At 45.9% G+C, this 57,671-nt stretch carries 53 protein-coding genes and 1 riboswitch (2 of these 54 only partly in view); of the genes, 9 read left to right on the top strand and 44 right to left on the bottom strand.

Annotation, left to right across the window (positions count from 1 at the left end; genetic code table 11):
• The 7 genes from ABH897_RS08415 to ABH897_RS08385 form a co-directional block, all read right to left on the bottom strand.
• Nucleotides 1–1,239, bottom strand: partial view of a beta-glucoside-specific PTS transporter subunit IIABC gene (locus ABH897_RS08415; protein WP_404519350.1) — the 5' portion only. 678 nt of this gene lie to the left of the window's left edge; the window shows 1,239 of its 1,917 coding nt (coding positions 1–1,239); its start codon is at nt 1,237–1,239; its stop codon lies beyond the left edge, outside the window.
• Nucleotides 1,240–1,448: 209 nt separating this feature from the next.
• Entirely contained in the window at nt 1,449–2,300 is an 852-nt protein-coding gene (licT, locus tag ABH897_RS08410) for a BglG family transcription antiterminator LicT (RefSeq protein WP_404519349.1), read from the bottom strand.
• Between the two features lie 186 nt (nt 2,301–2,486).
• Nucleotides 2,487–3,941, bottom strand: a complete 1,455-nt coding sequence (locus ABH897_RS08405; RefSeq protein WP_404591610.1) for a glycoside hydrolase family 1 protein — start codon at nt 3,939–3,941, stop codon at nt 2,487–2,489.
• A gap of 96 nt (nt 3,942–4,037) precedes the next feature.
• Nucleotides 4,038–5,402 (bottom strand): PTS transporter subunit EIIC, encoded by a 1,365-nt coding sequence (locus tag ABH897_RS08400; protein WP_404591608.1) that lies wholly within the window; start codon nt 5,400–5,402, stop codon nt 4,038–4,040.
• A 13-nt stretch (nt 5,403–5,415) separates the two neighbouring features.
• A complete protein-coding gene (locus tag ABH897_RS08395) occupies nt 5,416–6,264 on the bottom strand; it encodes an MBL fold metallo-hydrolase (RefSeq protein WP_404519346.1) in 849 nt (282 codons plus the stop codon).
• A gap of 104 nt (nt 6,265–6,368) precedes the next feature.
• Complete coding sequence (locus ABH897_RS08390) at nt 6,369–8,258, bottom strand: BglG family transcription antiterminator (RefSeq protein ID WP_404519345.1); 1,890 nt, start codon at nt 8,256–8,258, stop codon at nt 6,369–6,371.
• An 879-nt stretch (nt 8,259–9,137) separates the two neighbouring features.
• Nucleotides 9,138–9,788, bottom strand: a complete 651-nt coding sequence (locus ABH897_RS08385) for a YbhB/YbcL family Raf kinase inhibitor-like protein (protein ID WP_404519344.1) — start codon at nt 9,786–9,788, stop codon at nt 9,138–9,140.
• A gap of 430 nt (nt 9,789–10,218) precedes the next feature.
• Here ABH897_RS08385 and ABH897_RS08380 point away from each other — a divergent pair, with 430 nt between their 5' ends.
• A complete protein-coding gene (locus tag ABH897_RS08380; RefSeq protein WP_404519343.1) occupies nt 10,219–11,031 on the top strand; it encodes a PaaX family transcriptional regulator in 813 nt (270 codons plus the stop codon).
• A 556-nt stretch (nt 11,032–11,587) separates the two neighbouring features.
• Here ABH897_RS08380 and ABH897_RS08375 read toward each other — a convergent pair.
• From ABH897_RS08375 to ABH897_RS08335, 9 genes are all read right to left on the bottom strand, one after another.
• On the bottom strand, nt 11,588–12,616 hold the full coding sequence (locus tag ABH897_RS08375) for an LLM class flavin-dependent oxidoreductase (protein ID WP_404519342.1): 1,029 nt from the start codon (nt 12,614–12,616) through the stop codon (nt 11,588–11,590).
• 63 nt (nt 12,617–12,679) lie between these two features.
• On the bottom strand, nt 12,680–13,096 hold the full coding sequence (locus tag ABH897_RS08370; protein WP_404519341.1) for a MarR family winged helix-turn-helix transcriptional regulator: 417 nt from the start codon (nt 13,094–13,096) through the stop codon (nt 12,680–12,682).
• 560 nt (nt 13,097–13,656) lie between these two features.
• Nucleotides 13,657–14,076 carry an ester cyclase gene (locus tag ABH897_RS08365; RefSeq protein WP_404519340.1) on the bottom strand — a complete coding sequence of 140 codons (420 nt, stop codon included), beginning with the start codon at nt 14,074–14,076 and terminating at the stop codon, nt 13,657–13,659.
• A 31-nt stretch (nt 14,077–14,107) separates the two neighbouring features.
• On the bottom strand, nt 14,108–14,944 hold the full coding sequence (locus tag ABH897_RS08360; protein ID WP_404591606.1) for an SPL family radical SAM protein: 837 nt from the start codon (nt 14,942–14,944) through the stop codon (nt 14,108–14,110).
• Between the two features lie 126 nt (nt 14,945–15,070).
• Entirely contained in the window at nt 15,071–16,036 is a 966-nt protein-coding gene (locus ABH897_RS08355) for a zinc-binding alcohol dehydrogenase family protein (protein ID WP_404591605.1), read from the bottom strand.
• A 44-nt stretch (nt 16,037–16,080) separates the two neighbouring features.
• Complete coding sequence (locus ABH897_RS08350; protein WP_404519336.1) at nt 16,081–16,689, bottom strand: ABC transporter permease; 609 nt, start codon at nt 16,687–16,689, stop codon at nt 16,081–16,083.
• A complete protein-coding gene (locus ABH897_RS08345) occupies nt 16,686–17,456 on the bottom strand; it encodes an ABC transporter ATP-binding protein (protein WP_404519335.1) in 771 nt (256 codons plus the stop codon). The genes ABH897_RS08350 and ABH897_RS08345 overlap by 4 nt, the downstream gene beginning before the upstream one ends.
• A gap of 19 nt (nt 17,457–17,475) precedes the next feature.
• Nucleotides 17,476–18,387, bottom strand: a complete 912-nt coding sequence (locus tag ABH897_RS08340) for a glycine betaine ABC transporter substrate-binding protein (RefSeq protein WP_404519334.1) — start codon at nt 18,385–18,387, stop codon at nt 17,476–17,478.
• 9 nt (nt 18,388–18,396) lie between these two features.
• Nucleotides 18,397–18,987: an ABC transporter permease gene (locus ABH897_RS08335; RefSeq protein ID WP_404529624.1), complete on the bottom strand. Its 591-nt coding sequence runs from the start codon at nt 18,985–18,987 to the stop codon at nt 18,397–18,399.
• Nucleotides 18,988–19,235: 248 nt separating this feature from the next.
• On the opposite strand from ABH897_RS08335, the gene ABH897_RS08330 reads away from it, so the two are divergent.
• Complete coding sequence (locus ABH897_RS08330; RefSeq protein WP_404519332.1) at nt 19,236–19,580, top strand: winged helix-turn-helix transcriptional regulator; 345 nt, start codon at nt 19,236–19,238, stop codon at nt 19,578–19,580.
• A gap of 250 nt (nt 19,581–19,830) precedes the next feature.
• Here the strand turns inward: ABH897_RS08330 and ABH897_RS08325 are convergent, their stop codons facing one another.
• Nucleotides 19,831–21,498: a glycerol-3-phosphate dehydrogenase/oxidase gene (locus ABH897_RS08325; RefSeq protein ID WP_404591603.1), complete on the bottom strand. Its 1,668-nt coding sequence runs from the start codon at nt 21,496–21,498 to the stop codon at nt 19,831–19,833.
• Nucleotides 21,499–21,813: 315 nt separating this feature from the next.
• Complete coding sequence (locus tag ABH897_RS08320) at nt 21,814–22,650, bottom strand: helix-turn-helix transcriptional regulator (RefSeq protein WP_404519331.1); 837 nt, start codon at nt 22,648–22,650, stop codon at nt 21,814–21,816.
• 212 nt (nt 22,651–22,862) lie between these two features.
• On the opposite strand from ABH897_RS08320, the gene ABH897_RS08315 reads away from it, so the two are divergent.
• Nucleotides 22,863–23,609: an SDR family oxidoreductase gene (locus tag ABH897_RS08315; RefSeq protein WP_404519330.1), complete on the top strand. Its 747-nt coding sequence runs from the start codon at nt 22,863–22,865 to the stop codon at nt 23,607–23,609.
• 307 nt (nt 23,610–23,916) lie between these two features.
• On the opposite strand, the gene ABH897_RS08310 is transcribed toward ABH897_RS08315, so the two are convergent.
• Complete coding sequence (locus ABH897_RS08310) at nt 23,917–24,474, bottom strand: glycerol-3-phosphate responsive antiterminator (protein ID WP_283653728.1); 558 nt, start codon at nt 24,472–24,474, stop codon at nt 23,917–23,919.
• Nucleotides 24,475–24,677: 203 nt separating this feature from the next.
• Nucleotides 24,678–25,631: an alpha/beta hydrolase gene (locus ABH897_RS08305; protein ID WP_283653729.1), complete on the bottom strand. Its 954-nt coding sequence runs from the start codon at nt 25,629–25,631 to the stop codon at nt 24,678–24,680.
• 260 nt (nt 25,632–25,891) lie between these two features.
• Between ABH897_RS08305 and ABH897_RS08300 the strand changes: the two genes are divergently transcribed.
• Nucleotides 25,892–26,527 carry an NAD(P)-dependent oxidoreductase gene (locus ABH897_RS08300; RefSeq protein ID WP_283653730.1) on the top strand — a complete coding sequence of 212 codons (636 nt, stop codon included), beginning with the start codon at nt 25,892–25,894 and terminating at the stop codon, nt 26,525–26,527.
• A gap of 144 nt (nt 26,528–26,671) precedes the next feature.
• Here the strand turns inward: ABH897_RS08300 and ABH897_RS08295 are convergent, their stop codons facing one another.
• From ABH897_RS08295 to kduI, 8 genes are all read right to left on the bottom strand, one after another.
• A complete protein-coding gene (locus ABH897_RS08295) occupies nt 26,672–27,841 on the bottom strand; it encodes a cation:proton antiporter (RefSeq protein WP_283653731.1) in 1,170 nt (389 codons plus the stop codon).
• A 273-nt stretch (nt 27,842–28,114) separates the two neighbouring features.
• Nucleotides 28,115–28,708: a GNAT family N-acetyltransferase gene (locus ABH897_RS08290; protein ID WP_404519327.1), complete on the bottom strand. Its 594-nt coding sequence runs from the start codon at nt 28,706–28,708 to the stop codon at nt 28,115–28,117.
• A 43-nt stretch (nt 28,709–28,751) separates the two neighbouring features.
• Entirely contained in the window at nt 28,752–30,116 is a 1,365-nt protein-coding gene (locus ABH897_RS08285) for an MFS transporter (RefSeq protein WP_283657434.1), read from the bottom strand.
• Nucleotides 30,117–30,209: 93 nt separating this feature from the next.
• Entirely contained in the window at nt 30,210–31,361 is a 1,152-nt protein-coding gene (locus tag ABH897_RS08280) for a winged helix-turn-helix domain-containing protein (protein WP_283653734.1), read from the bottom strand.
• Nucleotides 31,342–32,580, bottom strand: coding sequence for a CynX/NimT family MFS transporter (locus ABH897_RS08275; protein WP_283653735.1), 1,239 nt, complete (start codon nt 32,578–32,580; stop codon nt 31,342–31,344). The genes ABH897_RS08280 and ABH897_RS08275 overlap by 20 nt, the downstream gene beginning before the upstream one ends.
• Before the next feature lie 253 nt (nt 32,581–32,833).
• Nucleotides 32,834–33,610 carry a 2-dehydro-3-deoxy-D-gluconate 5-dehydrogenase KduD gene (gene kduD / locus ABH897_RS08270; protein WP_283653736.1) on the bottom strand — a complete coding sequence of 259 codons (777 nt, stop codon included), beginning with the start codon at nt 33,608–33,610 and terminating at the stop codon, nt 32,834–32,836.
• A gap of 50 nt (nt 33,611–33,660) precedes the next feature.
• A complete protein-coding gene (locus ABH897_RS08265) occupies nt 33,661–34,305 on the bottom strand; it encodes a bifunctional 2-keto-4-hydroxyglutarate aldolase/2-keto-3-deoxy-6-phosphogluconate aldolase (RefSeq protein WP_283653737.1) in 645 nt (214 codons plus the stop codon).
• A gap of 77 nt (nt 34,306–34,382) precedes the next feature.
• Nucleotides 34,383–35,213 (bottom strand): 5-dehydro-4-deoxy-D-glucuronate isomerase, encoded by an 831-nt coding sequence (kduI, locus tag ABH897_RS08260; protein WP_283653738.1) that lies wholly within the window; start codon nt 35,211–35,213, stop codon nt 34,383–34,385.
• 340 nt (nt 35,214–35,553) lie between these two features.
• On the opposite strand from kduI, the gene ABH897_RS08255 reads away from it, so the two are divergent.
• Nucleotides 35,554–36,510, top strand: a complete 957-nt coding sequence (locus ABH897_RS08255; protein ID WP_283653739.1) for a sugar kinase — start codon at nt 35,554–35,556, stop codon at nt 36,508–36,510.
• 188 nt (nt 36,511–36,698) lie between these two features.
• Here the strand turns inward: ABH897_RS08255 and ABH897_RS08250 are convergent, their stop codons facing one another.
• From ABH897_RS08250 to ABH897_RS08240, 3 genes are all read right to left on the bottom strand, one after another.
• Nucleotides 36,699–37,712, bottom strand: a complete 1,014-nt coding sequence (locus tag ABH897_RS08250; RefSeq protein WP_283653740.1) for a LacI family DNA-binding transcriptional regulator — start codon at nt 37,710–37,712, stop codon at nt 36,699–36,701.
• 120 nt (nt 37,713–37,832) lie between these two features.
• Nucleotides 37,833–38,027, bottom strand: coding sequence for a hypothetical protein (locus tag ABH897_RS08245; protein WP_404519318.1), 195 nt, complete (start codon nt 38,025–38,027; stop codon nt 37,833–37,835).
• Nucleotides 38,028–38,140: 113 nt separating this feature from the next.
• Complete coding sequence (locus ABH897_RS08240; protein WP_404591601.1) at nt 38,141–39,550, bottom strand: MATE family efflux transporter; 1,410 nt, start codon at nt 39,548–39,550, stop codon at nt 38,141–38,143.
• A 303-nt stretch (nt 39,551–39,853) separates the two neighbouring features.
• Here ABH897_RS08240 and ABH897_RS08235 point away from each other — a divergent pair, with 303 nt between their 5' ends.
• The 3 genes from ABH897_RS08235 (at nt 39,854) to ABH897_RS08225 (ending at nt 43,392) form a co-directional block, all read left to right on the top strand.
• The gene (locus ABH897_RS08235; protein WP_283653742.1) at nt 39,854–40,861 is read left to right on the top strand and encodes an acrylyl-CoA reductase family protein; all 1,008 of its coding nucleotides are present in this window, start codon (nt 39,854–39,856) and stop codon (nt 40,859–40,861) included.
• Nucleotides 40,862–41,177: 316 nt separating this feature from the next.
• Entirely contained in the window at nt 41,178–41,738 is a 561-nt protein-coding gene (locus tag ABH897_RS08230) for an RNA polymerase sigma factor (RefSeq protein WP_404591599.1), read from the top strand.
• Nucleotides 41,698–43,392 (top strand): DUF4179 domain-containing protein, encoded by a 1,695-nt coding sequence (locus ABH897_RS08225; protein ID WP_404591596.1) that lies wholly within the window; start codon nt 41,698–41,700, stop codon nt 43,390–43,392. Before ABH897_RS08230 ends, ABH897_RS08225 begins: the two co-directional genes overlap by 41 nt.
• A 108-nt stretch (nt 43,393–43,500) precedes the next feature.
• Here ABH897_RS08225 and ABH897_RS08220 read toward each other — a convergent pair whose 3' ends face one another.
• The 3 genes from ABH897_RS08220 to ABH897_RS08210 are packed head-to-tail and all read right to left on the bottom strand — an operon-like array spanning nt 43,501 to nt 46,440.
• Nucleotides 43,501–44,325, bottom strand: a complete 825-nt coding sequence (locus tag ABH897_RS08220) for a carbohydrate ABC transporter permease (RefSeq protein WP_283653745.1) — start codon at nt 44,323–44,325, stop codon at nt 43,501–43,503.
• Complete coding sequence (locus ABH897_RS08215; protein WP_404580962.1) at nt 44,325–45,191, bottom strand: carbohydrate ABC transporter permease; 867 nt, start codon at nt 45,189–45,191, stop codon at nt 44,325–44,327. Before ABH897_RS08215 ends, ABH897_RS08220 begins: the two co-directional genes overlap by 1 nt.
• Nucleotides 45,192–45,207: 16 nt before the next feature.
• Nucleotides 45,208–46,440 (bottom strand): ABC transporter substrate-binding protein, encoded by a 1,233-nt coding sequence (locus ABH897_RS08210; RefSeq protein ID WP_283653747.1) that lies wholly within the window; start codon nt 46,438–46,440, stop codon nt 45,208–45,210.
• A gap of 166 nt (nt 46,441–46,606) precedes the next feature.
• Here ABH897_RS08210 and ABH897_RS08205 point away from each other — a divergent pair, with 166 nt between their 5' ends.
• Nucleotides 46,607–47,611 carry a cellulase family glycosylhydrolase gene (locus tag ABH897_RS08205; protein ID WP_404591594.1) on the top strand — a complete coding sequence of 335 codons (1,005 nt, stop codon included), beginning with the start codon at nt 46,607–46,609 and terminating at the stop codon, nt 47,609–47,611.
• A gap of 94 nt (nt 47,612–47,705) precedes the next feature.
• Here the strand turns inward: ABH897_RS08205 and ABH897_RS08200 are convergent, their stop codons facing one another.
• The 10 genes from ABH897_RS08200 to ABH897_RS08155 all read right to left on the bottom strand — a co-directional run.
• Nucleotides 47,706–48,506, bottom strand: coding sequence for an ABC transporter permease (locus ABH897_RS08200; RefSeq protein WP_283653749.1), 801 nt, complete (start codon nt 48,504–48,506; stop codon nt 47,706–47,708).
• Nucleotides 48,503–49,231 (bottom strand): ABC transporter ATP-binding protein, encoded by a 729-nt coding sequence (locus ABH897_RS08195; protein ID WP_404591592.1) that lies wholly within the window; start codon nt 49,229–49,231, stop codon nt 48,503–48,505. Before ABH897_RS08195 ends, ABH897_RS08200 begins: the two co-directional genes overlap by 4 nt.
• 262 nt (nt 49,232–49,493) lie before the next feature.
• On the bottom strand, nt 49,494–51,596 hold the full coding sequence (gene abc-f, locus ABH897_RS08190) for a ribosomal protection-like ABC-F family protein (protein WP_404591590.1): 2,103 nt from the start codon (nt 51,594–51,596) through the stop codon (nt 49,494–49,496).
• A 106-nt stretch (nt 51,597–51,702) separates the two neighbouring features.
• Nucleotides 51,703–51,846: a hypothetical protein gene (locus ABH897_RS08185; RefSeq protein ID WP_170970742.1), complete on the bottom strand. Its 144-nt coding sequence runs from the start codon at nt 51,844–51,846 to the stop codon at nt 51,703–51,705.
• A gap of 80 nt (nt 51,847–51,926) precedes the next feature.
• On the bottom strand, nt 51,927–53,111 hold the full coding sequence (locus ABH897_RS08180; protein WP_283653752.1) for an MFS transporter: 1,185 nt from the start codon (nt 53,109–53,111) through the stop codon (nt 51,927–51,929).
• Nucleotides 53,112–53,179: 68 nt separating this feature from the next.
• Nucleotides 53,180–53,279, bottom strand: a riboswitch (purine riboswitch).
• 56 nt (nt 53,280–53,335) lie between these two features.
• Entirely contained in the window at nt 53,336–54,295 is a 960-nt protein-coding gene (locus ABH897_RS08175) for an acetylxylan esterase (protein ID WP_404591588.1), read from the bottom strand.
• A 12-nt stretch (nt 54,296–54,307) separates the two neighbouring features.
• Complete coding sequence (locus ABH897_RS08170) at nt 54,308–55,357, bottom strand: glycoside hydrolase family 130 protein (protein WP_404591586.1); 1,050 nt, start codon at nt 55,355–55,357, stop codon at nt 54,308–54,310.
• Between the two features lie 59 nt (nt 55,358–55,416).
• Entirely contained in the window at nt 55,417–56,250 is an 834-nt protein-coding gene (locus ABH897_RS08165) for a carbohydrate ABC transporter permease (RefSeq protein WP_404591584.1), read from the bottom strand.
• A 2-nt stretch (nt 56,251–56,252) separates the two neighbouring features.
• Nucleotides 56,253–57,137 carry a carbohydrate ABC transporter permease gene (locus ABH897_RS08160; protein ID WP_404591582.1) on the bottom strand — a complete coding sequence of 295 codons (885 nt, stop codon included), beginning with the start codon at nt 57,135–57,137 and terminating at the stop codon, nt 56,253–56,255.
• 67 nt (nt 57,138–57,204) lie between these two features.
• On the bottom strand, nt 57,205–57,671 hold the 3' portion of the coding sequence (locus ABH897_RS08155) for an ABC transporter substrate-binding protein (RefSeq protein WP_404591580.1). Its footprint extends 856 nt past the window's final position; 467 of the gene's 1,323 nt are visible here — the last part of the coding sequence; its start codon lies beyond the right edge, outside the window; its stop codon occupies nt 57,205–57,207.

Below are 57,671 nucleotides of genomic sequence, written 5' to 3'. Positions count from 1 at the left end.
AAACCCGTAGGACTTAACATGGAAAATGGTAAGAAAAGCCCCACCTACGCCGGAACCAACTAATGCAGCAATAAAGGGTTTTTTCAGCTTCAGGTTAACCCCATACATGGCTGGCTCCGTAATCCCCAGCAATGCAGAGAATGAAGTGGATGCCGCAATGGCTTTAAAAGATTTGTTTTTTGTTTTCAGGAATACAGCGAATGCCGCGGCCATCTGACCCATATTGGTTACAAAGAAAATTGGAATCAGATAGTCATAACCAAGTGTAGCCAGGTTCGAAATAGCGATTGGCATTAAGCCATAATGCATCCCCACCATGACAAGCAAAGGACGGGTTCCGCCTAACAACATCCCTGCCAGAAAGCCCACATGCTCAAACAACCAGTTCACACCGTTTGCCAGACTAACTCCCAGATAGGAACCCATAGGCCCGATTGCGATCAGTTCAATCGGGATCATAATAAGCAACGCTAAGGTTGGAGTAAAAATTGATTTAACAACAGTGGGCATAAACCGGTCAATCAGGCGATATACATATGACAAAATCCAGACAGATAAAATGATCGGAATAACAGTTGAACTGTAATTCACCAATCCAACAGGTAAGCCAACAAAGGATATAGGCTCAACCTCGTTCCCCGCTGCTATGGATTTGGCTGCGTCCATAATGGTGGGATACATAAGACCGCCTGCAAGTGCCAGCGCCATAAACTCACTTGTTTTGAATTTGCGTGCGGCTGACACAGCCAAGAAGAACGGAAGGAAATAAAATACACAGTCGGCGATTAGGGCCAGGATACGTATGGAACCGCTAGCAGGATCTGCCCATTTTAAAGTTGTAATCAAGCCCAGTAACCCTTTCAGTATCCCGGCTCCTGCAATAGCAGGAATCACCGGAGTGAAAATACCGGCAATAGTCTCCATCAGACGGCTTGCTATATTTTGTTTCTTTTTATTTCCACTTGGTTCTTTCGAACCAGAATTATCGGTGGAAAATTCATCAAGTTTAATCAGTTCGTTATATACTTTAGCTACATTATTTCCAATCACCACTTGAAACTGTCCAGCTTGTTTCTGGACTGTAATAACTCCATCCAGTTTTTCAATTTTCTCTTGATCAGCCTGGTTGTCATCTTTCAGATTAAAACGAAGACGAGTATAACAATGCACCACATTGTCAACGTTTTTAGCACCGCCAACAAGTTCCAGAATCTTGGAAGCCAGTTGTTCATTCTTCATGTAAATCCCCCCTGCACTTAGGTTAAAATGTTCTATGTCATATCCTGCTGGAGATCGCCCGTCAGCTGTCCGTACGCATCCCCCTAAAAGGATTAGTAATAAAAAAAGACCTAGATGACCCTTACTCATGCGGGGCATTTTGCCACAGCAGCACGTAAGAAGTCATTTAGGTCATGCCTGATCGAATCAGTAACAATCCTAACTTCAAGTTATTTTTCTTCGGATACAAACCGAGAGGTTAGACGATGAATGTGAACGGTTAAATAAAGTAGTTCGTCCAAGGTACAATTCCAACCATAGCTAGTATCCAAATATTGTTTGATTTTTAACGAGCATTTGTAAGCCCTGGGGTACTTCTCTTTAACTATATCATGCAAGAATACATCCTCTGAGATAATGACCTCACCTTTGCTCTGCCTTTGAATGAAATAGCGCAGATGAGTGACAAATCGGGTGAAACTTAACGAGGTATCATCTAATTCCACCTGATAATGATACTTCACAATATCAAGTACTTTGCTAATAATTCCCGCCAATTCCATCCCCTCGTGCTCAGTTTCACCGTCAAGTTGACCATTAACAAAATGAAGAGCAAGAAATGCTGCCTCACCTTCAGGAAGCTCGACCCCGACACGTTGCTGCACTAAGTCTAATGCTTTCTGAGCAGCAGCAAATTCCAAGGGATATACTTGCTTGATCTCCCACTGAAGAGGGTTTTTTATTCCTATACCCTCTCGTGCCCTTTTCAAGGCAAAACTGAGGTGATCAGATAAAGCAATAAGAGTACTCTCATTTAATGCCCTTTTCAGCTTAGGCTGCACAAAGTTGATCATCTCATCAGCCAAAGCAATGTCATCTGAAGGTATTTCACTAAAGAGAGATATAAGCTTGTCTGTATTCTCAGGAATTTCCAGAACAAAAGTTTTTTCAACAAGTTTATCGTCAATCATATCCCCGGGATACTTCTGAAACCCTATCGCTTTTCCCATGACAATCATCTCTTTATGGTTTTGATTTTCAACCAAAGCGACATTGTTATTAAATACCTTCTTGATGCGCATGGAGACTCCTCTTTCTAAAGAAGTTGACGAAAAAAAGACCTAATCCCCCATTTGAAAAATACAAAACTAATCAAAGGGGGATTTAGGTCACGCCTGATCGAATCAGTAACAATCCTTTATCCTATAACGAAAGATAACATAATAAATAAAGCGTTGTCAATGTCAATTTTATGCCAAGAGAAATCGTTATAATTCTTGGCTATTGGTTTCTATCACATTTTTATACCAATAAAAAGAATCTTTTTTATATCTTTTCATGGTTCCATTCCCATAATCATCCTGGTCTACATAGATGAATCCGTATCGCTTTGTCATTTCAGATGTCCCGGAACTGATCATATCAATGGGTCCCCACATTGTATACCCAATGACCTCGACCCCATCCTCCACCGACAGTTTCATCTGTTCAATATGTTTACGTAAAAATTCAATGCGATATGGATCATGAACCGTGCCATCCTCATTCAGATGATCCATAAAGCCGGAGCTGTTCTCCAGAATAAAAATAGGAAGTTTATATCGGTCGTAGACCAAATTTAATGTATAACGTAAGCCAACCGGATCAATTTGCCATCCCCATTCATTTGAATCCAAGTATGGATTTGTATACACACTGTGAACATTTCCCGAAGTTAATTCAAGCTGGTTGGGATCACTGCTTGAGATCATTGAATTATAATAAGACATTCCCACAAAATCAGCGGTGTTGTCCTTTATAATATCCAGGTCGCCATCCTCCATCATTAATCGAATATTTTGTTGACTAAAATAAGTTTTGGAGTAATACGGATATTCCCCTTTGTTCAGTATGTCTAAAAAGAACAAGTTCTTCATTTGATTATCTTTTTGCATTTGGAGAGCGTCCTCCGGTTTACACGTATAGGGATATGCTGTGAAATACGCAACCATACTGCCAATCCTGTTCTCAGGATCAATTTCATGTGCTAACCCAGTGACCTTTGCAGCAGCGACAAACTGGTGATGAAGTCCCTGTAACAGCATTTCTTCATAATTTTCCTGACCTTCATTCAAGATCCCCAGCGTTTTGGCACCGGCTTTTACGCTCATATTAATTTCATTAAATGTAACCCAACATTTCACTTTACCTTTATACCGATTAAAAAGAACATTACAGTATTTCACATATAAATCAACCAGCTTTCGGTTGTACCACCCCCCAAATTTCTCAATTAATACAATAGGCATATCAAAGTGTGAAATAGTAATTAAAGGCTCCATGTTGTATTTTAAGCATTCCTGGATCACGTTATCATAAAATTGCAATGCTTTTTCATTAGGGATCGCATCATCCCCATTCGGGAACACTCTTGCCCATGAAATTGAGTACCTGAATACTTTGAAACCCATTTCGGCAAATAAAGCTATGTCCTCTTTGTAAGTTCTATAAAAATTTATCCCTCTTCGTTTAGGGTAATTTACGGTATCCGGATCGGCTATAGCCTTTCGGATCATATCCATGGTAACCTGCGTTTGTATCGTAAGTTTACGATCATTTTTGGGGTTGAACTGCATAACCTCCGGAATGGTTAACGTTTTTCCATCCTCATTATAAGCACCTTCTGCCTGACATGCGGATAAAGCTCCGCCCCACAAAAAATCCTTTGGGAAACCATTATTCATCTTATTTCACCATTTCCTTGATTTGATTATTGAACGCATTGAACTGTTCTATCTCAATAATATGACTTTGTCAGCGATTGTTGGCAGATACTCAGATTATTTCTCATCAGGATATCCTAATATGAAAGAGGTTACAAAACTCACCACAAAAGCAACCCCAATACCAACTAAATAGTACACAAATGTATCTCCGAAAAAGACAGGCAGACCACCCAACGGATTAAGCCCGAAACCAGTATTCTTAACTTGAAAAAGCCCCATAACAAAGCCACCCGCAGCTCCTCCAATTAGGACAGATGCAATTGTTTTCTTGAACTTAATAACAATACTGTAGAGTCCGGGCTCCATAATACCGATTAAGCCACTAATGGTGGAGGATAAAGCCACTGCTTTGGTGGATTTTCTTTTTACTTTGAAATATACTCCAAAAACCGCACCTGCTACCGCTGTATTTCCGGCCGCACATAGAGCCAAGATCACATCAAACCCGTTTGTAGAAAGGTTTTGAAGCATGATAGGAAGCAGCCCATAGTGCATTCCTGTCAACACAAGCAATGGGTACACCGCGCCCAAAATTGCCCCTGCAATAAATGTGAACTTACTATATAAAAAGCTGAAGCCCATAGAAAGGATGTTCCCTCCCCAAATGCCAAGAGGACCAATAACGATCAAAATTACGGGAACGATAATGATCAGTGTTAACAAAGGAGTAAGAATAATATCCAAAGTTTTGGGCACCCACGATTTAATAAATTTTTCGATGTAAGACATCAGCCATACTCCAATCAAGGTCGGCAGCACAGTGGAGGCATAACTCATCAGAGTAAATGGAATTCCCATAAAATCCAAGTTCACTTTGCCCTGGGCCACCATCCCTCCAAAGGTTGGATGAAGCAAGATCGCAGCTAATGTCGCTGCAATCATAGGATTACACCGAAACTTTGTCGCAGCACTATACGCCAAAAGAATTGGCAAAAAGCTAAAGGCTGCATCAGATATTACATTCAGGATAATATACGTATTGTTTTGAACAGAAATCCATCCGAAAGCCAGCAATAATGCCAGCAAGCCCTTTAACATTCCAGATGCCGCAATTGCGGGAATAATCGGTACAAATATACCCGACAGAGTGTCAAAAAAGCGGTCCAGCACCTTTTTATTCGTTTTCTCTTCCGTAGCTACCGATTCCGCTTCCTCAATCTTGCCATTTGGATCTGTCAACAAACGAATCTCGTTGTACACATTTTCAACCTGGTTGCCAATAATCACCTGAAATTGACCCCCATTATCAACCACACCCAGAACTCCGGTAGTGTTTTCCAAAACACTCTTGTTCTTATTAGCAATTGAAGTGTCTTTGAGAACAAAACGTAGCCTTGTCATGCAATGGGTTAACGATTGAATATTTTCCTGTCCACCCACTGATACAATTACTTTTTGTGCCAATTCTTTTTTATCCATTTCGATTCTCCTCTCAGCATTTCTTGTCTGCCATGAACTCCATTAGTCTTTCCTGTGAATAGATAATTAAGGTGTTCTTGTAATGGTGCTGATACCCCTTTCCTGCAAATGACTCAAAATAAGGATCATCCTTACTGTTTTCCTTCATATCATTTAGTGAGTCCAGAAGATGGTCAATAACCGAATTGTCAATGGGGAAAGGCCCGTGTGCTGGAAAAATATTCTCAATCTCATTTATTCTTGCTTTCAACTTGAGATAGGAATCCACTGCCATACTGAATGGTGCTTGTTCATCCGATGGGAGGAAATACCATATATTGTGACGAGTCACCATATCTCCGCTGAACAGATCTTTATTATCTGAATCCAGAAGTGCGATACAGCCATAAGAATGCCCAGGGAGATGAATGATTTCAAGGACTTTGTCTCCAAGGTCAAATGTGTCCCCTTCTTTGACAAACTTATAGTTTGTATGTTTTACAGTTGTTTTCAAATAAGCATTCTGATCGATATGGCCCATTAATTCAGGCATTTTTTTAAATCTATAATCCAAAGCCATCTGCTTCATGTCGGGATTATCATTCCGAAACAGCTTTCCCAAATCCAGTTCGTGAATATAAACTTCATTGAACCAGCAGTTACCTAATGCGTGATCCGGATCCCCATGACTGTTGACCACAATCAGAGGCAAATTCGTTATTGATTCGATGATCCCCTTTATATTCTCGTAGCCGTAAGCGGTATCAAATAAAAGCGCTTTCTCATTTCCGACCAGCAAATAACAACTTGTGGAATCTGCTTCCCTTATGCAGTAATTTCCGTTTCCGAGTTCGTAAACCTTATTGACAGCTGTACTATTCATGCTCTACCTCCATCCGTTAATTATGTCTATAAGATAATGAAGAAGCAGAAAAAAAACCATTCAGTTTTTTCGTGTGTAAACTCCAAAAAAACTGAACAGTCCTATTAGTTCATCATATCCTTAAAATCTGTGTAATTTCTAACCTTCCCGATTAGACTGCTTTGAGCAGGATCTGTTAAAAAACGAATATAATTATAAAATGGATAAGCAATGAGATAATCATCGAAATGAAACAGTGAAATAATAATTGTATTAACTGTCCTGGACTTATAGTGTATGCTCTTGGACAGTTTTCCTATATAAATTGCAGATGTCCCTTTCCGATTCGTCATCAGAGATAAATAAGCTACTTTGGAATCGTTGGGAATTAGATGATGTTTAACAAGCGTATCAGAATCAAACCTCTCTCCAATCCCTGATTTTTTCAAAATATAATCAATGCAACTAACCAAATCCTTATACCTGTCCGGAATAGAAATGAATCGATTTTCTCCAATTGCATTTTTTTCGACTCGCCTCAATTCCTTTTTTTTATATTGTTCCAAATAATTATTTATAAGCGTGGACAACAGATTTTTTTCTGTATCTCCAAATAAGGATTGAATAAAAATGACGCTTTGAGGTAAATCAATACTGATATTTTCCGTGGTTAAAACAACATCTATGTCTTCAAGAAATTTTTCTTTGTCTTCTTCAAATACATACCTCGGAATCGTTTTTATGATATGAACATCTTTTCCCATCATGCGATAAATTTCAGAAATGATCCAGTTTACCAATGCTGTATGTTCATCGGAAATGAACAATAACTTCAAGGTCAGTTTTTTCGTTTCAATGTAATTGCCTAAAAACAAAGTTATATATGCCAATTCTGCATCGGAATAGTTAAAATTTAATTCTTTCAACTGTTCTCGACAATAGGCCACAATACTGGCAGTCATCGGGAACAAGCGGTTGATTTGACGCTTAAAGAAATTAGCGTAATCATGGGCATTTTTTACTCTTTGATTTAGCTGATTAATGTAAAATGTAAAATTTTTCTCAAAAATGTCATAGTCCTTCAACTCGATTTGAAGTTCTTTGACGATATAAGTTAAGGTTGAAACGACTTTTATATCCTCTGGACTCCGTTTATCATCAATATTAAGATGATTTTGCTCTAATATGATATTCTGCATATAAACGAGATCCGGAGTCATAAAGCGTATTCCGGTTTCCTCTAACCCTGCTTCAATTTTTTTCATCATTGGAAGTATGGGTGAACGTAATGCAAATTGATCCAGTTGAAACCCCAGCTCGTTCCGAATATTACAGATTAAAAAACTTGCACAAACCAAACCGAATGCCTTCCCGGAAATAATATGTTGATTTTCCACCAAAATTTTTCTTAGTACTTGATTTATATTGAAATATTTCTGCTGTATTTTCAATTCCGACTTTGGAAATGAGTACTTTATAGAGGATTCCAGGTTTAATCCTTGAACGATCAGCTTAGATAACATGTACCGGAAGTCATCTTCTCTGCCTTTAAGTTTCAACCCTTTTTGATTGGAAACAATAAACGTTATTCCAGACATTCTATCCATAATTTTTTTCACTTCAGTGATATCCAGGTTAATCGTTGACTTGGATACATACAATCTTTCAGATAGCGCTTCCATACTTATATAATCCGATTCAAAGGCCAGAATACCTATGATGGTGTTGATTCTGTTCCAGACAGTGTGGTTTTCAATATTATTTTTATCAACAAGTATTAAGTTTGTTAGTAATTTCAGAATCTTTTCCTTTTTGTCAGTCTCTATAAAACAATACCCTCCTTTAGAAATTAACACTTGAACGTCACTAGCATGGAGAATACTGTCTATGTTCTCTAACTCAACCCTTATCGTTTGAACAGAAACATTAAAAATCTCAGCTAATATTTCAAGTTTTATCGGGATTTCATGATAAAGAATATAGGATAACATTATATTCTGGCGTTTACTGAACATCGATATCCTCTTCTTTCCACGTTTTTATTTACGTTAACGATTTAATTGTACTGTAAATTATAAACGATAACTCATATTGCTTGATCAGGCTATTTCAATAAGCAGTGAACATCAATATGCTACCCTCTGGATTTGGTCCAACGTCGTTTACATGCCCTGTAGTGTCAGCAGCGAGCGCAGGATAACTGGATAACACGACTTCATATCCAAGATTATGTTCACCCAATCGAATCCATTTTATTTTTTTTAGGACAGATTATAACATGAAGCGCGACACCCACTGGAAATAAATAAAAAATAGCCCATGGCCAGATTCATGTAGAATGAAGTTACCACACCACCTTCTACAAAGGAAAATCCACCATGAGCTACACTCATCTTTAGCATAATCGAACACAGCAAGCTAGAAATCCTGCATGGACAGAACTGGAGTGCCCGAGCCATTGCACGATGACTGGGGAGACATCACTCGAGTGTGAACCGGGGGCTTCGCAGGAATTGCCGTGAAGAGGGGGTATGAAGCAGCGACTTCCCATCAAGCTTGGTCCCCCTCTTTTGCTTACAATTTCGTTCTCTCCAGAAAGAAATGAACGACTCTCGGGGTAATTTCTGCTTCTTGAGCTGCAATTAGATAATCATCAAATCGGAAATAGTACCATGTTCTTATCCTTTATGGAAAAGGAACCAAGTTCTTGTCCCAAGCCTAGAACGAGAACTTGATTCTTTAAAACAAAAAAAGCCGTCATGTAGACGACTTCTAATGCGACTAAGTTCTTGTCCTCCGATACCTCTTAAGCTATTAACTCTATTTTTCTTTTAATAGAAGGTTTTAATCCTTCTAATTTGAACTATCGTTTCCCGTTAGCTTGACGTCGTGTTTTATTCTACTTCCGCTGTCACCTGTAAAACCGCTCTACCAAGCGTATGTTTCAGCATGTTAAACCCTAAAAATGTTGGTGTTGAATTAGGATCAATGCCAATATTCTCTACATCAAGAGCATGAACGACAAAATAATACCGATGAGGCCCGTCTCCTTTTGGAGGTGCAGCGCCGATAAATCGTTTGACTGAGGCATCATTAGGTAATTGTATTGCACCGGTTGGAATACCATTACCTTTTTCATCACCCGCTCCGGTGGGTAATTCAGTCACTTCTTTCGGAATATTCATAACAGCCCAATGCCAAAAACCCGCTCCTGTTGGGGCATCTGGATCGTAAACTGTCACTGCATAGCTTTTTGTTCCCTCTGGTGCACCTGACCATTTTAATTCAGGGGATATATCTTTTCCACCCTTCACACCAAAGAGTCCTGAAAATTGCTCAGTAGATAAAGGTTTGCCCTCTGAAATATCATTACTTGTCACCTGGAATTCTGCCACTTCTGGTAATCTTGCAAACGGATTATTAAGTTCTGTTTTTAAAGCACTACCCTCTGATTGGGATTGAGTAGTAACCGAATATTCTGATCCACCTTCACCACACGCTGTTAACAATACCATACAACATATCATAACCATTAATGATTTCATCTTAAAACTCCTTTATTTTTACAATTGATTAATATTTGAATTCATTTCATAATACCCTCAGTAGCTTTAATCAAGAGTACATATAGATCAAAATGGTTTAGTTTGTCTATATGTAGTATACATTTCGTTGGCTTAATCATTTATGAAATTGACTTATTTATAATTATGTTCTCATAACCACATTATCACTTTGCAATATATATTGCTTGGGTGCTATGATCATATGACTGAGCGTTTCAGACCATAATTCCCGAATACTGTCCTCCGCCGAGGATAGATGACTGACTTTTAGTACGAAACAAAATTAGTATACATGTTGGTTTCCTCACATTTCATAACAACTATTTATACGATCGTATGATTTAATGTTATATAATTGCGTTAGTATTGTCAATCTATAATTATGTCTTATTTGGGGAGGGCGGTATTTTTGTTATCGTTGGAAAAACAAATGTTGTTCTTGATTTCAGCGACAGAGGCTATCGACGTCAAACAACTTGTCGAAATTTATCAAGCACGAGGCGTAGCCAATCAAGTAGTTCGAAACGCACTTACACGTTTAAAAAGGGACGGTTATGTCATTTCGCCAGAACGCTCGAAATACGCTATTACAGCTTATGGACTCGGCTTTATAACGGCGATTAACAAAAAATCGCTTTTATTTGATAAGAATTGGGATGGAGAATGGCTAACGATCATGTTTGAAGTTCCTGAGACAGAACGCAAGAATCGGGATTCTTTTCGGAATGGGCTGCTGCAGCTTGGGTTTGCTGCATTATACAAAAGCGTTTACATCAACCCATGGAACTACACTAAAGAAGTGCTCAGTTTAGCTGAACAGTACAACATGACTGATTTTTTCACTATAATTAGAGGGAAATTCGTTTATCCTGAGCCGACTGAAATTGAAGTCAAACGATTATGGCCACTAAATGAACTGAACGAGGTCTACAAAGCTAAAGTCAATTGGTTTCGTTTGGAATTTATCCCAGCAACTACTCCACTCCTACAAGCTACGGACGATGATTTGAGTCTGTTTGTTCGCTTCCTAGAACTAGGGGAGATGTTGGCAGATCTGAGCTTGCAAGATCCCATTCTCCCGAAAGTATTGCTGAATGAAAATTGGCTTGGCAGATCGTACTACTATGAAATGCAACAATACTTGAAGCAGATTGCAAACGCTATTCAGCCAAGCTCACATTATCATATATTCGTTGACTGTTTTCTTAAAGGAAATTACTGAAATGAATGTTCACAACCATTTCTTACAGATTGATCATTTTTTGTTTCGGATCGATGATGCTGATGGCGGGGTCTAAACATGCCGGCATGTGGGCTTAATCCCGAGTGCCAAAATGTTTACTTTTTATACCATAAAGAGCGCAACGGTAAACTGAATCCAGTAATACTCTAGTTTATAAATCGTCAACTTCGGTGGTACTTTCCACATTCTGTTACATACCCTCCTCCCTAAAACCAAATTAGTTATTCATCAAACCGAAAATGGTCCGTATTATTGTCCTTAACTTGTGACAATAACATGGTACTTTAAATCAAAAAAAGACGCCATTTAGACGACTTTCTAAGCGATTATGTTCTTGTCCTCCGACATATATGTATCCTTAAAGGACAAGAACTTGAGTTGAAGGATTCCAGAAAAAACTGAGCGACCGTTCCTGGTAGAATACCAAGCAAAGGTCGCTACATTAGGTGTTTTTTTGGTGTTTACTTGACAGGATTATGACCAATTTGGCGACTTCATGAATACACGTTTTAGTCTAAACATCCAACAAGATTCATTACTGAAGAAATTCATTAGCCAGTAATTGATAGGCTTTGTGACTTGCATTTTTATCAGTGTAGTAATCTAATATCATAATCTCATCTAACATTGCTTGTTCAGCTAGATTTTTCAATTTATCCTTTACCTTGTTTATTCCGCCAATAACAAAACGATTCTTATTTTGTTCTCTTGCCGACTCCTCGGCCGGCGAATAAACATGATTGTTTGCCTCTTCTAATGTCGGGAATGGCGAAATCAAACCAACTGTGTGGAGCTTTGCCCAAAATAACTCTAACGGGCCTGCCAAATATTGTGCCTCTTCATCCGTTTCAGCCGTAATCACAATAGTGGCCATCATACTTTTGGGTTCAGACGAGAATATGGATGGCTTAAAGTTTTCTTTATAAGCACGCAGTATGGGTACAGCAAGATGCGGCGCTAAATACGAAGCGAATACAAATCCAAGGCCTTTTTCTATAGCAAATTGAACACCTCCGTTGCTTGAGCCTAACATGAAGATTTCTGGAATGTTACTTTCACCGGGGAACGGTTTAATCCGACTAAATGGATGGTCTGAAGGAAAATCCTTCGAGAAGAAAGCTAGTGTTTCATTTAATTGTTCCGGAAAATCATACGAGTTCATAGCTTCTCGGGAACGTCTCAAGGCCAACGCAGTCAAACCGTCTGTTCCTGGCGCTCTGCCAATTCCGAGATCAATTCTTTTGGGATACATTGCCTCTAAGGTTAAGAAATTTTCTACAACCTTTAGCGGACTATGATTAGGCAGCATAATCCCACCGGCACCTACACGAATTTTTTTTGTATGCGCTCCTGCATAAGCAATCATTATTTCCGGAGATGTACTTACCTGATTTTCAGCATTATGATGTTCTGCAAACCAATAACGGGTATACCCTAATTGATCAGCTAGTTGTACACGGTCCAATGATTCCTTTAGTGTCTCAGCAGCAGACTTTCCATTCATAATCGTAGCAATATCCAAAATAGATAATTTCATTTTAACTAGTGGATGAGTTAAAGTCATGTTCAAACCTCTTTTCATTATTATTTAGCCTACCAAATATTATTCCAAAAAAAATTAGAGAAATTACAAAAGATTATCCTCCATTTGCTTCATAAGTCTTCTTAGTAAGAGTCGCTCCTCAGGTATAATGTTTTGCAGCAATTTTTCTTGTTGGCTCGTCCAAATTTTTTTGACGGGCTCTTCTAATTGGGACCCTTTGGCCGTTAGATAAACTCTGCTTATCCTTGCATCTTTGGAGTCACGTTGACGATATACAAAACCATTTTTTTCAAGTGTTTTCAACATGTTTGTGACAGTTGACGGTTCACAATTTAAACTTTCGCAAAGCTGTAACTGTGTTATGCCGTCGCTTTTCCATAGAAGGCACAACAAGTTATCTTGCCCTACATGCAAATTGATTTCACGTAACATATTCGCATAGTCTCTTCGCGTTTGAGCAGCTATTTTATCTAGAAGTTGTCGAATTTCGTCATCGATCATAACGTCACGCCTTTTCAAAAATATTATTTAGCCCACTAATAATATCATATATAAATTTAATAAACAACTGACAACCTGAGTCAATGGAATATTGTTCAATAGTTATACAAGTAGACAGAACAAAAAAGACACTTTCATGCAGCAACCGTTTCCTGGTATCCCATCGGGGAGCGGCTTATCTGGCTGCTTTGTCCGTCACTCCTTGTGCTAGCAAGCTTCGTTTTAGGTCGTCCACGTCTTGATATGGTGGGTTCCAGAATCACCGTAGTTTTAATATTTCGTCACCCAACTTTGTACTAGCGATTTATTTCGAATATCCAATCGTTTCGCCACTTCACGATTGCTCATATGTTCTTCTATTTACCAACCGAACTGCCTCCATTGTTAACTCCAAGGAGTACTGCCGAAAGGTCTACCCCTTTTTAGCCATGAAAAATCCCCTCCGCTCAACAAGATTAAGTCCATCTTACCAGATGTCTTTTTTCTCTTGTCTACTAAAAGGGGATAATACCAATATGACGACTTCTTAAGTGTGTATGCTCTTGTCCACCGACATACTATTAAGCTGTCGGCACAGCTCCGATCTGTTGAAGCAACCCAAGCATATCGGGTTGGCCATATTCTTCGACGATTTGCCCACCGGAAAATCGGTAGAAATTCATTACCTGCACTTGGATGGTCTTTGTTGTCGGTGGGAAACCGAAGAAAGTGCCTAGGTGTGTGCCTCGCATGATGAAGCGTACAGCCACCTTATCCCCTTCGGCAACCATCTCCTCCAGCGTCCATTGGATATCAGGGAAGCCACCTCGCATCATTCCGATGATTGCGAGATAGCCAGTTGACCCCCGTATAGGCTCAGCCTGTCCGGGGACATAGAAGATCGCATCCAGTGCGATGAGTTCTTCAGCAAGCTTCTCGCTAGCGGTATTAATGAAATCCGTAAAGCGACGCATCTGGTTTTTGTTAGTTTCTAATGACATAGTGAAACTCCTTTCTAAACTCCTATTGTTTTTAGTTATTTGGGAAAGCTCCATTCTTCGAAACATGGATCATCTCATAAGGGAAACTTTTCTTAAAGTACTTTTCAACTCTGACATGAATATCTCTTCGGTACCATTCCGATAGCCCATGTGCTTCAAACAATGATGGCATTCCCAGCCACTCTGAACGTTTGCCCATCGAACCATCCCCGATAGTTAGCGTATCGATCCAAATACGATCCACGATTCCTTCCAACAATTTAGGGAAATCGGGGGTAAAAGGCAATACAGGAGAAATCGAAGCCTGGGTAGATACTCCAGTATCATGTAATTTTTTCAAGGCTTTTATTCTCAATTTGATCGCAGGTGCATATGGAGAGAAAATCCGTTTGATATCCTCTCGATCTGTTTCAATCGTCATGGAGACAAGAACTGTGCACTTTTCTTTCAATTTTACTAACAAATCTATATCCCTTGTAATGAGTGGGCTTCGTGTCTGGATTTGAAGAAAATCAGGTGGATACTTAATCATTTCTTCTAGTATTCCTCGAGTAATGGTTGCCTTTCGTTCTATCGGTTGGTAAGGATCCGTTGCCGAAGACATAAAAATCTTCAACGGTTTGTTTTTTTTACGAAGTTTAATCACTTCATCCCGGTAATTTTCAGCCTCGTTTGTTTTGATGTCCACCCATTCTCCCCAAGGAACCTCTTTAAACTTTTGAATCGGCATTTCTCTTACGTAACAGTACCTGCAAGAAAAGGCGCAGCCGCTATACGGATTCAATGAATGGGTATATCCTATATCTAAATAACCCTTGGTTTCGCTTAGAATTTTCCTGGAGAGAGTTTCTTTGATTTCAATTGCCATTTATATCAACATCCCGCCTCTCTTTATCAGGATTGAAAGACATTGAGGTATTCCTTGTAATCCTCATCGCTGAAGACATTAAAAATCCCCTTTAGATCTTCTATTGATAGGGATTACACTCTATAATTACGGATTAACGACAACAATCTTTCCGTTCGCACTATTACTCTCCATCAGAAGGTGAGCCTCATGGATCTGATCCAGCGTAAAAACTTTGGCAATCGGTGGTTTAATCTTATTCTTCTTGATGTAGTTAAACAGATCTATAAGCAGGTTTTCCTTGACAAATTCACTTGTAAAAGCAGTAAAATAAACACCTGTCGGAATATCTACCAATGGTTCAAAGTTATTGATTTGCCATTGACTGCCTAAAATCCCCGACATGCATAAGATGCCGTACTCAGAAACAAGTGATAGCGATTGCTTCAGCGTAACAGTTCCTACTAACTCTAAAACTTTATTTACGCCTTTTGGCGCGATAGCCAATAATTGTTCGGTTAAACGTTCATCATCAAGTAACACATAGTCCGCACCAGCCTGCTTAACATCATCCAATTTGTTCCTATCTCTGGTTGTCGATATAACAGTCGCACCGGCACTCTTCGCAAGCTGCAACGCAGCAAGCCCTACAGAGCTGGTTCCTCCACGGATCAGCAGCGTTTCTCCTTCGATCAGCCTGAGACAATCAAATAACGAGGCATATGCCGTATAAAACATTTCCGGGATCGCCGCAAATTCTGCCCAGTCCATCTCATGATGAATTGGGTATACTTGGGTCCAGGGGATAAGCGCATATTCTGCATAACTGCCATCAAATTCACGTCCCAGCCCTCCCATCAACGACACCACACGCTGCCCTTTCTTAAAAGTACTATCGGATGGGTCTTCAATTTCACCCACACATTCAATGCCAATAATTCGTGGGAGCTTAACGGATGGAGAATGACCTTGTCTTGTAAACATTTCTGATCGGTTAATGCCAAACGCTTTGATTTTGACGCGTACCCAGCCTGGCTTCACATCGGGAATTGGTACTTCACGCACAACCAAATCCTGAGGTCCACACGGTTTATCAAGAATAACTGCTCTCATTGATGAAGCTCTCCTCTCAGTAGTCGGTCGGATAACCTGAACCTCTATATCTTCTTCTGAATTTGAATCAATAACGCATTGGCTGCGATTGCCAATCCGGCTGACAACAAGCTTCCCCACAATATTTTGTAAACATTCATCGTACGAAGTCCATCGTACAAAAGACTGCCTAATCCGCCTGCATTAATGAATGCTGCGATCGTGGCCATCCCGATCGTAGATACAACTGCAAGCCGTATTCCGGTAAAGAGTGCTTTTATAGATAACGGCAACCTGATCTGAAACAATACCTGCATATGGCTCATTCCAATCCCGGTTGCTGCTTCAAGAATAGAGGGATCAATATCATTTAGTCCTGCGATAAAGTTACGCAGCAATACATATTGGTTATATACAATCAAAACTGAGATGGCTGTCACTTTTCCTAATCCCATAACTGGAATCAAAATAGCGAAGATCGCCAGGCTCGGAATCGAATAGACCAGTGAGAACAAATAAATCAATATTTGGGAAACGATTTTCGAAGACATGGCTGCGATCGTTAAGATTGCTGCCAGTAAGATCGAAATGATCATAACAACCACTAACATCTCCAAATGCTCCAGCAATGGCTTCCATAATTTATCCGGGTGATTGATGGCATACTCGATCAATCTAATCCCTCCCAGAAACGCTCTTGCTCTCTTGAGGAATGGATAAGTGACGCAACAAATTCATCTGCAGGGTTTTTCACAATATTTCGCGGCGTATCGAACTGACAAACTCTGCCCTTGTTCATAATGATGACTCTGGTTCCGAGTTTAAATGCTTCGTTGATATCATGGGTGACGAAAAGAAATGTTTTCTTTAACCCGCCATGAATACGTAAAAGCTCATCCTGTAAATACAATCGGTTGATGGCATCAATGGCTCCGAAGGGCTCATCAAGCAGCATGATTTTGGGATCTGTTGCCAAGGCACGAGCCAACCCGATTCGTTGTTGTTGCCCACCCGATAATTGTGAAGGATAACGATTTTTAAATTCCTGAGGCTCTAACCCAACAAGAAGTAACAACTCGTCAACCCTCGCATTGATTTTAGGCTGGGGCCATTTTAAAAGCTTAGGTACAGTTGCAATATTCTGAGCGATTGTCATGTGTGGAAACAACCCAACCTGTTGAATGACATAACCCATTCGTCTTCTAACCTTCACAGGGTCAACCGTTGCAACGTCTTCTCCAAACAGTTTTATCGTCCCTTCATTGGGTTCATTTAGACGATTGATCATTTTGAGCAATGTGGTTTTTCCCGAACCGGAAGAACCCAAAATCGTGATGAACTCCCCTTCTCGAATGGACAAATTCACATGATCGACAACATAATCCCCAGATTGCGAGTATCTTTTACATACATTGTTGAACTCGATCGCTGTAAGAGACATGTTCCCCTCCAAGTAGCCATTATTTAATAGTTTCATAAAACTCTTTTGCGACGTCTTCATACTCCTCTTTGTCTACGTCAACTTTAGCATTCAATGCAGTAACGGTTGCTGTATCTAGTGTAGCACTTACCTTATTGAGAACCTCTGCAATCTTAGGATTAGCATTTAATACATTGTCACGAATGACGGGGGCCAAATTGTAAGGCGGCCACACATGCTTATCATCTTTTAACAAAGTGAACTCATTCGTATTAACTAATTGGCCTTCCGTTGTATAGGCTGGTGCAACATCCGCTTCATTATTTTTAAGCACCTCATACTTCAAGCTGTTGTCGTACACCTTCGATGATTTCCATTTTAATTCTCCATACACTTTCTCTAATGCAGGAATACCGTCTTCGCGTTGATCGACTTCACCTTGGGATGCAAATCGAATTTCTGTTGCATGTTTCTGCAAATCCGAAATTGTCTTAATACCAAGCTTTTGGGAAACCTCAGTCCGGATGACAAGGCCCGCGCCATCGTTGGCTTGGGAGTAATCAAGCCAGGTAACTTGAAATTGTTTTTCATATTCTTCCTTCACGGTCTTATAAACTTTTTCAGGATCGGTGATGAGATCCATTTTTAAGACGGAAAGCAAGCCTGTCCCCGTGTATTCAGGATACAAATCAATTTCGTCGTTCACGAGTGATGTATGGATGACCGAACCTGCTATGTTAGGAACTCGTTCCACTTCGTATCCCGCATCTTCCAAAGCCAAAGCATACAATTCGCCAACGATAAGATTCTCTGTGAAATCTTTAGCCCCGACACGAATCGTTGTCCCACTGCCTGTATTGGAACTCTTCCCTCCACACGCTGCCAACGTTAGCGCCAATACCAGCGTGGTTACGGCTACAGCAAATAGCTTCCTTTTTATTCTCATCTTCATGATTTCATCCTACTTTCTTACGAGTTTATACTTGAACATAAAGCGATCAGCCACATCAATCGAAAGTACAGCCGAAATCGAAAGAACTGCAACCGATATACCGCCAACTAGAAGCAAGTCTACCCGTTTAAGACCTAAGCCTGTGAAAATAATACCTCCAAGTCCTCCTGCGCCGATTTTGGCAGCCAAGGTCGCGCTCGCAATGATTTCAATCGTTGCAGTCTTGATGCCGGTCAGAATCAGCGGGGCAGCTAAAGGAAACTTAACTTTCCACAACACTTGCCGATCCGACATGCCAACTCCATAAGCTGCCTCCAGCATAAAAGAAGGAACTTCTTCTAGTCCTGCTACCGTGTTCATCAGAATCGGCGGAATCGCTAGTAAAACAAGTGCGATTAATGCCGGTTTAACTCCAGTTCCCATAATGGGGATCAATAACAGAAGGACAGCCAGACTAGGAACAACACGTAGGATCTGAAAAAAAGATACGATCCATTTTTCGTATTGCTTATGTTTTACACAAAGGTATCCGCAAGTAATTCCAATAAATGCAGAGAACAGTAACGCAACAAAGCTAATGACGATATGTTCTTTCGCCAAAGTCAAATAGTCATATAGACTGTTTGAAAAGTATTCTGAAATCTGTAACCAAACATCGCTACTTGCCAAATGAACCCCCCACTTTTGTCACGCATAACGATCATTAGGTCAATAATCGAGCTTTGCTTGCTTTCCATATACATTTGTAATTGATTGCGTTACATTATAATAAAAGCAATAGAGTGTTTTTGAAAGTAGGCACCTTTTTATTGTATAGGAACCTTTTAGTAACTAATGGAGGGATATGAATGAAAGAAGTACCGCTATGCCCAGTTGCAACCACCGTCGGTTTAATCGGAAACAAATGGAAATTACTTATTTTACAGATACTACTTACAGGTGCCAAGCGCTTTGGAGAGCTTCGTAAAGGAATACCTGATATTAGTCAAAAAGTATTAACGCAAAACCTGCGTGCTATGGAGGAAGATGGTATTATTACTCGCGAGGTTTTCGCTGAGGTTCCACCCAGAGTAGAATATCAGCTAAGTGAATTAGGTAATTCGTTACGCCCCATTATCAGTGTCATGGAAGTATGGGGGGTAAATTATCAAAAAAATGCAAAGCACACTGCAGATGCAGAAAGTGGTTCTTAGTATTGACAGTTCATTTATGTTCTTATCCGCTGTCAAGTTTCTATGAATCATAATTTGGCAGCTCCATTAGCTCTAATGCGTATTTTCCATCACAATTGAATTGTAGCAAAAAACGCAAAAGTTCGAACTCTATACCTCAACAAAAAGGAGATGAATTGCGGAGAAGTTTGTTTCATATCCCGACCAAAATTCAGGTTGGATGGTCGGGCTATGCTTTAGGTTATGCCATTTTTGCACTGATATGCTGACGTCAAAAAGGCGTCACGGCTTCATGCAAATAAATATCCATCTCTTCCTTATATTGGTGCTCTTGCGTGGCGCTCCAGCCTGCCTGCTCAGACATCAGCGCAATGACAGGCTGCTTCCAGCGCTTCACCCCGTCAATCTGAAAGAACAACGCCCCGGTGCGGCGTATGAAAAAATCAGACGGTGTCACCGTCATTTCCTGCTCCATGGCATACAGGAGCGGGACACGTACTTCCACGGGCAGCGCAGCTTCCGTCTCGCTGGCCTCCTTCATGCTGCGTGCCGCTATGGCAAACAGTCGCTCCGCATTGGAGCCGTAGCGGGTGGCCCATGCTCTGGCGGTTTCTGGCGGCAATCCGAGCGTAGCTCCCGCTATCGCTTGCCTGCTCACGAAGGCGTCCCAGCCGGCGGAGCCGCCTACGCTGCCACCCGAGATCGGGATGTGTCTGGTGCGGCATGCCCGGAAGGTCTGCCCATGCAAACGCCCCAGCTCCCGTACCGCGCGGTCTACAACCAGTTCGGACATTTTCCGGTAGCCTGTCAGCTTGCCGCCCGCAATCGTGACCAGGCCCGAACGGGATTCCCAAATTTCATCCTTACGCGAAATTTCCGAAGGGCTTTTGCCATCCTCATAAATGAGTGGCCGCACACCTGCCCAGCTCGATTCTACATCCTTGACGGTCAGCTTCACATCAGGGAACATGCCGTTAATCGCTTGAAGCACATATGTCCGATCTTCAGCGGTCATTCGGGGATGGGCTGTATCCCCTGTATATACCGTGTCGGTTGTACCCGCGTACGTTTTCCCGTCACGGGGAATGGCAAACACCATCCGTCCATCCGGTGTATCAAAATAAACGGCCTGTCTGAGCGGAAATCGCTTGGCATCGAACACCAAATGGACTCCTTTAGTCAGACGAAGCACCTTGCCTTCTTTGGACCGATCCATCTCCCGCAGCGTATCCACCCACGGTCCGGCGGCGTTAACAACCAGCGAAGCCCGGATTTCATGAGACTGCCCCGTTACCCGATCCGTTACGCTCGCGCCGCTGATTCGTCCGCTATCATACAGCAGCTTGTCGGCCTTGGCGTAGTTTACAGCCAAAGCTCCTCGTGCCACAGCCTCCTTCATGACCTCAATCGTCAGGCGAGCATCGTCCGTACGGTACTCCACATAGCTGCCGCTTCCCTTCAGTCCTTCCCGCTTCAACAAAGGCTCCCGCTCCAGTGTAGCCCGAATATCCAGCATTCGACGGCGTTCACTATGCTTAACCCCGGCGAGAAAATCATATACCAGCAATCCGACAGAAGTGGTAAATGCGTTAAACGTGCCTCCCTTATGAAACGGAAGCAGCATACGCTCCGGCGTGGTCACATGCGGGCCATTTTCAAATACAATTGCTCGCTCCTTCCCGACCTCGGCTACCATTTTAACCTCAAACTGCTTCAAATATCGAAGGCCGCCATGCACCAGCTTCGTGGATCGGCTGGATGTGCCTGCTGCAAAATCCTGCATCTCGACCAGAGCTGTCTTCAAGCCGCGGTCAGCGGCGTCCAGCGCAATCCCTGCCCCTGTAATGCCGCCGCCAATAATTAAAATATCAAAATGCTCACGCCCCATATGCTCCAAAACAGCCGTTCTCTTCTGCGCAGCAAATCCCTGTTCTCCCATCATCTATCCCTCCAGCTTTATAATCATCCACCGACCCTATCATCAAAAATACAAAAAAAGACCACGAACATCGCTACGGCACATGCCGAGCGGTTCATGGTCTCTCCAAGTCTCCTGACGGGTATTAACTTAACTATATCCTAGCACACACCGTACTCCGTGAAAAGGGAAATCTGCCTGCTTGTATTTTATTAGCGCACGTCACTGTCCAAATATGGACCATTTATTCTAGAGTAAAATCCTGCAAATTCATGAGTCTGCGTGAGGAAACTGAATCGTTTCGAGGGGGCGAAATGATCTGACTTTCTATCGTCCTCAGAGAGATCCCTGCAATAAATCTTCTAACAGCTCATTAGTTCCTGTGTTTTCGACTGGCGTATATATCCCCATCACGAACTCACCGCTTTCAGAGACTGTAAAAGTATTGTAACGAAATGTCAATAGTCCTGCTTGAGGATGATGTATCACTTTTTCCCCTTCCGAGTTTCTGGAAACATCATGTCGTCCCCACCACTCTCTAAACTCCTCGCTCCTGTCACTTAACATGTTAACTAAATCCTGATACCACGAATCATTCATGTGCAAGGCGTATCGGCTTCTGAAATGGGCCAACAGCATGGTGGCGACGTTTTCCCAATTAACTATGCGAGCTTTGTTATCCTTCATCATAAAGATGCGCCAAAGAATATTTCTTTCAATTTCTGCTATTTGGTTAAAGTCTCCACACAATATACTTGTCATTTTGTTCCAAGCAAAAAGGTTCCATCGCCTGTCTAAGACATAGGCAGGGTATGTTCCCAGCTTGTCGAGAACCTGTTGAAGGGCTGGAGAAATGGATTCATCTTCTGTTACGTTTGGAAGTACAGAATGGTTAGCCAATACGAATAGATGGTTGCGTTCGTCGTTACTGAGTCGAAGTGTTCGCACCAAACTCTCCAGTACTTGTTCCGACACTTGAATATCCCGCCCCTGCTCCAGTGCGGTGTACCATGGTAAGGAAATGCCTGATAGACTTGCCACTTCTTCTCGCCTCAGACCAGGCGTACGACGACGTGAGGTCTCAACCCGAAATCCCACATCATGCGGGGATAGACGTGTGCGGCGGGTCCGAAGAAAATCAGCTAGTTCTCTTCGTCTTCTTTCAGAATTCATAACAATGATACACCTCTATATCCTGATAGAATTTATAACAGTATCCGTACGATTAGCATTCAGAACAGTACTACAAATACAGACCTATTTGGGCATTTACAAAACTGATTATAATCGATTTGTCGCCTACAGTGTAGGAGGAATCGGCAGTCAAGGCTGAATAGGTTGTACTTCCGTTCCATAACAAATAATCGAAGAAGAGGGGATTTATAGTGAAACCACAACAGAACGATCGTAGCAGTACTTTGAGAGGCCAACGCATTATTCTCTTCGGAGGAACTTCTGGAGTTGGATTTGCGACAGCAGAAGCCGCTGCACGGGAGGGAGCGTCCGTAGTCGTAGTATCCAGTCGAAAAGAGAAGGTTCACAATGCGATCTTGCGCCTCCCCCAAGGTTCGGAAGGACATGTGGTTGATCTATCTAGCGAGGAGCAGGTTCGAACATTTTTTAGCCAAATTGGTGAATTAGACCACTTGGTTTTCTCGGCAGGCGATTCATTACTAATCAAAAATCTCAGCTCAATTGATGTGGAGACTGCACGGCGATCCTTTAACCTGCGGTACTGGGGAGCGTTTATGGCCGCAAAATACGGAAGTGACAACATCAGACAGAACGGTTCCATCATTTTAACTTCTGGCATTGCCGGAGTCCGACCTCAGAAGAGTTTGACGGTCGCAGCCAGCGTATGTAGTGCTGTTGAATCTCTAGCCAGGGCGCTGGCTGTCGAACTCAGTCCGCTTCGTGTCAACACCGTTAGTTTAGGGCTAATACGTACTGAGATGTGGGACAGTATTCCTGAGGAAGACCTAAACGCGATGTATGAAACTGCCGGAAAAGACCTCCCGGCTGGCCGAGCGGGAGAACCCGAAGACGTGGCTGAGGCTTATCTTTATTTAATGCGTGGAAAATATTCCACCGGACAGACCATTGTCGTGGATGGCGGTTCTACACTGGTGTGATTTAATTGTACAAGAAGCGTAATATGCCTTTACTTTACGCTCCAATGAATTTCACATCGAGTCACTACAGACTCAATCATGGAGTTGCCTCCAACAACAAGGGTACTCTTAATGTCAGCATGCTTTAACCCATTACCATTCAGCAATGAAAAGACTGTACGAGGTCACCAGAGCATGATCATGTTCCTAGGTGGCCTCCCACCAAATAGCTTCTTTATATAGGGAACTGCTTAAGTCCTTGATCTAAATCCTGAAGAGTCAGAGTTCTGCTGATTGAATTCTCGTGATAGGACTACAAATTTCTATTCTATTGCCTATAATGCTCAAAAAGCTGTTTATTGGATGTTGTAACTGCTGTAGCTCCAGCAGCGAGCGCTGCTTCCACATCCTCAGGGGTACGAATCAGTCCTCCTGCCAAGATGGGAATACCCGTGCGTTCACTGACCTCTGTAATCATGGGCGGAACAACGCCGGGCAGTACCTCGATGTAATCGGGTCGCGTTTTTTCCACCAGTGCGTAGCTTTTTTCCAGCGCAATCGTATCTAGCATGAATACCCGTTGTACAGCGAGAATACCTTTCTTTTTGGCGGTCGCAATCACACCGGATCGGGTCGAAATAATACCGAACGGCTTAATCTCCTGACACAAATATTCAGTGGCATATTCATCATTCTTTAGGCCCTGCACCAGATCGGCATGAAGAAGCATCCGCTTGTTGTGGCTCCGCGCCAACTGGTACAGGCTGCGTAGCTGTGCTACGTGCGTATCCAGAAAAACCGCATACTCATAGGAGCTGTCCAAAATATCCTCCAGCTGTTTAATATGCTTAGCCGCAGGCAAAATGCGTTGTCCCTGAAATGGCATGGATATCCTCCTTATGCTGATTGTCGGTCAACTCTTTCAAATTTTATATTATCACTCTGTTCAACGAACGTGAAGCGGTTTCAGCTTAGGTATGTATAAAGGCTGCCCTCCCGGCCATAATTACCTCCCCGGGAAGACAGCCCTCATTCTTGGCAAGCTGATAACACAACAGCCTGTTGGATTCTTGTATATTGCGCTAAACTTTAACCCTCAAAGCCTTGGCGCAGCCACGAGGTAGCCAGAGCAATCGCCCCGCGCTTGGCTGCGGTTTCCGATAACGGGTTCAGCATTACGAAGTCGTGAATGATGCCCTGAAAGCGGGCAGCGATCACATCCACCCCGGCCTCACGCAGCTTGTTCGCATAAGCTTCCCCTTCATCCCGCAGCACGTCAGCCTCGCCTGTGATGACCAATGCTGGCGGCAGCCCCTTGAGCTGTTCGGTCGTTGCCCGCAGCGGAGACGCCGTAATCTGTGCCCGTTCATTGGGGTCTGTCGTGTATTGATCCCAGAACCATTGCATCCCTTCACGGCTCAGGAAATACCCTGTGGCGAATTCATGATACGATTCCGTGTCAAAAGAAGCGTCTGTCACCGGGTAGAACAACAACTGCTGTCGGATAGCAGGAGCGCTTCGTTCCTTGGCAAGCAATGTTACGGCTGCGGTCATGTTACCGCCGACACTGTCTCCAGCTACCGTCAGCGTATCAGGCTTCAGCCCATGCTCGCGTCCATGCTGAGCCACCCACTGAACGACCGCGTAGATTTCCTCAATTGCCGTTGGATATTTTGCTTCAGGTGACAAGCTGTATTCCGGGAATACAACCGCTGCCTGCGCACCCACAGCCAGCTCACGGATCAGACGATCATGCGTGTGGGCATTACCGAATACCCATCCTGCCCCGTGGATGTATACAATAACCGGGAGGTCGCCTGTCACCTGTTGTGGACGAACAATCCGGACCTTGACCTCCCCGCTTGGCCCACCGGGAATGGACAGGTCTTCCAGGTCTGCGGCAGGCTTGTTTGCCGGACCCGCTTGGACCTCATTGACCGTTTCACGTCCCTTTGCAGGGCCCAAATCGTACAGAAACGGAGGCTTGGCGTTATCGTCTGCGAACTTCTGCGCTGCGGGTTCAAGCTGTATCTTTTTACTCATATCGGTTCACTCTTCCTTTCCTGTCTGTTGTTTTTATCTATCCAAAGTTGCTTATCCAGGCTCATTCAGCTTCACCTTATATACTTAAACGGTATCATTTCTTTTTAATCGGATGGCTTTAGGATGCCCAACAGAAGGACTTGACTTTCATTCCGAAATGTAACTATAATAGTTACATATCCAAGTTCGTGAATGAACAGGATGAACTTACGATCAAACTAATGAATCATACAGATCATATTTATAGGAGGCTATTTATTATGAAAATTGCAGTTATTGGTGCAGGCGGTAAAGCAGGAGGCAACATTGTTAAAGAGGCATTGGACAGAGGGCATGAAGTAACAGCGATCGTTCGCGACTCTGCCAAAGTCACAGACAGCCGTGCGACTGTGGTACAAAAAGACGTTTTCGATCTGAAAACAGACGACCTGAAAGACTTTGACGTTGTCGTTAACGCTTTTGCTGCTCCACGTGGTCAGGAGCATCTGCATGTAGATGCAGGTAACATTCTAATTGAAGCACTGCGTAATGTGTCCGGTACTCGCCTGATTGTTGTGGGCGGCGCAGGCAGCCTGTTCACAGATGAGTCCCAAACCTTGTTGGTAAAAGACACTCCTGATTTCCCGGATTTCGTATACCCAACGGCTAATAATCAAGGAAAGAATCTGGAAATTTTGCGTGGAACCAACGATCTGAACTGGACTTTCATTAGTCCTTCCGCTGAATTTGCTCTCGGCAAACGCACAGGTTCTTATCAAGTTGGCAAAGATGTGCTGCAAGTCAATTCCAAAGGCGCAAGCTATGTCAGCTATGAAGATTATGCGGTGGCTGTAATTGACGAAATCGAGAAACCACAGCATCTGAACCAACGTTTCACCGTGGTATCCGAGTCCTAATTCCTGCACCTAATCCGAACATATATGTATGAAAAAGACCCTTCGGTCATGTCCCATATGTCATGAAAGGTTCGGTTTTGTTACAAACCGAACCTTCCATGCACACCGTGGGAATATGAACCCGGAGGGTCTTTTAGGTATGACTTAGCTATGCTTCTTCTGCTCATGGCCGGGAGATTTCTTATCGCTAAAGCACAGCTTGAGAATCGGAGGTGCAGCCAAAGTCGTCAGAATGACAGCAATAATGACGGATGTAAAATATTGCTGTGCCAGCAGGCCCGTTTGCAGCCCAGTAGCTGCGATAATGAGCGCGACTTCACCGCGAGATATCATACCGGAGCCAATCGCGAGCGAAGAACGGTTATTAAAGCCTGTCAGACGTGCCCCGATTCCGCCACCGATCAGCTTCGTCACCATAGCAACCAGTGTCAATGCAACGACAAACCCGATCTGCTGCCCTACTCCCTCGAAGGAAACATTTAATCCAATGCTGACAAAAAACACAGGGACAAAGATGGAATAAGCGATGGGCTCCACTTTTTCTTCCACGACATGCTTAAAGCTCGTTTGCGAAATGGCAATCCCGGCAGCAAAGGCTCCGATAATGCCCGCCATACCCAACATATCTGCAAAATACGCAAACCCGAAGCAGATGATCAAAGCAGCGGTAATGGTGGCCTCTGTCACCTTGAGCGGAGCCAGTATTTTCATGATCCAGGGAACCACAAACCATCCTCCGAATATAGCGACGACAAAGAAAAGAAGCTTTTTGCCGACGAGAAGCCCCAGAGATGTTCCCCCTCCTACCCCGAATACACTCATCATCACTGCAAGCAACACCACGACAAGTACATCATCCAGCACCGCTGCACCCAAAATCGTCGAGCCTTCCCGGGTGTTAAGCTTGTTCATATCCTTTAGCACCTGCACCGTAATGCTGACGGAAGTGGCGCTCAGGACAACACCGAGAAACCATCCTTCATGCACCGAAAATCCGAAGGCTTCCCCAACTCCAAAACCGCAGATCAACGGAAGAATAATCCCCCCAACTGCTACGGCTACCGCTGGTTTCCAGTTACGCCGAAGCTGATCCAGATCCGTCTCCAGCCCGGCAATGAACATCAGCAGCAGCACTCCGATTTCAGACATATCATGAATAAGTGTGTTGTTCTGAACCCACCCCAATACCGCTGGACCGAGTACAATACCAGCAATCAGCTTCCCTAGCACTGAAGGCTGACCGAGCCTTACCGACAGATCACCAGCCACTTTAGTAAACAGCAGAATCAGCAAAAGATACAATATAAATTGCATGGCTCATATACCTCCTTTAATCATCAAATGGTAGACATCTAGTATTGATAAAATGCTAAAAATTTGCGCAAAATATGTGCTGACGTGCCCTGAACACAACAAAAAAGGAACCTGTAATTACAGATCCCCTTAAAAAAAGACAAAGAGGAGCCTTGGTGACAGGCTCCTCCGGTAATTCATTGTCATTTTATGTTGTCGTTCAGTAACCTACATAAGTTCGCGCATATATGCCTCTATTATACCTTTTCATTAAACAGCTGTAAACGTTTTGAATCAGTTCTCTGCTTTTTCTACATAGCGGACACGGTATTCAGAGGACAGCATACTCATCAGAATGGAGTCATGGTATTGATGATTATAAAATAAAGCATCCCGTTGCACGCCTTCACGTTGGAAGCCTATTTTTTCATAGCAACGGATGGCCCGTTCATTAAAATCATATACGTTCAGCTCAATTCGATGCAGATTACAGATACCAAATCCGTAATCCAGCATTAGCACAAGCGCCTCAGTGCCGTAGCCTTTCCCCTGATTCCCCTGTTCGTTAATGGCAATGCGGATGTTGGCACTGCGGTTCAGGCTGTCCATATCCTGAAGAGCAATGTCACCGATGATACGATCATCTTCCTGAAGGGCAATGAGTAGCAGCAGGCTGGAGGTATCCTGCCCTTTGGATTCAATATAACGCCCAATTTGATCCTTGGTAAAGCTACGCTGCGTACCCGTCATCCTCCTCACGTCCTGATCAAACAACGTATTATAGTACAGTTCGGTGTCCTCCACGTGAATCGGACGCAGATACACCCGCGATCCCTCCAGTAACCGTGCCACTGGTGTTGTGTGCAAAGATTTTTGAGTCATAATCATCCTCCTATTCTAAAAATGTTCAGTTACGAAATTTGGAAACCAACTACTGTGCAGGGTCTGCATTTTTGACAGCAGAATTGTTAAAATCAGCAGGTGACTCACGCCAAATGACGGATTGAAGCATGAGTCCGACTAAACCCAAAGCCCCAATCGTCACTCCAATCCAGACAAAGGTAGTGCCTGGTCCGGCCATACGAATCATTACACCCCCGATAAGCGGTGAGACGATCATGATCGCTCCGGTCACGGTACTTTGGATACCGAAGACGCGCCCCACCATATCGGCCGGTGTTCGGGCTTGCAATATGTAATTCTGGGTGATGATGTACAGGCCGTTTCCCACGCCTAGCATGGCCCCAATCATAAGCAGTACGGGTAATCCTGTCCCCGGTTGCGCCCAGCCTAAAGCAGCAATAGCTCCACCAACCAGCACATAACCTCCACCGAGGCCCCAGCCCGCGCTTATCCGGTTCAAACGGTTCAGCACTAGCATACAAGCGACGGCACCAGCGCCTATGGCTGAAACCAGCCAGCCAAGCAGCGATTCGTTACCCGGGGCGAGCACTCGCAGCAGTGTCGGAAACTGGTAGTCAATCATGAGAATGGCGATCATGCCGAAAAGTCCGAACACAAGCGTATGCAAAAGCATTCGGCTGCGCCATAGGAACGCCCAGCCCTCGCGCCATTGGCTGAAAAAACGGGATGCGCCGACGCGTTCCTTCCGATGCTCGGCTTCATCAGCCTCAGCCTCGCTTGGCGAATCCAGCTTTCCTTGTTTCACAGCAGTAGTCGCATGCTGCTCTACGCTGTCGAGGGCGGGGCCGATTCCGCGCAGCGGCCACAGCACCAAACCGGAGCACAGGCGCAGTAGCGCATTAAGGATAATGCACGCTTGAGGCGACATCACAACCAAGGTCATGGCTCCCAATAATGGCCCCGCCACTTTGGAAGCCTGATTGACCAGCCCATTCAGCGAGGTCGCCCGAAACAGGTCGTTGCTGGCGACTACAGTGCGGGTCAAGCCTTGCTGTGATGGCATTTGGAATACGCCAGCCGCCGCACGCAGACCCAGCAGAGGCAACAGCCACGCCGGCCCCGGAACAGCGAGAATCGCCAGCGTCAACAAGGCAATAACTGCATCGCAGACGATCATCAGCCGGGCCTTATGCACCCGGTCGGCTAACGTGCCTGAGATAGAGCCCAGCAGCAGACCCGGCAGCGCCATCACTACCGGAATCAGCGCAATCAGCATGGGGTTGGCTTCCCAGCGGTAAGCGACGAGCACCTGAATGGCGATGGCATCAAACCAATCGCCAAAGGAAGCAGCCGTGTGCGCCGCAAACATCCGCCGAAAACGGCCGTTGCGCCAAATGCTGGGCGTGGATTCTGATTCTTTTTTTTCCTTCATTTCTATTCACCCTGCTCTCATTTTCTGCATTATTAGCAATAAGAACATTCTAGCGGGCCTATATCAGAGGAAAATCAGACAGCGAGAAACATGTCAGACCGCAGAAAGTGTTTGCTCCAACCAACGCCTTAGTGCCAAACGATGTATCGTTAAGCCATTGTCCCGATCAAGTCGTTCATATTGAGTAGCATATTTCTCTTCCAACGCAGGAAAGCCACCATAACGCTTCAAAAAGCCGCGGATTTGACAGACTGCCTTGATTTTAAGCAGCTCCTGTTTAGCCATATCAAGCGTGTTCAGCCCCTCATCCAATAGCCGCTCGGCCTCGTCCACTCCCCCGGTAAGCAGGAGCATGAATCCCTGCATCATCCGATAACGCCCCAGCTCCCGCAAATACGGAGCCTCAGATAGCATCCCTTCCAATCGAACGGATAGTACCTTAGCCTCCTCCATACGGTTGGCGGTCAGATGCATGTACATCTCCATCAGCGCAACAGGCATCACAAATTTGTCCAGCTCATCCCGCTCCATCACTGCAAAAGCCAGCGGAAGTCTCTCCAGTGCGCGTTCAGATTGTCCATTCTCCACATAAGCCTCCAGGATGTTGAGAATACGCAATTCCCGCTCCTGCTCGGCGGATAGTAATCCACTGGAAAGCGCCCGCTCACATAGAGCAAGCTTCTGATCCGTTACCCCTGCTGTACCTATATATAGCAGTAACATCCAGTACAGTCGATCTTTAGGAGCAAAGTCCTCCCGTTCCAAAAACCACAATATATCGGCCTGCACAAACCGGGTATACATCTGATAAAAAGGAGACAGTTCGAACCCCATCTGCTCCTGCTGAGCAGCCAGCGCCACGATGGAATTCCCCTGTCCCAGCAATTGGTATTTCCGTAACAGTCCGTGGACAGCGTCTTGTACCTCCTGATCGCGCAGGGACGGATGATTCTGTCGTTGCACGCCAGTAAGGGTCAAGCTGTAGCCATACCCCCGGACCGTATGAATACGAAGAGCATTCCATGGCTTGAGCTTTTTACGCAATCTGTAGATATGATCATCCACCGTGCGCTCCACCGGATATTCCAGCGGCCACACACGATCCAGCAGTTGTTCCCGGGTGAACACCTGATTCCGGTTATCGTATAGAAAGCGCAGTAGCGCAAACTCTTTAGCCAACAACATAACACGATCTGCACTACAGATTACACTATAACCGTCTGTATCAAATTGTAGCCTGATCATCCACCTCGCCTCCGACATATCGTTTCTTGGCTGCACCCAGCCCTGTAAACATGAGCAAAACGCTCAGACACAAGAGTAGAAGCAGCGGAATTGTCCAGCCTTGTGTTGCATCATGTAAATAACCGAACAGCGTCGGCCCTGTCGCTGCTAGCAAATAACCAAAGGATTGCGCCATACCAGACAGCTCTGCTGCCTGCTGCGGTGTCCGCGTCCGCAAATTAAAGAACATCATCACCAACGGGAAAGCAAAACCACCCGCTATACCGATACAAATGACCCAAATCACACTCCACTGTGTAGCCCCAAGCAGAAATCCACCCAGACCGATAAAATACAGCGCAGCCATAATCAGAACCAATACCCGCTGATCCTTTACCCGAGCTGCCCAAATAGGCACAATAAAAGTAAACGGCATTTGCGAAAACTGCAGCATGGACAGCATCCATCCCGCAGTCTCTGAATCCATTCCCTGTCCAACCATCATCTCGGGAAACCATGCGGCAGGGACGTAGAATAGGGCAGATTGCAGCCCCATAAACAGCGTCACCTTCCAAGCCAAAGACGATGTATACACATTCACGGTTCGGGCAGACACTGCCGCTTTATTGGCCGTTTTGCGCGCCTTAAGAAGCTGGGGCACCCAGAGTAAAATACCTACGACACCCACAATCCCCCATATTCCCAAAGCACCGCGCCAGCCCAAACCTCCGTTCAGAGCCAGCGGTATACTCAGACCGGATGCTGTTGCAGCGACTACATTCATGGATACTGAATATACGCCAGTCATCAGTCCGCTGTTGCGAGGAAACTCCTCTTTGATCAAACTGGGCAGCAAAACATTACACACGGCAATAGCCAGTCCCAGCATGGCTGTCCCAGCAAATAATGCGGTCACCCCCAGCGTTGAGCGCACCACAATACCTGCGGTCAACAACAGCAAGGCTGCAAAAATAATAAGAGGCGACCCGAAGCGGCGCGACAGTTTGGCTACAAAAGGCGACAACAGGGCAAAAGCCAGCAGCGGCAATGTCGTTAATAGGCCACTCAGTGTATTCGAAATATGCAAAGAATCCTTAATCAAACCGATAAGAGGTCCTACCGAGGTAATCGAGGCGCGCAGATTGGCACCTACCAAAATGATCCCTGCGGCAAGCACCCAAGGACCGGCATGCCACAAGGATTTGTATACCAAAGCTCGTTGGTGTTGCTGTGAACTCATCTCTCCATTCTCCAATCTATCTGTGTTATGCTCAAAGGCTCCAACCGAGTGTACGGCTGGAGCCTGAGCAATTTCTATCTCATTAAATTATAATGGCATTTATGCCATATGCATAGGACGGATAAGCGTAGCACTCCAAATCTTCAATTCAGCGTACAACCACAGCTACAGCCAAACAAACAAAAGCTGCCCGAAAGGATGCTTTCCTTTTGAGGCAGCTTTCGGTCTATGACTTAGATGCATCCAGTGCTGCTTAACGTACCAGCCAGCCGCCATCCACCGCCAAAATATGACCGTTCATGTAGTCGGAGCCCTGACTTGCGAGGAAAACAACAACTCCCATCAAATCGGACGGATCTCCCCAGCGCCCCGCAGGAATACGCGACAAAATTTCCTGATTGCGGCTCTCATCGGCACGGATTGGAGCTGTGTTCGCTGTAGCAATATAACCAGGGGCAATCGCATTAATCTGAACGTTATGAACCGCCAGCTCGTTGGCAAACGCCTTGGTCAAGCCAGCCACTGCGTGCTTACTTGCTGTATACGGCGGAACGAACTTTCCACCCTGAAAAGCAAGCATGGAAGCGACGTTGATAATTTTCCCGCTTTTTTGCTCAACCATCACCTTTGCTACTTCCTGACTCAGGTGATAGACAGCATTCAGGTTGATTTCCATCACCGCGTCCCAATCCTCATCTTTGTACTCCAGCAAAGGAGCACGACGAATCGTACCTGCGTTATTTACGAGAATATCGATTTTACCGAATGCCTTGACGGCTTCTTCTACAATCTTTGTAATAGATTCTCTTTGCGTCAGATCCGCCTCATGAAAGACAACCTTCACGCCGGTAGGTTCGAGCAGACGTCTTGTTTCTTCATAATCATCATTGTTGGCTACAATGAACAGATCCGCGCCCGCTTTAGCCAAAGCTACTGAATATCCCTGACCCAAGCCGCTGTTGCCACCCGTTACAATCGCTGTTTTGCCTTTCAGGCTGAAAAAATCCAATGAAAAAGTATCCAGACCCATACTTACGCCTCCATCATATTTTAGTTTAAAATATATACCTCTAATGAATCCTACAGCGCTGCACGAACTTCCTTATATTTAGCCACATAACGCGCAGCGTTCTCTGTGATCAGATCGTAGCGGCCATCCTTGGCCGGAGCCGTCAGGTTTCCCCCGATGCCAACCGCTACACTTCCGTTGCGCAGCCATGTTTCCATGTTATCCAGATCGACGCCGCCCGTTGGCATAATTTGCACATGAGGCATTGGCCCTTTGACTGCCTTGACAAAATCCGCACCCATAGCACTACCAGGGAACAGCTTCACGACATCACTGCCCAGCTTCATCGCTTCCTTAATTTCATTCAGCGTCATGCAACCGGGCATATAGGGAATCGCGTATAAATTGCACAGCTTCGCCGTTTCTTCTTCAAAAGAAGGACTCACTACGAACTCTGCTCCAGCCAAAATAGCAATTCTCGCTGTCAGCGGCTCTAGTACAGTTCCCGCACCAATCACTGCCCGGTCCTTAAATTCATCTCTCAATCTGCGAATCACCTGATCCGCATCCGGCGTGGTAAACGTAAGCTCAATATTGTCCAAACCGCCTTCAATACAGGCTTTGGACATTTGGTACGCTTCCTCCGCTGTGTTTCCCCGAATGACCGCGACAACCCCAACCGAAGTGATATGCTCCAAAACTTTCTTTTTTGTCATGTTCCTGATCCTTTCCACGAATGGGATGACTATGTTCCATTAGCCGCTTGCAAGTACCCCGCTCCAATATGCCGGATTTAACGCAACTCGCTCATGGCTACCTGATCCATGTCTTTGTACGTTTTATTTTCGCCAGCCATGCCCCAAATGAAGGTATAGCTGCCAGTAGCCGCACCACAGTGAATAGACCAAGGTGGCGAAATAACCGCTTCATCATTCTTCATCACCAGATGGCGCGTCTCGTTCGGCTCACCCATCAGGTGGAACATTCTGGCGTTCTCATCCAGCTCAAAATAGAAATAGACTTCCATACGACGGTCATGAACATGTGTTGGCATGGAGTTCCATACGCTTCCGTTTTCCAGTGTCGTCATCCCCATAACCAGCTGACAGCTCTGAATGCCTTCATCATGGATAAAGCGGCGCAAGGTGCGGTTGTTGGCTGTTTCCTGCGCGCCCAGACTTTCAGACGGCACATCGGCAAATGACTGCTTCGCTGTCGGATACGTGGTATGAGCCAGCGCCGACACAATGTAAAATTTTGCAGGTTTCGAGCTGGAATCGCTTTCAAAGATCAACTCCTTGCCCCCTCTGCCTACGTAGAGACAGTCTTTCGTGTTCAACTCGTAGGTTTCACCGTCTACCTTTACAGTACCGCTGCCGCCAACATTAAAAATGCCCAGTTCCCGGCGCTCCAAAAAGGTTTCCGCCTTGATTTGATCGCTGCCTTCCAGCGCAACGGATTTATTCACGGGATGAATGCCCCCGATAATGACACGATCTTCATGCGTATAAACCAGCTTAACTTCCTCAGGCACAAACAGTTCCTGTATCAAATAGTGCTGACGCAGTTCTTCAGTCGTAAAATGCTTGGCATGTTCGGGATGAGTTGAATAACGCATTTCCATAAAAACATTCCTCCTGTTTAGATAAACTTTTTTATCAATGGAATTGTTATAAAAGCGGTTTCTAACTCTACTTCTTAGCTAGAATTGTAATAATTATCTATGGGGGTGTCAACCCAATTCTTCACTATTCCTTGAAAAATCCTTAATATTCACGAACTTTTACACTCTTTTTACCGTTTGATAAACAAATTCATATTTTTTTATCTACATTATCCAAAAAGTTTTTAACAAATATATCAACTTCCTCATTGTGAAAAACCGATTTATGTGATAATTTCAATTTATTCAATTGGTGCATACGCTTACAGAATTAGTTTACTAAACAAAGGAGGAATTTAGAATGACCGCAACATTGGATGCTGTTACCTTCGGAGAACCGATGGCCATGTTTTATGCCAATGAAGCAGGCTCTCTGGATGAGGTGCGTTCGTTCACCAAAGCGCTGGCCGGAGCAGAGACGAATGTTTCGTCCGGTTTGGCACGTTTGGGACTACGAGCAGGGCTCGTGACCAAACTAGGCGAGGATGCATTCGGCAGGTTCATTGCCGGGGCGCTGCGTCAGGAGGGGATCGACACCCAGAACGTCATGTTTACCAAAGACCACTCTACCGGGATGCTGATTAAATCCAAAGTCACAAGCGGGGATCCGGAGGTCGAATATTTTCGCAGACACTCTGCCGCTTCCACATTAAGCATCGCCGATTTTAACGAGGCATACTTTGCCGGGGCACGCCACCTGCACTTTACAGGTATTTCTGTCGCCCTTTCTCCCGAATGTCGTGACTTCGCCCGACATGCGCGGCAGTTTATGAAAAAGGCAGGAAAAACCGTATCCTTCGATCCGAACCTCAGACCCAAGTTATGGCCTGATACGCAAACGATGGTGGAGGCTATTAACGAGGCATCTGAGGGTTGCGACTGGCTTCTGCCAGGCATTCATGAAGGTAAAATATTGACAGGCTACACCTCACCTGAGGATATCGCTTCCTTCTACCTTGACCGTGGTACTTCGCTGGTCATCATCAAGCTGGGGACAGAAGGAGCGTATTATAAATCCGCCGATGCAGAAGGATATGTGAAACGCTTCCGAGTGGAGCATGTCGTCGATACCGTTGGGGCGGGCGACGGCTTTGCCGCTGGCGTCATCAGCGCACTGCTGGAGGGCTTGCCCCTGGCCGAAGCGGTCAAACGCGGCAACGCCCTCGGCGCACTGGCTGTCATGTCAGCCGGAGACATGGACGGCTATCCTACGCGATCTGAGCTGGAGTCCTTTTTGCTCAGCGCCAGCACGAATTAGGCAGGTTTCTTACCCCTGCCTTTTCCTTCATCGCTGGTTCCACAAGCTCAACAAGGGTGAGTTAGGAAGCTTCGGAGATAACTCAAATAACCCGTATTCACTTATGCGCGGCCTGAGCAAGTATATGCAGGCTTATAACGCAGACAGGAATACGGGTTATTTCTTATGATGTGATATTAGAGGTTCACCTACAACGTTTTGACGGATTCACCCCGGTTTAAATCAGGCACAAAGCGGTAAATGATCGGAACCGATTCGCCGCCCTCCTCGATGCTGGACAACAGCGTCTTTGCAGCCTGCTTTCCCATATCCGCAATCGGCTGCGTAATGGTCGTAATCGGTGGATTGTAAATATGGGCAAACTCTGCATCGTCAATTCCGATAATGGACAGCTCGGCCGGAATGCGTTTACGTCGGGCATTCACATATTTCAGCACCTCTGCCAGCACGATATCGTTCCCGGCCAACAGCGCAGTCGGCGGCTCTGGCAACTGAAATAGCTCCTCCAGCGTCTGCTGGATATCCTCCTTCGGCACACTGCGCATGTACTCTTCCCGAAAGGGCAAGCCACGCTCTTCCAGCGCCTTTTTGTACCCGCTCAACCGCTCTACCCTTGGAGTAATCCGGTTCAGTCCCAGCGGCAGGGTAATCAGCGCGATCCGTTCATGCTTATGGGCCACCAGCTCCTGAATCGCCAGCTTGACCGCCATTTCGTTATCCAGCAACAGGCTGCGCGTGTTCACACCGTCTACCAGACGATCCAAAAACACCAACGGGTACTTTTCACGAATGAGCTGGTTGTAAATATCCGCATGCTTGCCTGTCGGGAAAATAATCAATCCGTCCACCTGACGAGCCTTGAGCATCTCAATATATTGGCTCTCCTTGTCCGGGTTTTCGTCGGCGTTACAGATGATAACCTGAATGCCAAAACGCTGCAATTCCTCCTCAATAGCCCGAATGGACTGGATCGACAGCGTGTAATCAATGTTGGCTACAATGACACCCACCATAAACGTCCGGTTCTGTTTTAAACTGCGGGCCAGCCCGTTGGGCTGATAATTTAATTCCCGAATGACCTCGGCAATCCGGTCTCTGGTCTGGTCGCTCATGTATTTATATCGTTTGTTCAGAAATTGCGAGACGGTGCTTTTAGACACTCCCGCCTTCTGGGCAACATCTTCAATCGTCGGTTTCTTCATGGATACGCTCCTTGTCCCTCATGTACTGCATGCACTGCATTAGTGCAACAAAAGTATATCTTTTTTTTAGTAAATTTACCATACTTCTATTTATGAATACCATGATTATATAATCTGAACTTAAAAGTTACCTATCGTGCCACTGCGCAGACGGATGGTGCTTCCCATCGCCACCGCCCCCGGATTTCTGGAATTAATCCTATGATCAGAGTAGAAATCCGGGGATGTAACGCTTCCGAAGCGAGCTTTCCTACGAAAGCTTTTAAAGCGACCGCTTCGCTTGTACAGCACCATTCCGCCTACTCCGTTTTCCATGTACCTTTTTTAAATCAGCTTATAAAACTACTATTTACTCTCCATGCAGCAAAAAGAGGCAGTTCAAGATGCTCTCTTGAACTACCTCTACATAATCATAAATGATCCTCGAATCAGTGTACCGGAATTGGGGTTGCTGGCTGATCTGGTGTATCGTGCTCCACCAGCGCATGCTTTTCCCACAAACGGCTTCTCCAGCGGGCATACATAATGAAGGCACGAGTCCATTCATCTGCGGCAATCGCCAACCACACACCAGCGAGTCCCATATCCAGCTTGAACACAAGCAGATAACCGAGTGGCAAGCTCATGCAGACCATGGAGATCAGTCCTATAAAGACCGGGAACTTGGCATCTCCAGCAGCACGCAACGAGTTAATAATAACAATATTCGTCGTCCGACCGGTTTCCAACAGAATGCTAAGTAAAATCACCTGCGCTCCCAAGCGAATAATCTCAGGGTTTTCGGTGAACAAGCTGAGCAATGGCACGCGGAAAAAGATAATAATCACATCAATAACAACGGTCACGAGGAGCGCCCATTTTACACTACTCATTACACGTTTGTAGGCTGTATCCTTCTGTCTGGCTCCGACCAGTCTTCCGACCACGATGGCCGTACCCATACCGACCGCCATACTGAACAAGTAGATATAGCTCGAAATGTTATTGGCATATTGACGGGTCGCCATCGCTTCTGCGCCCAGATAGGTCACGTACAGTGTGAAAATGAGCTGACACGACTGATACATGATGGACTCCAGCGCGGAGGGTACACCAATGCGCAAAATTTTAGCGATAAACTTTTTGGACAACTGAACGTAATATCTCCACTCGACACGCACCTCGGTTACGCGGTACATCAGCCAGAAGAAAATCAGGAGACACACAAAACGGCTTCCCACCGTAGAAATAGCTGTCCCCTCTACGCCGAGCGCAGGCATTCCCCAATGTCCGAAAATCAAAACATAGTTACCGACCACGTGGATCACGTTCATCAGCATGGATACATACATCGTTTCCTTGGTAAAACCATGTGTACGAATCGTCGCCGCCAGCGCGTTGATCAATGCCTGAAGGAAAATGGCACCCCCGACGATACTCATATAGGATTCTGCATAAACCAGAATATCTCCCTGGACGTTAAGCCATTGCAGCATATGAGTACCAAATACAAGAAAAATCACGCTAAGCAAAAGACCTACCATCAAATTCAAGGTAATGGCCGTACCCGTAACCTGGGCCGCTTCGACAAGCTTCTTAGAACCGATATATTGAGCTACGACGATAGCAGCGCCGTTGCCGATAACCTCCAGTACAAGGATGGCAATTGAAATAATTTGGTTGGACGCGCCTACACCCGACACGGCATTATCAGATACAGAACTGATCATGAACGTATCGACGCTGCCCATCAGCATAAACAGGAACAATTCGAGGAAAATGGGCCATGTCAAATGGAACAAATTCAGTTCCTTGGCTTCGGACAATACCGACCCTTTTTTTAGTGCTCTGGTTGTCATTCATTCACCTTTCTTCATAGAATTATTTAACGAACAAAGGGTATGTTAGCACAGTCTTTCTGAAAATACATCCCGTTTGTGTAAAATGATTTGCAAAACGCGTAAGAATTCATTTATCACCTTCTTCACAACTGATTATCGAACTTTATTGAAACGCAGAAGGGTAAAATAGAATATGGGCCTGTGAGCATTGCCGCTGACAGGCTGCGCGGATGGTTGTATACTGCTTATGCACGATTTGTGAAGTATACTAAAATGTTCCGCCATCAAAGGCTTATATTGCAATAAAGGAGGCTTTTACAAATGACTCAATCATTTCAAGCCCTTGTCGTTGATCAGACGCAGGACGGTGAAGTTCAAGCAGAGGTACGCTCTCTGGAAACTGGCAGTTTACCTGCTGGAGAAGTATTGATTCGTGTCGCTTATTCCAGCATCAATTATAAAGACGGGCTTGCCGCCCGCAAGGATGGCAATATTGTCAAAGCCTATCCGTTCGTGCCCGGCATAGATTGCTCGGGAACCGTCGTCTCTTCGGAGGATAGCCGTTTCAGCGAAGGACAAGCCGTTCTCGTTACCGGATACGGATTCGGTGTGTCTCAATTCGGGGGATTCAGCGAATATGCGCGTGTGCCTGCGGACTGGGTGGTTCCTCTTCCAGATGGACTTACGCCAAGAGAAGCCATGATTTATGGGACAGCCGGCTTTACCGCGGCCCTATCGTTGCATCGGCTGGAGCAAAACGGCGTTACGCCGGATCAGGGCAAGGTGCTCGTCACCGGAGCAACGGGGGGCGTAGGCGGAGCCGCGATTGCCCTGCTGGGCAATAGGGGCTACCATGTTGTAGCCAGTAGCGGCAAAGCCGAGGCGCACGACTACCTCAAGGCGCTCGGAGCGGCTGAGCTGATCTCCCGCGATGAGGTCTACGACGGCGCGGAGAGCATCCGCCCGCTGGGCAAGCAGCTCTGGCAAGCGGCTATTGATCCCGTAGGCGGAAAGCCGCTCGCTTCGCTGCTCAGCCAGATCGCCTACAACGGCTCCGTTGCCGTGAGCGGTCTGACGGCGGGCACCAAGCTGCCTACCACGGTGCTGCCGTTTATCTTGCGCGGTGTCAGCCTGCTGGGCATAGACTCCGTCTTCTGCCCTTATGAAACACGCGTAGCGATCTGGAAGCGGCTCGGCAGCGACTGGAAGCCGAAACAACTGGAGCAGCTTGTCGAGCGCGAAATCGGGCTGGCTGACCTTCCAAACGCGCTGGAGGACATCCTGGCGGCCCGCTCACAGGGCAGAACGCTCGTGCGGCTGGCTGACTAAGCGGAAGTATATCCGCACGCTGCCCGTCAATGTACTTCCGCGTAAAGGGCTGTTCATTCCTTCGTGTCTAAAACTTCGGAAAATATAAGAAGCCTGTAAATCTGCAGTTTTTGAGATTTACAGGCTTCTTTTGCGTTTTACCATTACATCATTAATGGATGAGCAAGCAACCTGAAAATAATGGCACAAAAAAAACATGGTACATTTGAAGAAAAGCGAAATACATCGACGCAGACGTTTAATTTTCACAACAAATGAACCTTTTTGGAGCGGCAGTTGTTATATAGGTAACCTGCACAGGAAAGGAGGGCACATATTGGAGAGCAATCGAGATTTGTTTGATCTGTATCAACGGGATGTATACCGGACCTGCTACTATATGGTACATAATGCATCGGATGCAGAAGATTTAACTCAGGAAGTGTTTATCACTTTGTTTCGCAGCAATCGCGAACATATCGAACACCTAAAGGCCTGGATTATGAAAATTACAGTAAACCATTGTCTGAATTACCTTAAACGCCGAAACAGCTTGCATATGAAGGTGTCGGCTAATCCCTATTTATTCACCGGGACCGAAAGCAAGCCCGTAGACAGGCTGGTGGAGGACCGCGAATCCGCAGAGGAATGGGCTGTTTATATGAATCGTCTTCCGGCCAAAATCCGCGCTGTGCTAACACTCCGATATATGCATGATTTCACGCTGGCGGAAATATCCGAGTTGCTGACAATCCCGCTGGGAACCGTCAAATCAAGGACACACAAAGGGCTTCGGCTAATGGAGCGAATACTGAGGGATACAGGCGTACAGATTCCCGAGCTGGAAGGAGAGAACTATGAAAAAAGTAGAACAGGCATTGAAGCGCAAATTAAATGATGATTCGGGAGTTGCCTATCCTGACTTCGAGAAGATGTGGGATCGGATGGAACAGGCAGGACAGACTGCCTCCACTTTAACAAATGCTTACGATTCAGTCGAATCAGTTACTCCACGCCGAAACAGAAATTGGCGCAAAATAGCTATCGCTGCTTCTCTGAGCGCACTTCTCATTGCTGTTCCCGTCTATGCCGCCATCCATTATAATTGGGACAATTTGCTACACGGAAGAAGCGGCATTCAGACGGCACTAAATCAAGACCTTGGGCAGCCACTAGAGCAGTCCATCACCAGAGATGGAGTGAAACTGACGCTGCATACGGCTATTGTGGATGAGAACCGGACCGTGATCCTGTACAGCTTGAATGTGGCAAAAAGTAAAGACAACGAGTTTTGGAATGTCAAAGGCATAACGCTTAAAAACGCCACGGGGAAAAACAGTGAAGGGGAGTATAACTTTCAACAATGGGGCCCGAAAAATCAACGGTACAACGGGTACTTTGAAAGTGACTGGACACCGCAGCAGGACACAGAGAACATGCGGCTGACCGTAGAACATGTAGAGCTTGACAGCATACAGGAGTTGGATTTACCGCTTGATACCCAATCTCCCAAAATACAAACTTTCACACTGGATCGTGACGGTTTACAAGATATGAAGGTGCAGGTATTTGAACAAGGGAAGGATAAACTGTTGCTGTCCTCGGCGATTACCTTCGATTCGTCGATACCCAAGAGATGGGATAATCCGCAAATCATTGCCTACAAAGGCGGAGAGCCTGTGATGTCGCAGCCTGGAGGGGCTTTTGGCAAACCCGGAGATAACGGGGAGTATACAGCACAGCAATATTTTATCCGAGAACATGTACCGGAAGGGCAAATTACTTACAAGCTGCAATATGCCAAAACCGAGAAAAGTATAGATGAACCGATAAATTTTGATCTCCATCTTAGCAAAAAACAAATGGAGAGCGGAACCATTAAAACCGTCCTGAATATTCCTTTGGAGAAAGGAAATCCGAATTTCATAATGGAACAGATGGTTGTCACACCTACGCAAATCCGTCTCACGATCAGAGGCAAGAAGAAATTCGCCGATATACCTTATCAAAAATACTTCCTTTCCGTAAACGGTAAAACGTTGGAGGGTAACAAATGGTCATCACCCAGTAGCACTCCTGATCTGACCACCCTCCGTTTTGAACGACCCTCCGATCTTGTGATTGCAAAGGATACACCGATTACGTTTACAGGGAAATATAAGGTTACGATCCATTCGGATGACAAAACGCCACAGCGTTTAAAGGATATTTCTGAACAAAAACAGACGCTAACTACACAAATCGGCGGTTATCCTGTGAAGTGGACCTACTACAAGCAAGGGGCGGACTTGTTCGTAGAAACTGAAAGCAAGGACGCTCGTTTTGGCGGGATCAACCAGACTCATATTGGCCTGGGTAAAGAACGGATTTTGGGTAAACCGATCTCGGCTAATTTTACAGGGGACGGCAATAACAAAGCGGTTGATGTCTATAAGAATTTCAAGGGAACCGAGGCTTCTATCTATATGTTCTTCTATACAACAGACGAACCAGAAGCAGAGATTACTGTACCCTTACAGCCTCTGACGACTCAAAGCGAAGCATCTAAATAGCAATACTATAAAAAAGGGTGTCCCATATACCTGTGTGAGCTGCGGTATATGGGACACCTTTATTTTTCCCAGTAAGCTGCGATGTGGTTGGAGTTATTCTATTCTCACTTACTTCACGGAGCCTTGCGTAACGCCGTTGATGATCCATTTTTGTGCAATAAAATAGACGATAATCATTGGCAGCAAGGCCATCAGGTACGAGGCAAAGGCCAGATTGAAGTCTGTATTAAACTGCCCCTGGAACACATACTGAACGAGCGGCAACGTATACTGCTCCGGATCGCTGATAATAATGAGCGGCAGCAGAAAGTCGTTATAGGTGGACAGGCAGGTGAGTATCCCAACGGTAGCACTAATTGGTGCCATCAACGGAAAAATAATTCGCCAGAACGTGCCCCATGTCGTCGCCCCGTCTACTGTAGCCGCCTCTTCCAGCGCCACCGGAATGGAACGGATATAGCCGACATAGACGAACACATTAAACGCCAGCCCGTACACCGTATGCAGCATAATCAGACCAAACAGATTGGTCATATGAAGTCCCGAGGCCAATTTAACAATCGGCAGCATGATGATCGGGAACGGAATGAACATGGCGCTCACAAAGTAAAAATATAATCCTTTAAAAAAGCGCCGCTGCATATTACGCGAAATTGCATAAGCGACCATGGAATTGGTCAACAGCGTCAGCACTACCGTTGATGTCGTGACCATCACACTATTTTGAAAAGCGCTGAAAAAGTTGGTCATTTCCACCGCACGACTAAAATTTTCCCAATGCAGCTCGGTCGGAAAAGCAAAGGCAGAATGCGCCATCTGCTCAGGATTTTTAAGCGCAATCGTCACCGTCATATAGAGGGGAAACAGGATAAATATCGTTCCCAACGTCACCAGAAGCAGTGCAGGCCAGTTGGTATGTCTGCTCATTTTCATCAGTTATCCATCTCCCTTCTCTGGAGGAATCGTAGCTGCAAGATGGAAATCATCGCAATCACAATAAAATAAATGACAGAGTTAGCCGACTGATAAGCAAACTCCCCGCCTCTAAAGCCCCCTGTATAGATCAAGTGTGATATCGACTGTGTCGCCCGCCCCGGTCCACCGTTCGTCAAGGCCACGATTTGGTCGAACACCATGAGGGAATTTTTCATCGCCAATACCATATTGATCGTAAAAAACGGGGCAATCAGCGGAAACGTAATACTCCAGAATTCACGCCATTTGCCTGCACCGTCCAGATTGGATGCCTCGTACAGACTTGTCGGGATGGTTTGCAGCCCGGCCAGATAGAGAATCGTATTGAAGGCAATGCCCTGCCATGCGGCTACGATCACAACCCCCACCCAAGCCAACTGTTCGCTGCCCAAAATGTTGGTCGATAAAAAGGTAATGCCTAAATTTTGCCCCCAAATCGTAAACACGTTCGAAAACAAGTAATTGAATATGTACCCGACAATCAGCACGCTCAAAATATTAGGCAAAAAATAAATACCCCGGAAAAAGTTACGGAACCGTATTTTAGCATTCAGCCCCAGCGCAATTAGCAAACTAAGGACGTTAATCGCAATCGTGACCACAATGGCAAACTTGAAGGTAAACCAGTATGCGTTCCCCACATTATCGTCCTGAAACAGGTTGACATAGTTTTTGAACCCGACAAAGTGATATTGATGACCAAAGCCGTTCCAGTTCGTGAGCGAATAATAAAAGCCCTGCAAAGCAGGCAATGTCAAAAATATAAAAAACAACAGGACAGCCGGCATGGTCATCCAATAGAAAGCCGTTAGTCGCTTATTCATGTCTTATCCTCCTCCCCTATCGGCGGTTAGCTACCTTATTCCATTCACTGTCCAGCTTCGCCAAATAAGCGTCGATGTCTCCGTTTTGCAGGAAGGCCTGCACAATGGAGTTTAACTGTACGGCTTTCGGAATATAATGATCGGCAAAATCAATGACACGCCCGGATTTAAAATACGGCAGCAGCTCCGCTACACTCGGATCATCCTGCGTGACTCCCTTCACCGCTGAAAACAGCGTCTGCTCTGTAATGTACTGCTTGCTGTTCTCCGGCTTCAGCAGGAAGGCAATGAACTCCTCGGCCTCTTTTTTATGCGGAGTGCTCTCCGAAACGGCTAACAGTGTATCTATACCAGACACCAGCTTGACCGCCTGTTCATCGTTCCCTGTTGGTAACGGGAAGAACCCAAGCTCCACCTTCGGGTTCGCCTTGCGGATTTCAGATATCGCCCATGAGCCCTGGATGTACATAAACCCCTGTCCATTAGCAAAGGCACGGTTCCCGTCCGCATAGTTTTTGCCAAAATTATCGCCATGTCCATATTTCAGCAGCTCCAGCTGCTTTTCCGCAACCTTGCGGTACTTGTCCTGAAAGGTGACCTGATTTGCACGTCGTTGCAGGAAAAAATCAATGCCCACCAGATTCGGACCAAGTGCATTAAAGGGAAGGTTCGTCTGCCAATCATCTTTATATGTAAAATAGAACGGGATTTTGCCTGCGGCCTTGATCTTTTGTACCGTTAGGATCAGCTCATCCCACGTTTTGGGCACCTGTAATCCCATTTCCTTAAAAAGTGTTTTGTTGTACATCACACCATTCGCATTGGCAGCGTAAGGAATTCCGTACACCGGATCGGCCCCGGTCACATCCTTGAGCATTTTGAGGTAGATGGGGTCCACGGTATGCGGCAGATCCGTATTCGCCAATTCCGTAAAAATACCGCTCTGCGCCAAAATGGAATAGGTGTCGGTAGCCCCGAGCCCTACAATGTCAGGTACATCATTTTTAACCACTCGGGTCAATAACACCGTCTCTGCCTCTGGCGGATTCACCTGTGTCACTTCAATACCAGGATGCTCCTGATTGAATCGGGAGATCAGTTTATCGAAGGAACCCTTGGCCTCCGGCTTGTTCTGGAAAAATTCAATCTTCACTTTACCTGACGCATCATCCTTATTGCATGCGCTTACAATAATCGCCATTAGAAGTACCGAAGCTAGTATTGACAGCCTCTTGCCCCATTTCCACATACTCATACCTCCTTTTCCCCTATGTCAATCTATTGCGCGACCAGACAATTAATACCCGAACTCTATGTAAAAGAAACGATATGCCATTCCAACATCACAATTGGTGTAATATGTATCCATTTTCAACATAGGATTAACTTGACTATAGAGGAGGAGGCGTTGGTTTGTGAGAGATTGGCGGTTATATGGAAAAAAGGTACTGGTATTCGCTGTAGTGTTTCTGCTTTTTTCCGGCATGGGTTTGTTGAATGGAGGTACATCGTTTGCAGCCTCGGGGTTTTATGTAAGCGGAACCAGTCTGAAGGATGCGAACGGAAATACCTTTGTCATGCGTGGAGTGAATAACCCTCATATTTGGTTCGATACACAGGCCTATCAGGCATTGGATACCATTGCGGCGACGAAGTCCAACACCGTTCGCATTGTGTGGCAAACGAATGGATCAGCACAAAGACTGGAGGAAATTATCAACCGCGCCAAACAGCTCAAGCTGATCTCTGTCGTTGAACTGCACGATGTTACGGGCAGCAATGATGCCAATCGTTTGAACGATATGGCCCGTTATTTCGCTGATCCAGCGGTGAAAAAAGTACTGGCCGATAACCAAAAGTATGTCCTCGTGAATATCGCGAATGAATGGGGCGACCATAACCTGTCCGATGCCGCATGGCGGGACGCTTACAAAACGGCGATCACCACACTGCGCAACGCAGGCTTGCCGAATACGATTGTGATCGACGGCTCCGGTTGGGGACAATATGCTTCCCCGATTAAAGCCCATGGCATTGAGCTATTACAGCATGATCCCAACCATAATTTGCTGTTCTCCGTCCATATGTACGCCAACTACAATGATTCCAGCAAGATCGGCTCCGAGCTGCAAGCTATGAAAGATAAGGGGCTGGCTGTCATCGTGGGCGAATTTGGCTACAACTACAACAATGGCAACAACAATCTGGGTACCACCGTGAACTCTTATGAGGTCATGAAGCAATCCCAAGCCAAAGGCATCGGCTATCTGGCCTGGTCCTGGACGGGCAACAACAGCGAGAACGCATGGCTTGACCTTGTGAACAGCAGCGACTGGAAAACGCCGACGGCATGGGGCAATATCATATTGAACGATGCCAACGGTATCAAGAACACTTCGAAGACAGCTTCGGTGTACTGAGGTAGAGTCTCGGGAGGAATTAGTGTTAAATAAGATCCAACTGACCCTCAAGCGGTCGATTGGATCTTTTCCACTTTTATATGGAGAAATCCCCCTAATACAGATAATCATCGGTCACAAAACGGCGATATGCGCCCCAAGTAAAAAAAATAAGATATAGACTAACAACGGTGACAATTGCTCCATTCACGGACAAATTCCCCATTAAAGATCTATCTAATCCTATATGCTGCATATACGGAATAATCATAAACGTGATTACGTTGTATAAGTATGGGATATGAGAAACAAAAGAGGCCCATTTTAAGTACAACGAATCAAACAACAGAGAGCCCAGATTATATACCATACAAACACCGATGGCATACGTTACACTCTTGCTGTACATAGCGACGAAGCAGTAGAAGGAGCTTATTGCTACTAATGAGGCAAGCGCCCAACCATAGTATTCAAGCATCTGCAGTCCTTGAGATCCGGACAGCCCCGCATCACTTACATCATATGAAAGAGTCCATACTTCAACGATCACCTGCGAGGATACTGCAAATGCAATGAGAAGAAGCAAGATAGAAGCATTCAAAACCAGCAGCTTACTCCAGAAAATCTGACCGCGGGTAAATCGGCGCATAAATAACAAACGCAGTTGCCCGCTTCGAAATTCCTCAGTGTATACAGCAGCAGCTAAAGCAGCCACAGCTATATTGCATGCTAAAAACAAATTCTCACGCAGACCAGTAACGACAAAGTTTAAGGATAATACCTCTACAGGAACCTTCATCGTGCGCAAAAAATATACTCCTGTCGAACAGGCTAGCATCGGTGTACATAAAACCATGAGCCAGAACCACTTTCGTCTCCATAATCGCTCGAACTCGCTGTATATTAATAGCTTCATAGTCCCATTAATCCCATAAAAGCATCCTCCAGACGTTGGCCGTCCTCAACCAGTTGATCAGCGGGCCCCTTCCAAACTAGTGTCCCTTCTTTAATTACAATCAGTTCGTCACACATTTGCTGCAACTCATCCAGCAAGTGACTTGAAATAAAAAAGGCATAATTCGCTGAATCACGCAGACGAAGCACAATATCTCTCAGCTCTCGCATCCCCATAGGGTCAAGGCCGTTTGACGGTTCATCTAGCAATAGAAGCTCTGGAGCCCCCAGCATAGACTGCGCAACCCCGAGCCTTTGCTTCATACCCAGCGAATAGGTTTTCACCTTGTCATCCCCCCGTGTTTCCAGTCTTACCTTTGTAAGCAACTCTTCAATATGTATCTCCCGATCTGAGGGTGCAATCTCAGAGTGCAACCGTGACAAATTTCGTAAAACCTGCCTGCCTGTCATATAATCAAAAAAGACCGGAGATTCAATAATAGCACCCACCTTGGACAGCGCCTTTTCCCGATCCGTCTGTACATCATATGAAGCTATCTTTACAGAGCCGCTGGTTGGCTGCATCAGTCCGGTCATGATTCGCATCATTGTGGTTTTACCAGCTCCATTAGGTCCGATGAATCCATATATCTTTCCTTCCTGAAGCTTAAATGAAACACGATCTAACAAATTCCTTTTTCCCATTTTTTTCGTTACCTGACTGACCTCCAGTAAGGAGTCCGACATACTATTCCCTCCATTCACAAGCAAATCACAAAATAGTTCCGACGTGTACATTTGATATGTAAGATCTTTATTGACAACATAAACTTCACTTAACAGTGACTCATATTAAGGTACAGATTAAAAAATATCACATGTTGCGAAATGTAAACAACTTTCTTTATGTAAAATAAAATGATGAGGGTAGCCCTTCAGTAAACGTTCTACCTCAGGGCCACCCTCTATATAAAATAAACCGTTGTCTATTTAGTAACTAGCCTGTCAACTACTCCAGTTCAATCCACTCGCCGAGCAGCGTGTCCAGCTCCGCTTGCAGTCGTTCACGCGCGTCCCACAGCTCCGCCATGCGCATCGTGTCGCTGCTTGTGCCAAGCTGCTCCAGCTCGGCATCCGCCGCCGCCAATTCCACTTCCTTGGCGGCAATCGCCTGCTCCAGCCGCTCGCTGGATACGGCGGGCGTGCGGGACGGCTTCGCGGCCTTCGCTCCGCGTGCCCCCGTGCCAGCGGACGACCCGCCCCCTGCGGCGGGCGTGTCTAAACGACCTGCCGCACCCGGACGCGTGCGGCTAGCATCGTCTTCGGCAGGCGCTCCTGTCCGCGCAGCCGAAGACGTTCTGTTGCTGGCTGCACTGACAGATGCAGCCCCGCCCAAGCCAGAGCCGCCACCTGCAGCGGCTCTGCTTCCGGATGCCGTGCGTGCCCCGGCATCTCCTGTGCTCAGGAAGCGGGCGTGTTCCAGTTCCCGCTTCTTCGCCTGGTATTCATCGAAGCCGCCCAGATAAGAGGCCAGCTTTCCGTCCTCCAGCTCCCAGACGCGCCCAGCCAGCTTGTTCACAAAATAACGGTCGTGCGAAATCGCCAGCACGGTTCCCGTGTAACTGTCCAGCGCTTCCTCCAACGCCTCGCGTGAGTCGATGTCCAAATGGTTGGTCGGCTCATCCAGCACCAGCAAGTTCGGCTTTTTCATGACCAGCAACGCCAGCCGCAAGCGGGACCATTCTCCACCGGACAGCATGCTAACAGGCTTAAACACATCTGCTCCGTAGAACAAATACTTCGCCAGCAGCCCTCGTGCCTCGCCTTCCTCCACACCCGCTTCTTCCTTGAAGTACACAAGCACGGTCGCACGACTGTCCCGCTCTCTTTCCTGCTGCGCCAAATATCCATACTCCACGCGTGCGCCCCATTGCACCATGCCTGCATCCGCACTCTCCTGACCGAGCAGCAGCTTGAGCAGCGTCGTTTTTCCCGAACCGTTATCTCCCAGCAGCGCCACCTTTTCACCAAACTCCAGACTGCCTGTAGCCCCTTTTAATATCTGGCGCTCTCCATAGGCTTTGACGATTTCTTCGAAATGCAGCACGCGCCGGCCCGAACGGTCCTCCAGTCTCAAATTAAACTCAGCCCCTTGCGGGTCCAGTACAGGCCGCTTCACCAGCTCCATGCGCTCTAATGCTTTACGGATCGAGTTCGCTTTTTTAAAAAACTTTTCGTTATCCCCATTGCGTCCCCACTCTTCAAAACGCCGAATGGCCTCTTTCATCTTCTTGATCCGCTTTTGCTGTTCCTTGTAGTCCTCGAATTGCAGCAGCAGCCGTTCTTCCTTCTCCTTGACGTAGCCACTGTAGTTTGCATAATACGTAAACGCCTCGCCATCCTCCAGCTCAATCATCTTGACGGCAACGCGATCCAGAAAATAACGATCATGTGATACAACAACACACGCGCCCGTATAGGCTTGTAAAAATTGCTCCAGCCATTCCAGACCTTTTAAATCCAAGTGGTTGGTCGGCTCATCCAGCAGCAACAGATCCGGTCGTCCAATCAACTGGGACGCGAGTGCAATTTTCGTTTTCTCCCCGCCGGACAACGAACCAAAGCTGCGCGTATACATGGCTTTGGGGATACGCAGCCCGTCGGCTACCTGATCGATATTCGCATCCATTTCATAGCCGCCGCTTCGCTCAAACCGTTCCTGCAAGGCGGCATACGATTGCAGCAGCTTCTCCAAACGATCTGCATCCGCAGCTACTACCGGATCGGACATTTCACGCTCCAGCTCGCTCATCTGATTGCGGCAATCCTTCAGCTCACGATAGGCGTAAGCCAGCGTTTCATACACGCTCAAGTGTTCAAACTCCGCCGGGATTTGCGGCAAATAGCCGATTTTCGTATCCTTGGCGATGACGAGCTGCCCTTCATCCGGGCGGGACAAACGTGCGATTAGGCGTAATAGGGTGGTTTTACCGCTTCCGTTGCGGCCGATGAGTCCCACCTTTTCCCCCGTATGAATATCAAACGATGCACCGTCCAGAATCAGATTGGCACCTTGGTATTTTTTCAACTGTTGACCGTTCACGATATACATGTTCAGGCTCTCCTTTATTTAGGAAGACCCTTACCCGCGCAACACAAAAAGAGCCGCAGGAGCTAGTAGCCCGCGACTCTTTGGATGATACAGCAATCCGTTCGAGTTAAGGTAGGCGTCTTCTCGCGATGTTTACAACCGTATGATTAAAATTGGACAGACTTCTCCCGTTGTACGGAAAAGTATGCATAATGCCAGCCATAGCAATCGGCAGCTGGCTAATACGGTTGTTCAGCATCTCGTGATTCACCTACCTCACCTCCTTCTTCATAATTGCGTGTAGTATAACATAGTTTCTCTCCTTATAAAAGAGGAGAATGCCGTATCGAGCTATAAAATGGATTGGTGCCCGTGCCCTCTGACGGCTTGCGATGCTCCGGTTCTCGTAATCGAAAATACGCCACATACAAAAGCAACAATCACAAAAGCCCCGCCTACCCATGCATTCGTGGCAACCGATTCACTATTCTCAATTACCGCACCGCCCAAGGCTGAACCGAGAGCAATCCCGATCTGGAGAGCAGAGAAATTGAAGCTTTGCTGAATACTTCCTGATTCGGGGGCATTTTCGATGAGATAGCTCTGCATCGGCGGGGACAAGGCCCAGCTCAATATTCCCCAGATGATCAGCAACGGCGCAAATACATACATCGAGTGAACCGAGAATGGCAGCAAGAACATCACGGCGATAAATACGCCCACAATGATCAAAATACTCTTCGCTGTGCCAAAACGATCCGCCAAAGAGCCGCCAATAAAACCGCCCCCAACAGCCGAAAGTCCAAATACAAAATAGGCGACACTAATCCACGATGCGTTCAAGCCCATCATATTCTCCATAAATGGAGTGAAATACGCATACAGTGTGTAATGACCCGCCAACGTTAGCGTAGTCACCAGATGCGCACTAATCACCTTCACATTTTTCAAGGATTTCAGTTGCTCGCGCATCGGCACGACATGTTCCGTCGGAATCCGCTCCATAAACAAGTTCATGACGAGCATAGCAACTACCGTCAATACAGCGATAATCAGGAACAGCACCCGCCAGCCAAACGCATTTCCAATCAGCACCCCGGCTGGAATACCTAGCACGATGGACGAGCTAACCCCCATGGAGATCACACCAAGAACCCGCGCCTGATAAGCCTTGGACACCACTTTGACGGCAATCGTCAGCGATAACGTCACAATCAGCGATCCACTTGCGGCGGTAACGATACGGGATATAAATAAGACTGCATAATTCGGACTCCAGAAGGCCAACAGGCTTCCCAGAATAAAAATAAACATCGACCATAAATACAGCCGTTTTCGTTCAATTCTGGCGGTCAGCGCCAATAATGTCGGCCCGGCGATAGCATAGACAAGTGCATAGATCATAATAAGCTGTCCAGCCGTGCTTACGGAGACATTCAAATCCTGCGCAATTTGGGGCAGGACGCCGCCGATAATTAACTCCACCAGTCCCACCGTAAAGGTCGCAATCGTTAAGATAACTACTTTAAAGTTCATTACATAAGCTCCTTTGCTGTCATGTAAATCCCTCGATATACGCAAAAAAATCCTGACCACAAGAAATGTACAAGACGTACACTTTTTGTAATCAGGATTTATCGGTTCCTGGTAGAGACCCTCAAACCATATTATTGAGGTTATACAAATGGGACATTCATTGATCACGCATCACGAAGGTTATAGACATTACTATAAAGGAGCCTAACCCGAAGTTCAACCCCCTAAAGCTGTAAAAATTCGCTCATGGCGTGATCCGACAGATATGGTAAGTATTCATGGCCGTATTCGTGATACAGGAGCGTTTCCTTGTCCGACGCGATTTTATTGTACACCGCATATTGTGTGGAAGGTGGGCAGATCGTATCCGACAGCCCCGTCACAAATAGCACCCGACCACGAATACGATCTGCCAAATGTTGAATGTCGATGTAGCCTAATCGGTGAAATAACTCTTCCTCGCGCACATGATTCGGATCGAACCAGCGAAAATAATACACCAGCTCCTCATATGCAGACGTGGTGGCATCCAGCGCCCAAGCTCTTTTATAGTCCGACAGGAAAGGATATACCGGAACCGCTACACGTACACGTGGCTCCAATGCTGCGCAGGCAACCGTCAATGCTCCCCCTTGGGAGCAACCGAATGCGCCGATTCGATTAGGGTCTACCTGCTCCATTGACATCAGAATGCGCACCGTCTGCACGGTATCCAAAAATACATTGCGGTAATAGAGCCGATCCGGGCTCGGGTCGTCGATCCCCCGGATGATATGTCCGCGAATCGTCGTTCCCTGAACCTGCAAGTTGTCCTCGGACAGCCCGCCTTGCCCCCGGCAATCCATGGCCAGCACGGTGAACCCGTGTGCGGCATAGCTCACTTTATCGAACCAATCGCCGCTGTCACAAGAATATCCGTGAAACATCGCTAAAGCAGGACCTCTTTCCGTACTATGCTTGGGTCGGACGAGCTTTCCATGAACCTTCGCTCCGCCTACCCCTATAAAATACAGATGAAAGCACTCCACCAGCGGAGAGACAAAATCGGCTGGCTCCAGCATATAATCCAGCGGCTGCCGCTCCAGCTCCTGTAGCGCCCGTTCCCAGTACGCATCAAAATCCGGCGGCTTCGGGCTACTGCCCATATACGACTGCAATTGCTGTAAAGACATGTCCTCCGGCATTCAGGTCCCCTCCTACATCCGGCCCAACTCATGGTCGTCTGCAACCACTTCATCCGTTGCGATGACATACTTCATCATGTCGGATACTGTCGTGTATGCGACACCTACATACGTGTCAGCGGCTCCATAATAGATCGCGATCCGTCCGGTGTCGGCATCATGCAGCGTAGCACACGGGAACACTACGTTTGGCACAAAGCCACGTTCCTCGTACCATTCCTCCGGGGTCAGCACGAAATTGGAGGAACGATATTTAACCTTAGATGGGTCATCCAGGTCAAGAACGGCTACCCCCATGCTGTATACCAGTCCATTGCACGTGCCCGTCACTCCGTGGTAGAACATGAGCCAGCCCTCGGTCGTCTCGATCGGAGCCGGTCCGCCGCCAATCTTCACTGATTGCCACCAGCCCTGTCCGCCCTTGCTCATCACATGACGGTGCTTGCCCCAATACACCAGATCTGGGCTTTCACTGAGAAAAATATCGCCGAACGGCGTATGACCGCTGTCGCTCGGACGGGATAGCAGCACATAGTTTCCGTTTAATTTGCGGGGTAATAGCACACCGTTTCGATTAAACGGCAGGAACGGATTTTCCAATCGTACAAAGTTTTTAAAATCCTTCGTTTGCGCTATCCCCAACGCCGCACCGTAAAAATCTGTACACCAGATGATATAATATGTGTCCTCCACTCGGACCAGACGCGGATCGTAAGCATAATTAGGCTGGTAATCGTCCCCTTCCTCATCGACCAAATGCAAGCGTTCCGTTTCAATGTCCCAAGCCAACCCGTCGTCACTCCAGCCCAGATGCAAATGCGGGCGTCCATTAATCGTTTCCGCCCGAAACACCCCCACAAACCGCCCCTCATACGGAGCTACTGCACTGTTGAAAATACGGGCAATGCCCGGCACCAGATTGCGTCCAATGACCGGATTCTCAGTATGTCTCCATACCGGAGCCTCACTGCCTTCAGGCTTATCTTGCCACGGCATTTCCGGCAGACTGTCTCCCACAATTCGTACGTTACCTACATCCAAATCCACATTCAATTTACTCATACATATGCTCTCCTCTCACCGAGACACTTGATTTTTTGATTTTCTATTAAACCGTTGTTCTATTTCACTGAGCCCTGCGCGAATCCGTTATAGATATATTTTTGTAATGACAAAAATGCAATCAGTGTCGGAATAATAGCAATGATTATACCCGCGCTGATCACTTCCCATTGCGAGCCATACGGCCCTTTAAACTTGAACAACGCCGTCGAAATGACCTGAAGGCTTGTTTTGGGCATATACAGAAACGGGGTGTAAAAATCGTTGTAAATATTAACCCCTTTGATAATAATGACCGTCACAATGGCGGGCTTGAGCAGGGGCAAAATAATGCGCCAGTAGATGGTCAGATAGGAGGCACCATCCAACATGGCCGATTCGTCCAGTGCCACCGCAATGGAATCCAGAAATTGCAGAAAAATATACACCGCAATAATATCGGTTCCCAAATACAGCAAAATAGCTGCCCAAGGCGTGTTAAACAGTTCCAGCTTGTTGATAATCTGGAATGTCGATACCTGTGTCGTTACCCCCGGAATGAGGGTTGCGAGCAAAAACGCACCCAGCATGAGACTTTTGCCTTTAAATTTAAAACGATTCAAAATATACGCGATCATAGAGCCGGTCAACGTCGCGCCGATGATCGAAATGATCAGAATAAAGGCCGTGTTCACAAATCCGGTCAGCATGTTGCCGTTCACAAAGGCTTTGGCGTAGTTCGCCCAATTGAACCAGTTCACCGGGGGAGTCAGAGGACTGGTTGCCGAATATTCAGCCTTCGTCTTCAAGGAAGCAAACAAAATCACGACAATCGGAAGCAGTGCGACGAACGCACCCAGCAAAAGCGCGGCATACTTGATGCCGTTCGCCAGCGTTCTTTTCAGCATATACACGGTTAATCCTCCTCTCCCCGAATCAGCAAACGTTGCAGCAGCGTAACTACAACCACGATCAGCAGCAAAATAACCGCCATCGCCGAGGCCAGACCGACCTTGCTGTACTTGAACGCCACGTCAATCGTCTGAATGACGAACGTTTTACTGCCATTGGAGCCGCCAGTCATAATATACGGAATATCGAATGCACTGATCGCACCGCTAATCGCCAGGATGAGATTCAGCTGTAAAATCCGTTTGATACTTGGCAAAATAATGTACCGGAACTGATGCCAGCGGTTGGCCCCGTCCATATCAGACGCTTCATACAGATCACTTGATATGGAGGAAATCGCACCGAGAAACACAATAAAGTTAAAGCCCATGTATCTCCAGATCGATGTGCCAGCCAGTGAAATATTGATAATCTCCGGGTTGCCCAGCCACAGCTTGATATACGAACCCAGCCCCAGTGCCTGAAGTAGTGTATCCAGCGTGCCGTCCGGCTTGAAGAAGAACAGAAAAATAAAACCAATGGCCACCCCGTTCATCAGGGAAGGGAAAAATAAAATGCCCTTAAATACATTTTTAAACCAGGTTTGAAAGCTGAGAATGGTTGCAAAATAAAGGGCCAGCCCCATCTGTACAAACGTAGCGACAAAGTAATACAGACTGACCTTAAACACCGAGAAATACTCGGGATCGGTAAAGATTTTGATATAGTTTTCAAAGCCCACATATTCAAGACGCTTACTATAGCCGTTCCAGTCCGAAAAGCTGTATTTGAACATGTTGATCACTGGCAAGTACGCAAAAGTGACCAGCAGCGCCAGCGGAATAAATGAAAAGGCTGCAATAATCGCCATTCTTTGTTTGGAGTAGCTGAGATTCGAAAATTTAAACATGCTGCACCTCCTGGCTATCCGTCCATCGACTGCTACGTCGATCCTTTCTAATCGTCAGTTCAGATGACTATTTGGCTTCCTTCGCAGCCACTTCAGCACGCGCCTTCACCCATGCGTCGTTCAGATCCTTCATAATGGTGTCATACGATTCCGGGCGGTTACCGACCGCTGCCTCAATAATGCGTTTCTTGAAGTCCGGCTGCCACAAACCGATTTCTCCCTTTGTGTCGATTTTATTGACAATCCCTTCCTGTCCTTTTGGCGAAGGAGTGAGCGTTTCAAAGACAACTCCTTGATCTTCGTATTGCTTCAGAATGTCAGGCAATTCCGCACCCTTCAGCGGACTGATGCTGCCCGCCTGCTCTACAGCATAGTTGGACTTGTCAGTAAACCAGTCCACCCAGGCACGGGCCGCTGCTTTATTTTCACTGTTTACGTTAATGCCGAGGTTGTAATCACCTGCCAGCGGAACAAGCACCTTGGAGGCATTTGTCGGAAACGGCATAAAGCCGATATCATCCTTGTTGGTGGCTG

Origin of the sequence: Paenibacillus sp. RC73 (genome assembly GCF_044908085.1) — a bacterium.
GTDB classification, from domain to species: Bacteria; Bacillota; Bacilli; order Paenibacillales; family Paenibacillaceae; genus Paenibacillus; species Paenibacillus terrae_A.
This window is presented reverse-complemented; position numbering and strand designations above follow the sequence as displayed.

Coding starts and splice junctions, on each gene's coding strand:
- licT (WP_404519349.1), bottom strand. CDS start 2,300: ATGCGCATCAAGAAGGTATTTAATAACAATGTCGCTTTGGTTGAAAAT.
- ABH897_RS08405 (WP_404591610.1), bottom strand. CDS start 3,941: ATGAATAATGGTTTCCCAAAGGATTTTTTGTGGGGCGGAGCTTTATCC.
- ABH897_RS08400 (WP_404591608.1), bottom strand. CDS start 5,402: ATGGATAAAAAAGAATTGGCACAAAAAGTAATTGTATCAGTGGGTGGA.
- ABH897_RS08395 (WP_404519346.1), bottom strand. CDS start 6,264: ATGAATAGTACAGCTGTCAATAAGGTTTACGAACTCGGAAACGGAAAT.
- ABH897_RS08390 (WP_404519345.1), bottom strand. CDS start 8,258: ATGTTCAGTAAACGCCAGAATATAATGTTATCCTATATTCTTTATCAT.
- ABH897_RS08385 (WP_404519344.1), bottom strand. CDS start 9,788: ATGAAATCATTAATGGTTATGATATGTTGTATGGTATTGTTAACAGCG.
- ABH897_RS08375 (WP_404519342.1), bottom strand. CDS start 12,616: ATGACTTTAACTCATCCACTAGTTAAAATGAAATTATCTATTTTGGAT.
- ABH897_RS08370 (WP_404519341.1), bottom strand. CDS start 13,096: ATGATCGATGACGAAATTCGACAACTTCTAGATAAAATAGCTGCTCAA.
- ABH897_RS08365 (WP_404519340.1), bottom strand. CDS start 14,076: ATGTCATTAGAAACTAACAAAAACCAGATGCGTCGCTTTACGGATTTC.
- ABH897_RS08360 (WP_404591606.1), bottom strand. CDS start 14,944: ATGGCAATTGAAATCAAAGAAACTCTCTCCAGGAAAATTCTAAGCGAA.
- ABH897_RS08355 (WP_404591605.1), bottom strand. CDS start 16,036: ATGAGAGCAGTTATTCTTGATAAACCGTGTGGACCTCAGGATTTGGTT.
- ABH897_RS08345 (WP_404519335.1), bottom strand. CDS start 17,456: ATGTCTCTTACAGCGATCGAGTTCAACAATGTATGTAAAAGATACTCG.
- ABH897_RS08340 (WP_404519334.1), bottom strand. CDS start 18,387: ATGAAGATGAGAATAAAAAGGAAGCTATTTGCTGTAGCCGTAACCACG.
- ABH897_RS08330 (WP_404519332.1), top strand. CDS start 19,236: ATGAAAGAAGTACCGCTATGCCCAGTTGCAACCACCGTCGGTTTAATC.
- ABH897_RS08325 (WP_404591603.1), bottom strand. CDS start 21,498: ATGGGAGAACAGGGATTTGCTGCGCAGAAGAGAACGGCTGTTTTGGAG.
- ABH897_RS08320 (WP_404519331.1), bottom strand. CDS start 22,650: ATGAATTCTGAAAGAAGACGAAGAGAACTAGCTGATTTTCTTCGGACC.
- ABH897_RS08310 (WP_283653728.1), bottom strand. CDS start 24,474: ATGCCATTTCAGGGACAACGCATTTTGCCTGCGGCTAAGCATATTAAA.
- ABH897_RS08305 (WP_283653729.1), bottom strand. CDS start 25,631: ATGAGTAAAAAGATACAGCTTGAACCCGCAGCGCAGAAGTTCGCAGAC.
- ABH897_RS08300 (WP_283653730.1), top strand. CDS start 25,892: ATGAAAATTGCAGTTATTGGTGCAGGCGGTAAAGCAGGAGGCAACATT.
- ABH897_RS08295 (WP_283653731.1), bottom strand. CDS start 27,841: ATGCAATTTATATTGTATCTTTTGCTGATTCTGCTGTTTACTAAAGTG.
- ABH897_RS08290 (WP_404519327.1), bottom strand. CDS start 28,708: ATGATTATGACTCAAAAATCTTTGCACACAACACCAGTGGCACGGTTA.
- ABH897_RS08285 (WP_283657434.1), bottom strand. CDS start 30,116: ATGAAGGAAAAAAAAGAATCAGAATCCACGCCCAGCATTTGGCGCAAC.
- ABH897_RS08280 (WP_283653734.1), bottom strand. CDS start 31,361: ATGATCAGGCTACAATTTGATACAGACGGTTATAGTGTAATCTGTAGT.
- ABH897_RS08275 (WP_283653735.1), bottom strand. CDS start 32,580: ATGAGTTCACAGCAACACCAACGAGCTTTGGTATACAAATCCTTGTGG.
- kduD (WP_283653736.1), bottom strand. CDS start 33,610: ATGGGTCTGGATACTTTTTCATTGGATTTTTTCAGCCTGAAAGGCAAA.
- ABH897_RS08265 (WP_283653737.1), bottom strand. CDS start 34,305: ATGACAAAAAAGAAAGTTTTGGAGCATATCACTTCGGTTGGGGTTGTC.
- kduI (WP_283653738.1), bottom strand. CDS start 35,213: ATGGAAATGCGTTATTCAACTCATCCCGAACATGCCAAGCATTTTACG.
- ABH897_RS08255 (WP_283653739.1), top strand. CDS start 35,554: ATGACCGCAACATTGGATGCTGTTACCTTCGGAGAACCGATGGCCATG.
- ABH897_RS08250 (WP_283653740.1), bottom strand. CDS start 37,712: ATGAAGAAACCGACGATTGAAGATGTTGCCCAGAAGGCGGGAGTGTCT.
- ABH897_RS08245 (WP_404519318.1), bottom strand. CDS start 38,027: ATGGAAAACGGAGTAGGCGGAATGGTGCTGTACAAGCGAAGCGGTCGC.
- ABH897_RS08240 (WP_404591601.1), bottom strand. CDS start 39,550: ATGACAACCAGAGCACTAAAAAAAGGGTCGGTATTGTCCGAAGCCAAG.
- ABH897_RS08235 (WP_283653742.1), top strand. CDS start 39,854: ATGACTCAATCATTTCAAGCCCTTGTCGTTGATCAGACGCAGGACGGT.
- ABH897_RS08225 (WP_404591596.1), top strand. CDS start 41,698: ATGAAAAAAGTAGAACAGGCATTGAAGCGCAAATTAAATGATGATTCG.
- ABH897_RS08220 (WP_283653745.1), bottom strand. CDS start 44,325: ATGAAAATGAGCAGACATACCAACTGGCCTGCACTGCTTCTGGTGACG.
- ABH897_RS08215 (WP_404580962.1), bottom strand. CDS start 45,191: ATGAATAAGCGACTAACGGCTTTCTATTGGATGACCATGCCGGCTGTC.
- ABH897_RS08210 (WP_283653747.1), bottom strand. CDS start 46,440: ATGTGGAAATGGGGCAAGAGGCTGTCAATACTAGCTTCGGTACTTCTA.
- ABH897_RS08200 (WP_283653749.1), bottom strand. CDS start 48,506: ATGAAGCTATTAATATACAGCGAGTTCGAGCGATTATGGAGACGAAAG.
- ABH897_RS08195 (WP_404591592.1), bottom strand. CDS start 49,231: ATGTCGGACTCCTTACTGGAGGTCAGTCAGGTAACGAAAAAAATGGGA.
- abc-f (WP_404591590.1), bottom strand. CDS start 51,596: ATGTATATCGTGAACGGTCAACAGTTGAAAAAATACCAAGGTGCCAAT.
- ABH897_RS08180 (WP_283653752.1), bottom strand. CDS start 53,111: ATGAACTTTAAAGTAGTTATCTTAACGATTGCGACCTTTACGGTGGGA.
- ABH897_RS08175 (WP_404591588.1), bottom strand. CDS start 54,295: ATGCCGGAGGACATGTCTTTACAGCAATTGCAGTCGTATATGGGCAGT.
- ABH897_RS08170 (WP_404591586.1), bottom strand. CDS start 55,357: ATGAGTAAATTGAATGTGGATTTGGATGTAGGTAACGTACGAATTGTG.
- ABH897_RS08160 (WP_404591582.1), bottom strand. CDS start 57,137: ATGTTTAAATTTTCGAATCTCAGCTACTCCAAACAAAGAATGGCGATT.